This window comes from Vibrio hyugaensis, assembly GCF_002906655.1.
GTDB lineage: Bacteria > Pseudomonadota > Gammaproteobacteria > Enterobacterales > Vibrionaceae > Vibrio > Vibrio hyugaensis.
In genome coordinates this window covers 1038085-1095755 of record NZ_CP025795.1, presented here as the reverse complement: position 1 = coordinate 1095755, position 57671 = coordinate 1038085, and the positions used below count along the sequence as shown (strand labels likewise).

Here is a 57671-nt window from a genome sequence, read left to right as displayed (position 1 = left end):
AGGTCTTAAGTGAAGTGATTATGTATTAAAGAGAAGATGGAGGCGCCTCCCGGAGTCGAACCGAGGTCCACGGATTTGCAATCCGCTGCATAGCCACTCTGCCAAGGCGCCTTACCGATTTTTGTTCTCTGAGACTTTAAAAATCTCACTCTACGAGAGATGGTGCCCCGAGCCGGAATTGATGGTCCGACACTCGGCCGGTCAACTCGACGGCGGGATATTAAATCCACGCACTCAATTTGCGGATGGTGCCCCGGGCCGGACTTGAACCGGCACAACGCGAACGTCGAGGGATTTTAAATCCCTTGTGTCTACCAATTCCACCACCAGGGCAACGCAATCATGCGATGGCAACACCACCTGCTCTAGCGACCTGTGCCGCGAGAACGAGGCGTACTTTAACGGATTCAGATTTTAGATCAACAGATATTTTGTCTTTTTCATTCATATGGTTAAAAAGACGACGCACATGCACAATCTACGATCATTTTGCGCGATTCATATACACAGCGAATGGCTTCTTCCCTAATCCCGGTCTTGCTTGCACAAACAAAAAACTTCAAAACCCTCCTACATTGAATGAATACTGACGCATTACTCTGCTTTCACTAGCCCTTAAGTAAAAACGCTTCGCTAACCTCTGTTCATTTCTCATCTTCATTTATTTTTCATATTTCACGTCTAGAGTTTACGTTGACCAAGATACAGAAAAATAATGTGAAGCCTTTAAAACGATATCAGTACGAACGCTACGCCGTCCTTTGTAATCTCGCCTACCCCAGAGTCTTTAAACAGACCCGCTATGGGTTTGATCCTAATGGGCAGCGCATCATTAAAAACGAGTTTGGCAAAACCATGATCCGTGTTTTATGGAGCAAGAAGCGGACGGAAGTCGTCGTGGTAATTAAAGGTTCGCATAGCATGACCGATTGGTTGTTGAACTTCGCGATGTGGACACGCAGCTGCAAGCGCTTGGGGCTAAACTATCGAATCCATGCAGGCTTCTACCATTTGTTATTTCAAGAAAGCCAACCTTCTCGAAATGAAGATCGTCTTGGTTTGAGTGTAATTGAACGATTAGAAGCCACTATTGTACCTCTAATTCTACAAGGTAAGCGTATTACCATTACTGGCCATTCATCGGGCGGTGCAATTGGTAGCGTGTTTGCCGATTATATCGAAAGAAAGTACCCGAAAAGCATCAAGCGAGTCGTCACATTCGGTCAACCAGCCATTGGCGATTGGACATTTAAAAAGAGATACAAGTTAGGACACAAAACCTATCGCATCTGTTGCGACATCGATATTGTCACCTTTATGCCTCCGGTGCCTTTTCTTTATTGGCATGTGGGCAAAATGCTTTGGCTTTATAACGGTAGAATTTACGAGAACACACCAACGTTGATGCGTCTTGGCCGGTCTTTGGTGAGTTGGCTGATCCGCCCTTTTTCTTATCACTTGATGAGTAAGTATATTCGAAATAAAGACTTCTTTGATGAACGGTAATCCATTGCTTCGCTTTCTAGGGATTAAGGGACGGATACAAACAGAGCCAGTATTAAACTGGCTCTTTCGTCTTGATTCAGAATTACAAGGACGCAATTTCTTTATCAAGTTGGTATTTGTTGTCGGTAACGATGCGCTCTAATACTTCAACGCGCTGTTTGAGCTCTGCGACTTGCTTGTTCAAACCATTTCGCTCTTCTTCACTCATCTGGTTGCGTTCAGAGATCTCTAACGCTTTTACTTCCTTACGATGGTTAAGAACCAGCTTAACGATACCACCACCAAATATTGCACTGAATACAATCGCAACAATCAAAACGTCAGCCATAGATTCCTTTCCTTAATCTGCCTACTGATAATGCTCAGGTATAAAGTTACGCATATGTTTCATGAATATCAAATAAGACATTGATTAAATGCGCACTATTTTCGAAATCGGTCACACCTGCGATTCTGCAATCAAGATTATTTAACGCCAACCCAAACAGATACCGAACCGCCGTTTACTGGGAACTCCGCCCATCCACTAGCGTTAGTCCATACTTCTTCGGTGCGAATACCTAACTTGTCGACATAACGTGTGCTCGGCGAACCGGTGTACATCCATTTGGTTCCGCCAGGGCCATCACTCATGATAACCGCCATCGAGTTCGGGTGTTCCGCATCCCCTTCTCGTGTCCAACCAATCACATCCCAATGACCAAGGTAAGAGTGCTGCTTGCCATAAGCATAATCTTTACGGGCTTTAACCAACTGCTCAATGTACGGCACTTTCACCATATTGATGTCGTGCCCTTTATCGCTGTATTGCGCGCCGTAGTAATCCGCATAGAAGACTGACGGATAACCTTCTTCACGAAGCAAAATGAACGCGTACGCAAGAGGCTTGAACCACCAATCCACCGGAGATTCCAGCGCTTGCAGTGGTTGCGTATCATGGTTCTCAACCAGTGTTACCGCTTTCACTGGGTTGTCCTTCATCAAGGTGCCATCCATAATTCGACGCATATCAAAGTTGCCACCCGAGCGTGAAGCGTTATAGAAGTTCATATGTAATGGTGCATCAAACAATGACATGCTGCCAGAAGTCTTAGTTATAAAGTTGTGCAGATTGTTCACGTCGTAGTTCCAGTACTCACCCACAGTAAACAGCTCTTTGCCTGTCTTCCAACGCAAGTAATCGATCCACTCTTGTAGGTACTGGTATTTGATGTGTTTAACCGCGTCCATTCGGAAGCCACCAACACCCGTCATGTTTAAGTACCACTCGCCCCAGTCTTTCAGTTCTTGCTTCACTTCTGGGTGATCCATGTCTAAGTCTGCGTACATGAGGTAGTCGTAGTTGCCTTTTTCAGAACTGACTTCCCAATCCCATGCTTTGCCATCACCTTTGAATTTGAAGATCGCTTTTTCTTTACCTGCTTCATCCCAGTCGACCCCATCAAAGTGATACCACGTCCAATGGAAGTCGGAGTATTTGTCGTTACGCCCCGGGAAGCTAAATTCGACCCAAGCTTCAATCCATTTGTCGCCGAGCTCAATATTTCGGTTGTTCCAATCGACTCGCTTGGTGTCGACCCACGATTTACCATCCGCACCGCCACGGTGGTTAAATACCACATCACCATAAATTTGAATGTTATTTGCGTGTGCCGCTTTGATGGCATCGAGGTATTGGTCTTTAGTACCGTATTTGGTTCGCACCGATCCTTTTTGATCAAACTCCCCCAAGTCATACATATCGTAAACGCCATAACCGACGTCGTTGCTGCCACCAGCACCTTTATAGGCAGGCGGTAGCCATAACGCAGTAAAGCCGTTGTCAGATAGTGCTGGCGCGTTGTTTTCAACTTGTGTCCAGAGTGCACCGTCATTTGGCACATACCAATGGAAATACTGCATCATGGTTCCATTTTGAGCCGCCATTACCGGCGAACTGAGCAGCAAAGTTAAAGGTAAAAGTGTGGGTTTAAGGTTGAATGTTTTCATTATTTTTCTCTCACGTTTTAGGACGAAGCCCGAACTTAGAGAGCAACAAGACAGGTAGAAGAAATCCAACTAACCGTCTGTTGTACAACAAAAAGTTCGGACTACAATCGTGGAGAAATTATCACCAATCACCCTCTACAATTATTGAGTTGTGTAACATTTATAAAATCAATAACTGATTGAGCACAATTATTGAATCCCGATCAAATAACGAGGGAGGAGATAATTAGTAAACAGCAGAAAGAGGTATTAAAGCGCGTCAATTCCATTGCGCTAAAACGAAGAAAGCCCGTCATAATGACGAGCTTTCGAAAAGAATGGAGGCGCCTCCCGGAGTCGAACCGAGGTCCACGGATTTGCAATCCGCTGCATAGCCACTCTGCCAAGGCGCCTTACCGAATTGTTGTTCTCTGAGATTATTTAATCTCACTTTATGAGAGATGGTTCTCCGACCGGAATTGATGGTCCGACACTCGGCCGGTCAACTCGACGGTGGGATATTAAATCCACACACTCAATTTGCGGATGGTGCCCCGGGCCGGACTTGAACCGGCACAACGCGAACGTCGAGGGATTTTAAATCCCTTGTGTCTACCAATTCCACCACCAGGGCAACGCAATCATGCGATGGCAACACCACCTGCTCTAACGACCTTAGCCGTGAGAACCAGGTGTACTTTAACGGATTATATTTCTAGGTCAACAACAAATTTATTCTTTTTGATTCAGATGGTTAAAAACACTACTGAATGTATGGGAGTTGAGCGATTCGATTAAAACTCACACGCAATCTTAACGACCTCGCCCATAAAAAAGAGCCGCTATATTAGCGACTCCCTATCAGCTCTCTCAATGAAAGCGTTATGCACAACAGTTACAGTTGCGCTTGTAGCGGTCCATTTTACCTATACCTGGGTTAAAGGTGTTGGTCGGATCAAGTTGATGGTAGAACGTTTGCAGCGAGTTTTCCGCTTCGTACAGATGCCCTACGTTGTGTTCCGCTGGGTACTTCGCACCGCGACTATTTAGGTGCTCCAACATTAGCTTCTTCATTAGCTTGGTGTCGGTGCCCTTTTTGAAGACATAGTCTTGGTGGAAAACATAACACATAAAGTGCCCGTAATAGAGAGACTTAACGAGGTTCTTACTTACTTCCTCGGGTAATGTTTCTAACCACTCCTCATCGTTACGTCGTAACGCAATGTCGAGAGCCACAATGTCTTCCACTTCCTTGCGGTGAATGGTTTCGTATCGAATCGCTGCACCTGCCGCTGCAAAACGGTGTAGATATGCTTTCTTACCCTCTTCTGACGTACATTCGAAGAAGTCACTATCGTGTTCAGCGGCCCAAACTTCTTTAAAATATTTTTGTGCTTCGGCAATGCCGCCGTCACTCATTTTAAGTACAAGATGGTGCTCGTACTTATCACGGTATTCCAACATGCGCTTAGGAAGATGCTGCGGGAACAACTTGCTTGCGTAGTACAGAATAGTATCTGGCAGGTATTTGCTGACTAACGGTACTCGCTCTAGGAAGTTTTCAACCTTAGCTTTAAGCGAGAACATCTTAGGTAGATTGTCCGTGCCCAATAGATCGATAGAAAGGAAAACGTCTTTGCCGTATTTCTCTGCCATGTTGAAGATGTCACGGTGAAGATACTCACCCATCTCTGGTAAGTTTTCAAACTGTGTAAGGAAGTCTTTTCTCAGCTTGGTAAGTTTATCTGGATCGTTAGTACCTAAATAGAACACCTGTTCTTTCTCTGGGATTGGATAGCTGTCGACTCGAACAGCGAACACGCCCAGTTTACCCGCACAACCACTCGCCTCGTACAGACGACGCTCGTCGGCATTAAAGCGCGATGGGATATCAGAAGTCACATCACGGACACGTTCGTCGTATTCTTTATCTGACGCCATGCGCTCATCATGAATCACTTTATCTGGGTCAAAGTTACCATCTTGGATGTTCTGCAAGATCTCTTCAGGCGTCGAGCCTAATCCTTCAATACCAAGGTGGTTAACAAGATTGAGCTTACCGTCTTTATCGACCTGAGCGAATATGGCTAACTCTGTATAAGCAGGACCACGTTTAACCAGTGCGCCGCCAGAGTTGTTTGCAATACCACCCACAACCGTAGCGCCAAGAGAAGAAGAACCAATCACCGAATGCGGCGCACGGTTAACTGATCGCAACTCTTTTTCTAACGAATGCAGACTCGCTCCCGGAAGGCAAACCGCTTGCTTGCCACCGTCTAACAGATAGATTTGCTTCATCTTGGTGATATTGATCACCACCACATCGCGGTCGTAATCACTACCACTTGGCGCTGAGCCTTCGGTCAGGCCCGTCTTAGCTGCCTGCATGATGATGATGCAATTATTGTCCACACATTGTTGGATGACCTTCCACTGCTCTAGCAGAGTCTTTGGAAAAACCACCGCCAACGCAGTGCCGCTTCCTGAACGAAAGCCACTACGGTAATACTTGGTTTTGATTTGATCGGTAAGGACATTCTCTTCCCCGACAATGGTGACAAACGCGTCGATGAGCTGCTTCTGTTTCATATCCGTATCTCTAGTTATTATGCCCAGCCAATATAAGTAGTCCGAATCTGAACGTCCATGCCACCAAAGTCCGATAACGACGCCCAGATAAAATTAACCACATTAATTACCCATAGATTCAATCACTTAATTTTCGAAGAACTGTAAAATCAACAAAGAAACTTATCGTTTCCAAAAAGAAACAATAGCAAAGTGCATTGTTAACAAATGTGCACAACATCGAAGAAAAGCAAAGTCGAAAGAGTCAACAGGGCTTTATATACCTAACCTTGACAGAATATTGAGTCAAAACAAAACCACAACATGTCCGTACCACTACGTTATAGCAGCGTTATGTAGCTGTGATACATTAGTTCAGTGAAGAAAGTAGACAGATTGGAGAGTTTGAAATTTAGAGAGAATTCTTTCAGTAATATTTTGAGCAAAGCTAAGCCGCTAGAAATGATGGCTACGATGTTGAAAGCACTGATACAGATGCTCGATAAAGATTTTAATCTTTTCTGGTTGCTGACGTGTGTATGGGTACACGGCATAAATGCCCAAGCACTTAGCGGTTTCGTCTTTAAACAACTGAATCAGCTTACCTTGCTGCAAGTCTTCATAAACCAACACCCTAGGCACATAAATAATACCTTGCCCTAGCAAAGCAACATTGCGCAATGCAGATGAATTGTTGGTACATAGATTTCCATCCACCTTAACCCGATACACCTCATCATCACGTTTGAAAGCCCACTCACGTGCTCCCGTCTCTTGATAGGCATAAACCAAGCAATTGTGCTTAGTGAGATCGTTCGGCGTTTTTGGTTTGCCATGCTTGGCGACGTACTTAGGCGATGCACACACAATCCAGTTTGCATCAACCAGCTTACGCGCTATCAGGCTTGAATCAGGCAAAACCCCAGTACGAATGGCAAGATCAAAACCTTCGTTGACGATGTCGGCGAATCGGTTGTCCAGTTCCATATCAATGTTGATATCTGGGTAAGCTTGGTTGAATTCAGAAATGACGGTAGGAAGGATGAGTTCACCAGATATAGTAGGAACGGTAATCTTGATATTGCCTGATAGGCTCTTACCCAAACCAACAATGGATTCTTCTGCAGTTGCAACGGCTTGATAGACACTACGAGCATGTTCGAAGAAGGATTGCCCTGCTTCTGTCAATTTAAGCGTGCGTGTGGTTCGATAAAGCAGTTGAACACCTATCTCCTGCTCTAACTTGGCAATACGTTTACTGACGACCGACTTGGTCAGTTCCATTTGTCTTGCCGCGGCGCTGAATGAACCTTGCTCAACCAAATGATAGAAAATAATGTAGTCGTCAGTATTTCTCATGTGTCTTCACTGCTTCCTTGTCGAAGAACATATTGTAAGTTGCTTTGGAACCAATTGCTGATTGGAAAGTCACACTTGTAGGCCGAATCTAACTCCAGCATTGAGACATAAACAAAGAGAGCTTGCTTTCACCAAGCGGCAGATACAAAAAAACCAGCTTTCGCTGGTCTAGTGCTGATGCTTTGGCATCTGGATACCGCTGTTGCCATACCCATAAATTAATGGAGGCGCCTCCCGGAGTCGAACCGAGGTCCACGGATTTGCAATCCGCTGCATAGCCACTCTGCCAAGGCGCCAAATTGTTTACGCTTAAGAGCTCTGCCCCGTTGCGTTGAGTGCTACTTTACGGGTTCAGAAAATATAGTCAAACAAAAATCTTTTATTTCCGCTTCGTTTGCTTTGTTTTAAACCAAATAGTCGAGAATTCGATCTAATCGGTGCCTTATTGGTAACTGCTTTATTGCATATCACCGAACAAAAAACGACAAAAGCGACCGCTTAAGTCGCTTTTGCTTGTCACTTTTATACTGTTCTATGGTGTTAGCCGTTCGCGACGCGTTTAAATAAGCGCCCCACTACATTTGGATGGTAAGACCAAGTGTGGTCAAACATCGACATTAACGCTGGGTTACCATACTTCGACAAGCTAACGGCATGAAAGCGGTTCTTCTTCGCTTTTAACGCATCGACTTTTGCAAGCAACTCATCTTGCTGTTTTGGCGCAATGAAGTCTGAGATAACAACCATGTCGGCATTTTTGTATTTGTCGCTGTTCATTAGATCAATAGATTTAATTAACGTCGGCTCCAAATCCGTCCCACCATGGAAGCTGTAAGTTAAAAAGTCAGCGGCTTCACGTAAACCATCCTGACGAGTTAGCTCGTAAGTAATGTGCTCAGTGGAGAAGATGATCACGTAGCAATCTCGTTGTTCAGCCAGAGCGATTTGCATGAGTGCGTACGCCATGGCTTTGGCACATTGCTCTGGGAATCCACTCATCGAGCCTGACGCGTCAACACAAACGATAAACGGGCCTTTTTCAACGTCCACCGCTTTATGATCTGGTTTGTGCGCTTTCACTTTACGTAGTGTGCGAGACTTACCTTGCGTGCGGTAGTTCATCAAACGTTTATCGACCAAATGCTTGTAGAACACCACTTCCAGCTCTGGGTAAGCCAAAAACATGGTTTCGTTCGGTAGCAGTTTGTTGAGATCGTCACTCTCATGAATACCGACGATATCGTCTGTCGCTTCGTCACTCTTTTCCTCAATCATTTGCAGCTCTTCTGCTGGTGCACGATTGAGGTCAGGATCATTCACTTGACCCGCCATGCGACCAAGTTGCTCTGCGATTTCTTGCAAGCCTTTGTGCTTTTTAAGAAATTCTGCGTGACGCTTCATCACGGTTAAGTCGGTTTTGCTCAACTTAGCTGACGCCATATCCCACAAGCGCCCTACGCTTTCTTCGTCACCAGATTCCGTCACTTTATCCATGTTACGCATGGTTTCCATACGTTGATAAAGGTCGTTGAGGACTTTTTCTTTGTTCTCTTCAAGCTCGGATACTTGCGCTTGTTTGATCGCCTCGGCAAGGCTTTGATACCACTGGTCACAGAAGTAATGAGGGAACATTGGGTTATTCACCCCCTTGTTCTTCTCCATCATGCGACGCGCTTGCATGTAAAACGCTGAGTGCCATTCAAGCTTCTTGATCACATCATCAATGCGCTCAAAGAACTCGTTCTCATCCCAATAAATCACTTCTTGGTAGAGCGCGAGTTCCTGTTGAAAACGTTCTGTCTCACAGACTTTCGTCATGCGCTTTTTCACGTTGCCACGCCATTTAAGCAGATGGTTTTTTACTGAGGATTTCATGCCTCGGTTTTCTGCCATCATCATGACTTGTGAACGCGCCATTAAATCGTTAACCGCACTATCAATGATGCCTGAATCTGCCACCATAAGCGCTAAGTTAAGTCCGTCTGCACCTAACATTTCGTCTCCTTAAGAGAAAAACTGATGTAAGTTTTTGAAGCGTTGAATGATCTTCTCGCTTTCACCTTGGATAGACTCAAGTCTCTGGCTCACCTGTTGCAGACTCGACTCCATTAGACGTGGTAACTCTGGATCCACGAAACTGTGAGGCAATGCGCCATGGAAGTTGGCTTTAACCTTACGCATATGATGTTCAGCTTCACTCAATTGGCTGACTGCTTTTTCGCTTTCTGCCAACCATTTTTGGTAAAGCTCAACGTCTAAACCTTGTTGGGTAACCAAGCTCACCAACACGCCACGGTTAGCAATGTCACGGATCACTAGGTTGTTGGCGGCATCGACATCAAACCGCAGACGACACATATTGGTGTTTTGGTTCACGTAGCCATACACATCGCCATGACCTTCTTTGATCACTCGGTCAAGCTCGTCTTTTGGCACGTATACCCAGCGGCTGTCACCCTTCTCTGATTCAGAAACCGACATGTTACTTTGCAGAATAACCAGCTTAACTAGATTCACCGCCGCGCCTACTTTGTAAGTTTTCGCTTTGGATGTATCGAAGCTCATGGTTTCTTTGCGAAGCAGGCCCGTTGCCGCTTCAGCGTTTAGCGTCATGCGATACTTGTCTTCAAGTTCATGCTGCACATCAACCAAAGATTCACGACAGTATTCGATCTCTTGCTCTGCTTCTTGCTGATCAAAGGCATGTTTTAGTGCGAACTCTTGAATCACACTGCGAACGACATCGCGTGACTCAGGGCTATTCCATAAACAATCTTGCAGTAGCAGAAGATCAAGTGGATTGATTTCATCACGACCATTGAAAAACGCGCTCGCTTTAAGCAATTTGACCGCTTTTTTCCAACGGCGGTCAGACACGTACATGTCCGTTAATGATGCGTCGCCAAACTCAGACTCTACTTTGGTTTCCAACATAGACTTAAGTTGGTATAGCTTTTCGAATGTATTGTCGGTAAGAGTCAGCTTATCGAGCTGTAGCTGCCAGCGGTGGTATTCCTCGTCTGTGATCGCCAAACCCTCTGGAACCTGAGCTTCTTGAGACGTACCCACTGTCAGCATGGATTTGAAATTCTGTTTGTCCTGAATGCGGTTTACAAACACGCGCACCAACATGCGGTCGTAAAGTGCGTCTAAGCCACTATCTTCGTCTGGTAGTTCGTTTGATGCAGAAACCAAAAGGCGCATTGGTACACGTTCAATTTCACTGCCGTTTTTGAACGTCTTTTCGTTCACAACAGTCAAAAGCGTGTTCAGAATCGCAGGACCTGCTTTCCAAATCTCATCAAGGAAAACCACCTGCGCCGTTGGTAAGTAGCCTTGAGTAAGACGGACATAACGACCGTTGTCTTTTAGCTCTTGAATGCTCAATGGACCAAACACTTCCTCTGGTGTTGAGAAACGAGTCATTAAGTACTCAAAGTAACTACTGTTATCAAATGCTTGAATAAGACGCTTAGCAATTAAGCTTTTTGCGATCCCTGGAGGACCAAGAAGGAAGACGCTTTCGCCGGCAAGAGCGGCAAGAAGACAAAGTTTGATGGTGTGTTCGCGTTCGTAAACGCCATCAGTTAACGCTTTCGCTAGCTTGTTGATACGCTCTGAAAGAAGCGCCTTTTCTGCATTAGATGCGAAAGATGGTTGAATCATAGAAGCTCCGGCTGTTGAACTGAGGCTGTATATATAATTTTATACATTTGTTATCACTTTGTTACAAGTGTATTTTTTAGTGAACCTCGTTTATACCAGATGCTCTTCGCGCGCGCGCGCAAACAAACATAGTTTTCATTTATGAGACACAACTCACTGAATGTGCTGGTTTCGCAAGAGTATGAAACCATTTTCTTCTTTTGTTTCCGGTGGTTTGTGGTTAATGTGCAAAACACGTCAATGCGCGGTTACAGCTAGGATCCACAACTGCATGAGCAATACAATTCATAAATGGAAGCAGATTTCTCTGGTCGAAGAAGAAGTCAAACTACCAACTGGTCGGATGATCACACATACCACTATCCAACACCCCGGTGCTGCCGTTATCTTACCTATTACTTCAGATGGCAACATCGTTCTTGTTAATCAATTCCGTCCCTCCCTTAACAAATGGCTGCTTGAATTGCCTGCTGGTACACGTGAAGGCGATGAAGATCCTTTGCATTGTGCTCAAAGAGAGTTGGAAGAGGAAACAGGATACAGCGCCGAAAAGTTCACATCGCTTGGTCAAGTTACCCCTCTTGCTGGTTTCTGTGATGAAATCCAGTACTTGTTTGTTGCCGAACAACTGAACAAAACCAATCGATACGAGTGTGACGACGACGAAGTCATTGAAGTAGTGACATTGTCACGAGAAGAACTCGAACAACAAATTATTCAAGGCATTATCACTGATGCCAAAACTATCGCTTGCCTAAGCAAAGCTCGTCTTTGCGGTTATATTTAGGTCTTTTAGACCGAGGAGAGAATTATGGACTTTCGATCAGATACCGTTACGCAACCCACCCAAGCAATGCGTGAAGCAATGTTTACCGCTTCTGTCGGCGATGATGTGTACGGTGATGACCCAACCGTTAACGAGTTAGAGCAATTTGTTGCTGAGCTTGCGGGCTTTGAAGCGGCCATGTTCACAACCTCTGGCACACAAGCAAACTTACTTGGCTTAATGGCGCATTGTGAGCGCGGTGACGAATACCTATGTGGTCAGCAAGCACATAACTACAAGTACGAAGCTGGCGGCGCGGCGGTACTGGGCTCTATCCAACCTCAACCGATTGAAAACAACCCAGACGGTACTTTGCCATTCGATAAGCTAGAAGCCGCTATCAAACCAGATGACGCGCACTTTGCACGCACTCGCCTACTTAGCTTAGAGAACACCATCAACGGTAAAGTGATTCCTCTTTCCTACCTTGCCCAAGCTCGTGAGTTCGTGAATAAACATAACTTGCAGATGCATCTAGATGGCGCTCGGGTATTTAACGCAGCCGTTGCGCTTGATGTTCCGGTGAAAGAGATTGGTCAGTACTTTGATTCAATGACGATCTGTTTATCTAAAGGTTTGGCTGCCCCTGTTGGTTCGCTGCTGCTTGGTAGCAAAGAGTACATCGCAAAAGCTCGTCGCTTAAGAAAAATGGTCGGTGGTGGTATGCGTCAAGCGGGTATTCTTGCTGCAGCCGGTAAACTTGCCCTTACCGAGCAAGTAGAACAGTTAAAACAAGACCACATCAATGCAAAAACCTTGGCGGAAGGCTTAGCGGAATTGCCTGGTTTCTCTGTTAATCCAGAATTTGTTCAAACCAACATCGTCTTTGCCAAGCTTGATCCACAAGTGGATATCGCTGGTATTGCAGAAAAGATGAAGGAGCAAGGCATCACGATTACGCCAGGAAACCCAATTCGCTTCGTGACGCACAAAGATATTTCGGCACAAGACATCGATACCTTCCTATCTAGCCTTAAATCTCTGCTTTAACTTGATTTTGATCATTGAGCTTCCCCTAAGGGGAAGCTTTATTCTATGCGCTTTCAAGAACTACAATGAGTGCATTTCATGCTTAGATACGTGCTTCTAACGTCTCTTATTCTCTCTTCCTCTGTTGTGGCGAAACCTTTCGGTGACGTTGATAAAGGCAAACTTAAATCTCCTAGCTGCGTTTACTGTCATGGCTCGAACGGCGTGACGACAAACGACGCTTACCCTAACCTAGCCGGTCAGAATGCTCAGTATCTGTATGATTCTATGAAAGCCTATCAAAATGGGCTTCGCTTAGGACCTTTGGCTGAGATGATGGCAGCCCAATTACGCATGCTGAATGATGAAGATTTGCGCGATGTTGCCGCGTTTTATTCAGAACAAACACCTCATGCAGAAAAGTGAATAATTATGGGACTTGTGAATCGCCACAAGTCCTAACTCTGTTTTCATTCGCACAACATCTAACCAAAACAATTAACCATTAAATCATTGATAAGCAACTCAACCCTCTTCAGATCAAATTATTGATGAATTTATAGTTCACCAACTCAGTTAATATTGACTTTTTATTCTATTTTATCGATATTTCATGCTTTCTATTATTCGACGTGAAATAGGTTATGTCTCACACACACGCTCAGCCATCGGAATCGGCGGCAACCCCTAAATCATGGCAGATGCCTGATACCCTCATTTTGATCTTCATTGTTGGTATTCTTGCTGCGATTCTTACCTACTTAATTCCTGCGGGTCATTTTGATAGCCAACAGGTGTCCTACATGGTCGACGGTGCAGAAAAAACTCGCACAGTTATCGATCCATCTTCTTTCTCTTATGCAACCGACGAAAACGGTGAATTGGTTTACAACAAGGTTGGACTGTTCGCTTCAGGTGGTGGCATTGGTCTCATGAACTTCCCATTCGAAGGCCTGGTTTCAGGCTCTAAATGGGGCAGCGCGATCGGCGTTATCATGTTCATGCTGGTTATCGGTGGTGCTTTCGGCGTGGTAATGCGCACAGGTACAATCGACAACGGTATCCTTCGCCTTATCGACAAGACCAAAGGTAATGAAGCGCTATTCATTCCAGTTCTGTTCTTGCTGTTCTCTTTGGGCGGCGCAGTATTTGGTATGGGTGAAGAAGCCGTTGCATTCGCGATTATCATCGCACCACTTATGGTTCGCCTTGGCTACGATGGTATTACTACTGTAATGGTGACCTACGTTGCGACTCAGATTGGTTTTGCAACGTCTTGGATGAACCCATTCTCGGTAGCTATCGCACAAGGCATTGCTGGCATTCCTGTTCTGTCTGGTATGACTGTACGTATGGGTCTTTGGGCTGCGTTCACCGCGATTGGTATTGCTTTCACTATGATTTACGCATCGCGTATCAAAGCAAACCCTGAGCTTTCTTACAGCCGCCGTACTGACAAATACTTCCGTAAGCAAGAGCTGGGTGACCATGACTCTCGTTGGAACCTTGGTGACACCCTAGTTATCCTTACGGTTATCGCAACCACAGTATGGGTCGTTTGGGGCGTAGTGGCTAACGCATGGTACATTCCAGAAATCGCGTCTCAATTCTTCACAATGGGCTTTGTCGTTGCGATTATCGGTACGATCTTCCGTCTGAACGGCATGACGCTAAACTGCGCGGCTGACGCATTTAAAGAAGGTGCAGCAATCATGCTTGCTCCTGCTCTATTGGTTGGTTGTGCGAAAGGTGTATTGCTTATCCTAGGTGGCGGTACTACCGATGAAGCGAGCGTACTGAACTCGATCCTGAACAGCGCTGGTGGCGTAATCAGCGGTCTTCCTGACGTTGCTGCGGCTTGGTTGATGTATGTTTTCCAATCTATCTTCAACTTCTTCGTGACTTCAGGTTCTGGTCAAGCAGCGCTGACAATGCCTCTATTGTCTCCTCTTGCAGACATCGCTGGCGTTACACGTCAGGTAGCCGTTCTAGCATTCCAGCTTGGTGATGGTTTCACTAACGTTATCGTTCCAACTTCAGCGTCTCTAATGGCAACACTGGGTGTATGTCGTATCGACTGGGGTGACTGGGCGAAATTCTGCTGGCGCTTTATGCTATTACTCTTTACCCTATCGAGCATTGTCGTCGTCGCAGCTCACGTGATGGGTTTTGCGTAAACTGATTACCAATATCCCCAAGTAACTCAAACGCGAAAGCGTAGCTTGGGTATAAAGAATAAGGCGAGACAAAGTTCTCGCCTTTTTTAATTCAAGCCGTATGGCAAACAAGCATCGAAGTAAGATGTTTTGGAGTGACAACTTTAATGGCAACACAATTTCTGGATGACGTGATTCAAGGTCATCAAGTCATTCAATCTCTTGACGTAACAGACTTGCCTGCAGGCGAGCATAAGTTTTGGTTCCGTATCGCAACCAACGCCCTATCTCAGTGGCAACATTTGCCTGTGTTGGTTTTCAAAGGCGAAAAACCGGGTAAGAAAATCATGATCACAGCAGGTGTTCATGGTGACGAATACAACGGTGTTTTAGCAGCTCAAAAGACCGCTCGTGAACTGATTGGTAAAGACATCGCAGGTACTGTAACTGTCGTTCCGACTATCAACCTGACTGGTATGCTGAACCACAGCCGTGACTTCTTCTCTGCGGATCCAGATGCATCTCCTGCAAACTTAAACCGTTTCTTCCCTGGCGATGCAAACGGCAACGAAGCAAACCGCTTCCTATTTGCTTTGTGGAATAACCTTCTTAAGCCAAACGCAGAACTGGCGATTGATTTGCACACCCAGACCACTGGTGCTGCGTACCCGCTGTACGTATTTGCTGATTTCCGTATTGAACAATCTCTGGAAATGGCTCGCCTTATTAACCCAGACGCGATTCTTAACGATCCGGGTGACGCTGGTGTACTTGAAACCGTCTGGAACAACAGCGCTATTCCGAGCATCACCATTGAAGTAGGCATGGGGCGATACACAGAACAAGAACTGATTGACCGTACCGTGACTGGCATCTTTAATATTCTCGCTCGTCATGACGTAGTGACTGGTGAAGTTGTAGAGATCACACCTTGCTTAGAAGGCAAAGACATCATCAGCATTCGCGCTGAATTGGGTGGTTTTGTACTACCACAAGTGAAGATGATGGATAAAGTAGAACAAGGTCAATTGGTTGCGATTCAATACGACAGCTTTGGTGATGAGATTCAGCGTTACACAGCGCCAACTGAAGGTACTGTGCTGAGCCACAACATTGAATCGATCCGAGCGCCAGGTTCATTAGTTGTTCGATTAATTAAGTAATCCAGAACTGAGTTAAATACATGCCCCACTTTTTGTGGGGTATGTTTCATTTGTCGCTGTAAGTATTACTTTGTTTGGTCTACGAGAATTAATTCGTCCAACACAAAGCCTTTCTCTTTAGCTACTTGTTTGAAGCGCTCGACCGTTGCTTTATCGACGGTTGGTGTGCGTGACAGCAGCCATAGGTAGTCGTGATTGAAACCAGAGATAAACGCGTAGTCGTAGTTCTCGCCTAGCTCAAATACGATGTAAGACGAATAAAACGGACCGAAGAAAGACACTTTTAAATGCCCTGTGTTTTCACCATCAACGAAATACGCTTTGCCATCAGCTTGCGTCCATTCTTTATCTTCTTCTGAATAACCCCGGTTGATAACCGTTACGCCACCATCCTCACGAAGCTCGTATTCAGCCGTCACATTCGATAAACCGCGCTCAAAGGAGTGATCAAGACGCGCAATTTCATACCATTTACCTAAATATGGTTGAAGTTCAAAGTTGTTGACTGGCTCAACGCCGTCCGGTTTAGACGTACAGCCAAACAACGTTGCAAGAGACAAAAGTAAAAGTGTTTTGAGAGATTTCATACAGCAACCTGAAATTAAATTAGTGACTGATTTTACTATAGAAGATAAAAATTCGATCAGAAATTAATGTATCGAAATTCTCCACAAAAAAGCCCCACCTCTTGGAAACCTTGTAGCGCTTCAAACACATTAAAGTGGCTCACGACAACAACCTTTCGATATTGGCGATAACGCTCCAGCACCAACTCAGCCCGTGCTTTTAGCTCATCAACATGTTCGTAGCGACTGTCGGTCATTGGAATACCCGCTTTTAACAACTCTCGGTATTCGTGCCAGCGCCGGTCTCTCTCATTCAACGAAATGTAGCCTCCTTCTTTGTCAGCACGCCACTCTCTCAAGTCATGCTCAACAAACAAAGGCAAACCGCGATGACGATTGAGAATTTCTGCAGTTTGAAGGGCTCTTGTATAAGGAGAGCTGATGATGATTTCAGCATCATTGAAGACTGGATGATTGAGTTTTTCTTGCAGCACGGGCAAATGCTCTCGACAAAGCGGCGCATAGTCCTTCTCAAGTTGAGTCATCTGCCGCTCATCCGCTAACGTAAAATCTGGCACGCCATGCCTTATAAATACAATATCCATATTGTGGTGCTCGTCCTTGTTAAATTGCTATTGAGAAATTGGAGTCAGTTTTAGATAGGAGTGCACTTCTCCATTTTTGTATTCAATCGCAGAGTGGATGGAAGGTTCACGGTTTCCCACAACAGAAAGTTCGTAAGTGTTTTCACCTTTGTAGATCGTGATATGAAGTACGCCAGACTCTAGCTCCCAATGCCCCTTGGTATGAAGGCGTCCAAACAAGGTGTATTCATCAAGTGAACCATCCGCATGCAAATGCACCTCTGTGATGTAGCCACCCGTGCAGCTCTTGATCCAGCAACGATCACTGACATCTTCGAAGCGTATTTCTCTTTTGCTTGTCTTCCATTTTGAGAAACGTTCGGACTCCGCAAAAGACGCTTCGATATCGGAATGTTCTTTTATGGGCGCTCCTTCAAGCTCGCGTAAGCAAAGCTGAATCCAACTAGTTATTTGCATGGAATGTCCTTAAGGTTTCAATTGCCCTTTTTACGCCTAAACGTGGGCTACTTAATACTGGAATGTCGACATCAGCTAATGATGCAGCACCTGACATCGAAGCCTGTGCCAATACAATTACGTCATAATCACGAGCCTTTTGCTCTATTACCGCTTTGATCTTGTCGTAATAGCCTTGGTTATCTTGGTCGAGAAAGCGTTCCCAAGCATCTTCAACCACAAACGTATCTAACTGAAGGATACAATTGCCCTCACTCGTCTCAAGTAACGCTAAGCTAGGTTCAATGGTTGTCAGTAATGCCGCAAGTAACAACACTCGCTCATGAGTTACAGCTTGGTCACCCATTGCGCGGTCTATACGCTGAACGTTAACACCCTGCTCTGTAAGCGATTCAGCAAAGCGACCAATTGAGGAGCAGGTACAAACCACCAAGTTTGCTTGTTCAGAAAGCTCGCGTACTTTGTCTTGTACGGATTGCTCCACCTTAGATTCGTCCGCCCCAGCAACCAAACGTTCCAATAAGTCAGCATCGGCAAAGTGTGCAACTTTTAAATCAGGTGCGAGCTCTGTTATCAGTTCGGAGAAAGGTGGAATGTGTACGGGTGAAGTATGAAGAAAATATAGGTCGTATGGCTTCATGCTAAGTTGTCGATTTTTATCTCAATTTCGACAACTTAGCACAAGGCGATGGGAATTAATGCGATCAGAGTTACTGTTGTGCTTCCCAAAGACCAAGAAAGTACTTGCCGTAAACCACTTCAGTTTGCATATGCATAATCAGTAAAAATGCAATTAAAGCTAATATAAAGCGATTGAAATAACGGCTGACTTTGCTTCGGATTTTTATATCGAATACACCGATATGGATACCAACATAGGCAAAGGGGTAAACCAACAAAACAGCGAGTAACCAACCTAGGTAGCCGGATATCGCCATTTCTTCGTAGCCGATCATAATACCTCCACAATGAATACGACGGGAACGTGGTTAGTATTCATCATCTAATGGAGGCGAAATGTCAGGATTTACACAGCTGCGAGCCGTTGCCAAAAAGTCACTTAAATAAGTTACTTATCTATTTATAAAATCTTGAGAACCAAGAAAATCTTGTGCCATTTTTGGCGAAGTGATGTGGATGAACTTGATAGGCGAACCTTTTAAGTCCTCTTTCAGTTTTAGATAGCGCTTTCGATTCTTTTGGTAGTTCTTAACCGACCACCAAATAATCGAGTCTGTACTCAAAAACGCTTTTCTAAAGCTTTCTCTATTGCCAGTTCCTTCCCAACACTCTTCTTGAGTCCATGCCCTTTTGATAGCACGAGTTATGGAGCGATAAGTGGTGATAGAACGTGAATAGTCGAGCCAGATGATGGTATCAACCCTTTGCCATTTGTACGGTTGTGTTCGGCTGTAGTTCCCGTCGAGTACCCAAGCTTCTTGTTGAGTTACGTCCACAACTTTATCGAAGAACGTCTCATCATCGAGTTCTTTCCAATCGGGAAGCCAGAACAACCTGTCCATTTCTATGTACGTGACACCTAATTTCATTGCGAGCTGCTTTGAAAACGTCGATTTACCGCTTGCACTGCTGCCTACTACATTGATCCTTTTCATTAAATCCTCCTAGGTGACCGTACCAAATTGACAAAGAGCGACGCATTCCAACTATAGGTAAGTCTGGAAAATGCGGAGGCGGGATACTAATGATTACGCTTTAAAGTTCTAGTGTAGGTTCAATAAGATGTGAAGTTACGCGCATAAAAAAGCCTCCAGTGAAGGCTGTCTCTTGATCACAAGTCTAGTGATCAAGAGACATTGCGAGTTCGTAGCCTTCAAGGATGGTTTGTAGTTTAAACCATCCTTCCCAAAGCACCTTTATTGAAGCTCTACCCGTCCTCTTGGTATCTTTCCAACCGCCTAATTTAGCGAGATTTTTGTACGCCCAGCTCATATCGGGCACTTCTTTAGGTAATGTCTTACTTTCTAGTTTCAACCACAGTAGCTTCCAAGCTTTTTTGCCCAATACCTTTTCACAACTTTCTTTCGTTAGCTCATCAACTTCTTTAATGAAGCGTAACGCCAATAAACGCGTAGCAACAAAGGCATAGATGACACTTAATCTCTCTAAGTTATCTTTACTTTGTAGCCTGAGTGACTCCACATCTGTCCCTTCACTTTTCCAGACTTTATGGAAATCTTCAATCAGCCATCGGCGCTCGTAATAACCGATAATTCTCATAGCGTCTTCAACGTTGTTTATTGGCTCCGACGTCAAGAGGTGCCATGCTAACTTGTCTTTTGATGTCCCTTGCTCAAGGCAACCAACATAATAAACAGGTATGCCTGCGTGCTCTTTTTTGTTTGCCGGAGCCTTTAATGTCACCTGACCATATTTAACATCAAGCTTTACATCTCTCGCTTTTCTCCCTCCTTTTTGGGGGATGGTAAGCTCTTTTGTCTCGACGCTTGGTAACGCTTGCGCATAGTCGTAAAGCTTTTGATGATGAGCTTCTAGGCAGCGACTTTGCATTGAGCGAACGACAAAGCGCTGCTGATGTTGACGTTTATAAGTCAAGTATTCGAATAGGTCAGCTTCTCGGTCACAGACCGAGATAACATCTAACATTTTATCCCCTAGGCGTTCAACGACACGGCGAGAAGCTTGCTCCCATTTGTAACTCTCTTTCTCCTTATAAGGACGAGTCGCGTGTTGGTGCTTTTGCCCACGCTTAGTAATATCTCGGCTCCATCGTTGCTGCTCTATCAGGCCAACAATGGTCTGACTTTGTGGTGCAAAAAGTAACGTCGAATGTACGTGGAGAGCTCGAATTCTATCGCCTTGATTCGTGTGCCCGAGTTCATCTTTTATACTTCGATGCGGAAAACTGAGCGTTGTTGTATCTTCAAGCGCGAGTAATTCCTCATGCTCGTTAGCTCGGGATACAGTTGATTGAAAGCCTGCTTCTGCGATGTCTTTTGCATCGATGTTTTCATTGCGGATAAAGCGATATGCACCTTCCATATCGGCGGGAGAAAAAGGAAGTTTAGCCACGGAGACTCCTGGTTGATTAGCAATGGAAGTCGCTAAACTGATGAGGCGTTGTGTTCTTCGAGGGTCTTTAAGTTGTGCTTGTCCAAATTGTTCTTGTGCCCAAAGTTTAGCGTCTGAGTGTGTCATCTTAGTGTTTCAGTAAGGATTACTAAGTGATCAGATCACACACACGTGAAAGAGTTCAAAAAAAATCCCCAAGCTACAAGCTTGGGGATTTGTGTATAAGAGACAGCCAGTGAAGGAGGCTTGCAAATGAACTAATTACAACTTATCCCATGCGTCTGACCAGTAAACGGTTTCACCAGGCGCATAAGAAGGGTTTGAACACCACCCAGTGTATGGCCACGGTTTACATTGATACAAGTTGCCATCTGAACCTGTGACAATGTCACCTGCCTCATACGTTTTTCCAGATTCATACGGAGGGTAACTGCTGCCATCAGAAACAATCACAGAGCGTTGAGCTGTCGTAGTCTGATTTGCACTATCCGTTACTCGGTAAACCAAGTCGTAGACACCTAGCACGTTAACATCTACGCTGCCCTCTACACGAACTTGATCAGTCAAATCACCGTCTTCTGCATCCGTCGCTTTTACGCCTGCCATTGGGTCAAATGCGTCACCAAGCTGTATGGTCGTATCCGTTACACCTTCAAACTCAGGCACTAGGCTGTAAACAACAACTGTTCTGCTTTGCTTGGTTTCATTGTTGTCGCTGTCTTTTACACTGTAAACCAAAACATATGTGCCAACGGTGTTCACATCAACTGAACCTTCAACAGTAATGCTGTTAGTTAGGTCTCCATCTTCTTTGTCAGACGCGGTAACACCTGCATACGGATCAAATGAACTACCGTGATGCACGCGAACATCACTGATACCGCTAAACACCGGTTCGCCTTCACTTGGCGGAGGTGGAGTCTGGCCATGGATAAACGGACCGTAATCCTTCACAAACTTTTCACCGTACGCCTGACCATTCTTGTCTGTGCCCATATCCCAGTTCACCGACCATGTCATTACGCCACGAAGTGCCTGCCCTTGCGCTTTAAGTTGGTCAAACGCGTCGTAAAGATCTTGAGGGTCTTGCACAAAGCCCGTTGCCGCTGCATCAATGTTAGATGGAATACCAAACACCAATTTGTCATGCGGAATTTTGTGGAAACCACGTGTACCATTCGATAGAGAGTCTGAAATGTAGTAAATGAATTCTTGTTTTAGCGCATCATTGTTTTGTGCAATCCAACCCACACCTTCAACCCAAATACCATCACCACCTTGGTTGTAAAACTGAGGGTTGATCCAATCATAGTATCCTTCTAATCCAGTAATATAAGGAACGTATTTGCCACCTTCTGTTAAGTATGGAAACTCAGGCGCCATCGTAATTAGGAAGTTTTTCCCCTGTTGCTGATAGTGTTCTTTTACAAGGCGAAGTGCAGCTGGGATTACTGTTTGGTTGTCTGACGCGGTTACTGCGGATTGCTCTAAGTCGATATCCAGACCATCAAAGCCGAACTTATCAGTAAGGCGGATGATCTCTTGAGCGAATGCTTGCTCATCGCCAGTTTTCAGCTCAACGTGTGCATCTGCACCACCAAGCGCAATAAGAACGGCGCGTCCTTGTTGGTTTAGTGCGCCAATTTGATCAATAAATTGTTGTTCTGAAAGACCAATATTTGGATCGAGCTTAAAAGTTGGAATACGGCCTTCACTGGTATTGAACACCTTCATAAAGGAGACGTTAACCACATTGTACATAGGATCAACTTCATCCAGCGTCACGCACGGTGCATTGCCGCCCTTGTAACCAGCCCCATCGCACCAGTTATGCCAATAACCGACTACGACACCACCATCTGGATTCACCATCTCATTAGCGGATGCTACGTTTGAAAGACCACTCAAACCCAATGCTACTGCTAGATATAGCGCTTTTTGCTTCATCGTGTTACCTCTCATCCATTTTGCTTCATCACAACAATCATTCAGCACTTTCTATTGGTGCCTAATGAATTTTTATTGGATTATATGGCCGTATTGAGAAAACAGATACACGTGCAAAGTTATGTTTTCCATGTCTATTTTATAATTGTGATCTTAATTCACGACGCGAAATGAATAGGAAATTAGCGTTCGCTCTCAAGCGTGACTTACTATCAAAATCAGGCAAAAAGTTAACCAAAATCTATTTTTTGGAGGTCACTCGCAACGATTTAATCAGGATTTAACCCTGTTCATATAAAAAGTTTGCACAACGTAGACATTGGGTTGGAATGCCAACCTATATAATGCGGGCTTACATAAATAGAGGTTATTTTTATGAAATTAAAAACAGTGTCAGCTTGCGCAATCTTGGTTTTGCTTGTCGGATGTCAGCAAAAAACTCAAGATGAAGCGACACAGCCAACAACCTCGGCAGATGTATGTAGTACACAAGGAAATATGCCAGGTGGGTGGAACGAATTCGATGCTACCCCAGACGCTCAAAAGGCAATGGCCTTTGTCCTAAACAAAATGGAAACTCTCTCTTCGTTTAAACAGATCTTGTCCGTTCATGCACAAATTGTGAGTGGTGTGAACTACGCGATAGAGTTTGAATTGAATGACGGCTCAGTTTGGAACACGGTTGTTTACCGCAACCTTGATGGTGAGTATGCGATTACGCAGTCACCGAAAGAAGGTCGTTTCTGCGAACAATAAATACTTCGAGACTGAGAACCAAAAAGCCCCGCTATTTTACACCGTAATCTAGCGGGGCTTTTTGTTTATTGATGTTTACCGTTACCGATTAAGAATCAAATGCCATCTGAGACTTCACAGAAACTGTAGAACCAAGTCGCGACGGTTCAACATCAATGCGCTGCGCCATTTGCTCTTTCAACTCAGATACGTGAGAAATCACGCCAATCATACGACCCGTTTGCTGTAAGTCGACCAAGGTTTGAATCGCAAGATCCAAAGACTCCGGATCTAAGCTGCCAAAACCTTCATCAATAAACAATGTATCTAAACGAATACCACCACTGTAAGACTGCACAACATCAGACAGACCAAGCGCTAACGCTAACGCTGCCATGAAAGATTCACCACCTGATAATGTCGCGACATCGCGCGTTTTACCTGTGTAGCTATCTTCAACCACCAAATCCAAGCCTCGCCCTGCCGCACCTTTAAAGCCTTCGGTTTTACGAGCCAAGATATAACGACCTTTACTCATCAGACTTAAACGCTGTGACGCTTGAATCAATACGTCGTCTAATAACACACCGAGGACAAATCGGTGTAGACTGATACGACTACCCGTTTTACCGCTAGCAACGTCATACAAGGTACCAAAAACTTTGTATTCGTCTTCTAACTTAGTGTTCTTGTCATGTAACGTCGCGATGTCATTACGGACTTTCTCTAGACGTTCAAACAGAGATCGCGTGCTATCAAGCTGATTACGCGCTTCAACGTAACCTTGCTGAACAATGTTTAACTTAACGTTAAACTCTTCTAAATCAGGCAACGCCAAGTCTTTCAACTCTGAACTCAAGTCTGCCATAGTTTGTTCTAGCTTGATTTGAGTTTGTTTGAACGCATCAATTTCTTGCTGCCAAACCTGCATCTCGGCTTCATCAACTTTACTTGCTAGGAATTGCGCTTCATCCTCGAATGCGCTCGCCTGCAAAGCCTGCTCCCAATCAGCTTTGGTGGTGTTCAAACGATCTAGTGCCTCATTCAACCACTGTTGATTAGTTGTCAGCTGGCTTTCAATATTGGTCTTTGCCAGTACCGCTTGTTGCAAATGATTTTGTGCAGCCTCTAATGACGTATTCAAATCCATAATTTGCTTTTGAATCACAGCAATGTCTTGCTCAAGAACTTCAAGAGACGAGTACTTAGCATCTAACGAAGCTGAGAGTTTAGCCAGTTGCTCTTGATTCACTTTCACCGTCGATTCATTCGCTGCCATCTGGTTTTGTAGATCATTGATCTTACCTTCCCCAGTAACACAGCGCTGGTTTAACTCATTGACGTTTTGTTCCAACTGAACCAAGTTAATCGATGACAATTGCTGCAAGCGTTCATTGAGCTGCTGCATGGACACTTGTAACGCGCCCAAATCTATTGATGCGTTTTGACCAAGTTCAACGGATAGTTGCTCAATCTGCTGCTTGTATTGTCCAGTTGCGATATTGTGCTGCTCCAACTGATTGTTCAATTGGTTAAGCGCAACTTGCCCTTCTCGCTCTATATTTCGAGCGTTTTGAACTTGATCCTTAGTGACCTCTTCACCAACAAATTGAGCGGGTTGAGGGTGTTCTACACTACCGCACACCGGACACATTTCACCAGCTTGTAAGCGCTGAGCCAATACAGCGGCTTGAGCATTGTGCCAGCTCAATTCAAGTGTATCTGCTGAGCGCTGAAGTTCTATGTATCGTGCTTTTGCTTGGTCAACCGAAGCTTGTTTGCTAAGCGTCAGCGCATCCAATTTCGCCAGCTCTTGGTTTAAGCCAGTGAGCTTCTGTAGGTCTTGCATCAAACGTTGTTGCTGCTTTATCTCTGCCTCTACACTGCCAATACTTGCAACATCGACTCGGGCTTGATCCAGTGACTTCTGACCTTGTTGTGCCTCTAGCGTTAACTTCTCTTTAAGAGCGATATATTTCTTCAGTGTTGCTTCAAACTCGGATTTTTGCGTCAAACCTGCATTAATGGCTTTCTCTAGCTCTGACTTTTCAACCAACTTTCCTTTCATGCCTTCAAGTTGGTATTGCTGCTCTGTCAGTTTTGGCAATTGTGCGGCTTGTTCTTTCGCGGTTTGCAATGCGCCTTCTTTGGATTTTACCGCGTCATTTGCCACAGTAAGATCTTGCGAAAGCTTAGCCACCTTTTGCTCAAGTTCTTGCGTTTGCTTTGAGGCGTTTTGTAACGTGACATAAGGCAACTCAACCTTGCTTGCCTTCTTCGCATTGTCTAACTGCAATTGGCGTGATGAGACAGCATCGCTCTGTTCCAAATGTTGCTTCAATGCAATTTCGGCTTGCTCGCGCTTTTTGAACTCATTGCTCAATGCTTCTGCTTTTTGCAGATCAGTTTTTACCGCATTTAATTGTGCCAAAGATTCTTGCTCTTGCTTTTGCACGATTTCAAATTGAACAGATAACGCTTCACGCTGCTCTGTTAACTCCGCTTCGGAAGAAACACCAGCTACCTGCAGTGCGCCTCGAATTTGGTTATCAAACTCGTCTTTGGCTTTGCTAATGGCACTCGCTTTGTCTTTCAGCACATATTCAATCTTCTTGTAGATATCCGTTTGGAATAGCTGACCAAAGATCTCTTCCCGCTCTTTGGACGTCGCAAGTAACAACTCTCGGAACTTACCTTGTGGCAGCACCATCACTTGGCGGAACTGAGTTTCGTTCAAGCCTATAATGTTGGCCACTTCCGTCTTTACTTGCGTTGTTTTGCTAGTGATTAGCTTTTCTTCGTCCGTAATCTCATACAAAGCTGCGGTATGCTTACGCACCGTCATGCCCTCACCGCGTGCCTTTGGTGCTTCTTGTTCTGGTGAGCGAATCACTCGATAAGACTTGCCGTGCAAAGAGAACTCTAGCGTCACTTCGGTCAATAACGTTGGCGCTGCCATATCGCAACGCATTTGAATACCTTGGCGCTCGTTACCTGTCGTTTCACCATAAAGCGCAAAACAAATCGCATCGAGAATTGAGGTTTTACCCGAACCAGTAGGACCGTTGATGAGAAACAGAGGGTTAGTTCCCAGCTTGTCGAATTCAATCGTTTCTGTTTGAGCAAAAGGACCAAAAGCCTGCATTGTCAGTTTAATGGGTTTCATGTTTGGTCCTTACAGAGCTTGCTGAGAAAGTTGTTTGATGATGTCACTGATCGCTTGATCTTGTTCTTGCGATAATTGGCTGTCTTGCGCTTCCGAAAAGAAGTCTCGGAACATGTCTATCTCACTTCTCGCCAACTTCGCTTGCGCCATTTCCTGCTCAACACCAATTAACATGCCCGGCTTTTCTAGGTGCAAAACGTTTGGGTAAACAGCACGTAGCTTTTCCATTGGGTTTAAGATTGCGTGCTTATCCATCAAACGTACCAACAAGTAGTCCTCGTTTTTCGGATCGGTATTCCCCTGCTCTATCACTTGTTCAAGTTCACCTTCAATGATTCGCATCTCATGGGGAGCAGTAAGGTCAACATGTTCTGCCGAAACAAACCCGTTTTCGTCGATTTCCACCAGCGTGAAACCTTTCTTTTGGTTTTGTTCACCAAAGCTGTATTTCATCAATGAGCCAGAATAACGAATGTATTCTTCGCCTTTTTTCTGTGGCTGATGCAAATGCCCCAACGCTACATAGTCAAAGTTGAGGAAATGCTCGTGACTGACGCGGTCGGAACCACCAATCGAAAGCGGACGCTCAGATTCAGACTCGATGGCACCATCGACAAAGCAGTGGCTGACTAACACGTTGCGTTGCTCTGGTTGGAACTGCTCAGTGATTTTCTCAGCGAGTAACTTGTGCGCTTGGTCGTGGGTCGAAACGGGTTCTTGATAGGCAAAACGGACTTGCTCAGGATCGTTATAAGGCATGCCATAAAAAGCAACTTGCCCTGCGCTTTCGGTTTTAATAACAACAGGAGTAAGCATGTCTTCAAAGTTACTGATAATGTGGAGACCCGCATTTTTCATCTGTTCTGAACCAAAACCCAGGCGTTCAGCTCCATCGTGGTTACCAGAAATCAAAATCATCGGCGTGTTCAGCTCACCACAGATTCGCTTCACTACTTTGTTAAGTAGTTCAATCGCAATAGTTGGTGGGACAGAACGGTCATAAATATCGCCAGCAACAACCACTGCATCAACGGGGTTGCTCTCAATGTATCGGATTAACTGGTCAAGAACCGCTTGCTGATCGTCAAGCAAAGAGACGTTATGAAACTGTCGGCCGAGGTGCCAATCTGAGGTATGGATAAACTTCATTCGAATTCACTTTCTGCCATCTACATGGCGCTATCTTATTATCCCCCTAGGATATCGTGAGTTCGTAAGCTTTTCATGTGGTTTGTGGCGTATGCTGGAGTTAAAGTATAAACAAGCTAATTGTGCGCACTTCAAATCTACCAACCATAAGCATCTGAGATTTGGCGATATAGTTCCTCATACGCATCTTCTTCATTTTGACATTCAGTTACAGACGTAATTCTTCCTTGACTGTTGTATACAACTAGCCAAGTATCATCTTGATTGACCACACACAAACACTCACCATTTTTCAGTCCATCTAGGCTATAAGATTGATGAGGTACTTTTTTCAATTTATCAGTATTCATAACAAAGCGAACTAGTGTAGAGTTTTCATTAATCATTTGAGCTCATATCTTTTGCCTAATTTATTTGCACAAACACGCTCATTATTTTGGGAGCAAAGAACATGCCCTCACGCACTCGGTTTACCTATCTAAAAATTCTACGTCCAACCGCTCGACACAAAGGCAAATAAACTGACCATCCAAATATGCATAGTCAGACTCTAAAAAATCATCACAAATCTTAAGTCCAGCGTCTATGGTATTGCCGTTTAGTCTACCCAATAGCTTGTAAGCATAGGTACTATCGACCCTTGTCATACTAGTTTCTTCTGTGCTTTCCTGCTCTGTTAATTCAAAATCCAACATTTCAAATGTAACGGGATATTCTTGCCCAATATTCAATTCATAGGGGCACATTCCTGCAAAACAGGTTAATTCGACACCATTCACTTCAAGCGTAACTTCTTCTTCAATATCTGGATTTAATCCAAGAACTTTTGCGTTGTATATAATCATTATTCAACGGGCCTTATAACTTTTTCTTTGGAGTTGCTGTTTAGAGTCTTCCAGAAATCCTTACCACTCTTGGTATGTAGCGTTGTTATTTGTCCTTGACCATTCGTACCTACAAAAGCAAATTTAGCCTGGCCTTTTCTATTGGTCCCCATTAATTGAACAAACCCTGTTCTAACTTCGCCTTTATAAGGATACTGCACTTTAATTCCATCTTGCATAACTTTTCTAGCCATAGATAAGTACTCATCTGCACTTTTAGCATCAAATTCAGCTCCATGTTTTTCAAAGTGGCTTATTAATTTTGAGTCGTCAGCAAACCTTTTTGGTCTCTTTACAACTTTTTCTGCATATCTACCAGGTATTGCAGAAATGGCTATATTTGTTGCGTTGGCAAACGAAGGGGTATCAATAAACGCTTTACCAGCGTCTATCATATCTTCTATTCCTTCGACCATCATCGACATTGGATCTATATTGACTGGTTTAAGTCCCTGTAATGTCGGATCTGCGATGAGCTCCTCAATCGTTGGTCCAGTAATCTTAGCTACTGATTTTTCATACACTGCTCTCTCAGGCGAATTATCATTATGCCCGGCAAGAACTGTCGGCGTGTCTTCTTTTGCACACAAACCTAAGGGGTCAACCCAAGAAACTGGATTTGGCGCAAATTGATAGTGGTTAGTTCCACCGAGAAGCCCTAGGGGATCGGGTTGGATGAATCGACCTATTTGAGGGTCGTAGTAGCGTGCTAAGTTGTAGTGCAGACCAGTCTCAATATCGAAGTACTGCCCCTGTAAGCGAAGGTTGTTTATAACCGTCTCGATGCCAACGTGAGCAAACCCAAAGGTATCGTATTCTGCTTCCCAAACTACCTGCCCGTTAGAGTCCACCAAGCGTTCTGGGGTTCCTATTTGATTGCATTGGAAGAAATAGCAATCCCCGTTTTCAATAACGGCAAGTGGAATAAAACTGCTTGGTTGATATAGATACCACCGATAACCGGAACGAGAATACTCGCCGATCAGGTAACTTCCTTGCCAAATAAATTCGGTGGTTCCATTTTCGCTGATTTTCTTAGTTCTTCGGCCTAGTGCGTCGTATTCAAACTGGCATAAATGCCCTTCGCTTTCGACACTAATCAATTGCCCTTTAGCATCGTAAGCACAGTGCTGCTCTAGTCCATTACCTTGACTACTGGTTCTGTTACCGAGTTCATCGTAATCGTACCTGATGCCATGATATTCAATAAGACGGTCATGTTCTCGCTGAACACTTTCGTCATTAAAGTTGCCAAAACTGTCATAGACGTATGATTCTTCCGAGGTTTCCGTCTTTATTCTTTCTAGGTGGCCAAGCTCATCATATTGATAATGCTGGGGGCCCTTTTCACTGTCGATGATAAGCGACAGAAAATGCTGTGCGTTGAAATGGTATTTACGCTCGAAGCCAGTCCATGTTTGACGTTTTAAGCGACCTATCCCATCGAACTCCTTTTGCTCTTGCCCCCCGCCATACGTGATTCTCAATAAACGTTGCAATTCATCGTATTCAAACGTGATTGAGTCTTTTCTTTCAGAACCGTTTGAACGAATCGTTAATCCACATACTGTACCGAACTGATCATACTCATACATCACCTCTGTGCCGTCGTCATAACATTGAGAACGAAGTAAACCGTTATCTTGATATTGATTGGCGATAGAAAAGCGTCCCTGCTCTTCACTTACCAATTTCGTACCTGAATACGTATAGGAAACGTTCGAAAAACGGTTATGTGCGCGGATTAACTTGCCGCCTAACGTGTGTTGGTAATGGTCCTCTACACCACGACTTTTACCATGGGCATTTACTTTTGTGATTCGACCAAGTTCGTCATACTGGAAAGAGACGCGCCCATTACGAGTCAAAATTTGGCTTAATCGTTCAGCTTGATCATAGGTGTAGTTGGTTTGCACTTGATCAAAGTTAATTGTTTGGCTGATTTGACCATCAGGTGTGTATTCAAACTCGTACTTACAACCATCAGAACGCTCAATGGTTTTCAGGTTCCTTTCCACATCGTACGCAAATGAGAGAGTGCTCTGGTCAGCTTTGACAATCTCGGTCGGTTGAGCAAGTTCACTCCAATTGATTAATGTGCTACCACGTGGTGTACAAATGCGTTTTACTCGCCCAAAATCATCGTATTCATAACGATGTTCACGTAAGATTTCATCTTGCGAGTTTTGAAAATATAGGCGAGAGAGCAAATTACTCTCGTTCCGCTCTAAACCACAAACAAGTCCTTCAGGATACGCAATTCCATTGATACGATCGGTTTCATCATAGCTATAACGAATTAAGCTATGATTGGTCTTCTTTGCTCGAAGTTGGTGTAAGTCATTCCACCACCATTGCGTACTCGCTCCGGTATTTGAGATTTGCTCGACTTGTCGCCCATATTTATCAAATCGATGTCTTTCTTGCTGGCCATCTTTGTTTTGCTGCCAGACTAGTTGACCTAATGCGTTAAATTGCTTTTCAATGGCTTCGCCATCAGGAAATTGGTGCTTTATACAAAAGCCGAACTCGTTATATTCAAAATGCTCCGTCGCACCCGATGAATGCAGCTTACTTTTTACTTGGCCAAACCGGTTGTGGGTGTAAGTTACATAGCTTCCATCTGGCGTAACCTCACCAACCAAGCGGCCGCCCGAGTCATATTCGTATGTCCAACGCCTAGATTCAGGACTTTCACTTTCAAGCAACTTGCCGTGCTCATTGTGTTTGTATCGCCATGTATAGCCGCGTGGATCTGTTACCTTTGATTGATTAAGCTTAAACTCAAAGGTATATCGATAAACCCCTTCATCGCCCCAGTTATTTAAACACTTGGCACTAGGTCCGTTGCCTTCCCATTCGAAATAATGCGAAAAGCCCGTTGAACGCGTTCGCTTAATGAGCAATTTCGTCTCATTATATTGATAGGATTCAAGCAAACTGAATTCATCCCTAGAACTACATAAACAAAGGGCGTTGTCGTACTGATACTCAGCCAATGTGGCTTGAGTTTTTGGGTGGCGAATTTCAACAAGCAATCCTTGCTTGTTGTATTGTAACTCTAGCCTTGGTTGGCGGTTGACGTTAATTTGAGTAATACGATGATTGCGTGAGTATTCAAGGCTTACCTGTTTCATAGATCCAAGACGAATCTCACTGGCTAACCAAAGATTCTCGACCCGGACAAACTTGATTTGTACATTGCCATTTAAGGTAACTAGCCTAAATCCGGTTTCATGATGCTGGCAAGTTGCGTCAGCGTAGACTTGATAGCTAACCTCTCCTTGAGAAACAGGAGGAAATAAGATCGTATCTCCCATCTCATCCATAAAGAGCCAGCCGATCACTTTTGCTTTCTCATCAACAACGTCATTCAGTTCATACTGATAATTATGCCGCCAGCCGAAACCGAGTACGGTACTTTTATCCGAAAACGAAGAGCGGTAGGTCCGCTGCCATTCCAAACCAAAAGAAAGCTGTATGTCCGTTAACGTTAAGTTTTCCTCTCCGGTTACCAACGAAACGGGGTCACCAGCTTTGACGTGTGTTTTACTGCTTTCATTTTGCGGGAGATTGCTACTTTGACTTCCGGTCTTCGATACGTTTTCATCTTGCTCTTGCGCTGAGTTATCTATTGTTCGCGCAAGCAATTGCACCGGAACTTCTGTGTTCGGATAAAATGTTGTAGGTGCTTGTTTGGGAGTTTGGAAAGCGAACAACGTTTGTTCAAATAGACTTGCAGCAAGACTGCTATAGACTTGCTCTTCTGTGAGTTCAGCAAACTCATCAGAAAAACTCACTCTCGCGGTAGACCAAGATGCGATTTCTATTAAGTCGTCAAGCGCAGAGTAATGAAAGCGCTCCACAAAAACTTCCGCAGTTCTAATAGAGCTGAACGTCTCTTGCTTACCGACGTAGTACTGCTGTGGGGAAAATAAATAAACTTCGCCATCGAGCGTTGTGAGCTTAACAATCCTTTGTGCGTTCATCTTAAATCGTTACTCACTACACCAGTTGAAGGATGTACCTACAGCATAACCGTCTTCCTCAATGTCTAATTGAAGCGCATGGAAATTCTCAACACGCCGAACCTGTTGCTGATAACAAAGAGACAATGTTTTTAGAAGGCCGCTACACGGTCCCAAAGGTCCAGTTAAGACGTCTGAAAAAGTATACTGAGTTTCCGCCTTAATCACTGGTGATAAAAACCTTATAGATTCCAACCATTTAGGCTGCCCATTACCAATAGATAATAAGAGTTCATCTACTGGATGTTTGAGGGTGCTCCCTAACTGTCGAATGACGTTGTCTACTGCGGTATTTAACGAAGTAATGTCGAGATCGATTGATTGCGCACGAACTTCGATTCCTTCATTTACAACAACGCAACGCGCTGCGACTAATGAATCATACGCGCCCATGCCACTGCCTAGACTCTCTCCAAGATTGATCGCCACGATCCAAGTAAATCTATTTTCAAAGCTAAGCTTTTGTATTTGACTCAGTGCCATCAAAAATGATGCTTCACCATAAGGGTAGAATCGAATTTGTGAATAACTCTTAAAATGAAATGCAGACAAAATGACTGAGGTAACGCTTTTCAAGGTGGGCTTACATGAGATTTTTGGTAATAAAACACAAACAGGTGCGCTTATATCTAGGGCCTGGATTTTATGGCTAAGCTTATGAAGCAATCGACGGATTCGAATGTCATCATCTTCGGTAACGCTAAGTTTATTCGCTACTTCACTTGGCACTCTAAGCGTGGCATTTGAGTACTGTTCAATGGAAAACGCTTTGCTGTTTATAACGCAAAGGGCGGGTTCAAAAAATAACGACATTTATCCCCCAATGAGAACCGTAGAGACGCCAGCAACAATTTTCCCACCATGGGCAGTTGAGTCGCCAAGTCTTGCAGCCGGTTTTCCATTGATCTTAACGCTAGAAGAGCCCGAAGAAACACTATCAGGAGGTCCTACACACACAAGCTTGTCTCCCTGTCGTGCAGCTGGAATGCCTGTGATTTTTACGTTTGAAGACCCGGCCGCCACAGGGCCACCTTGGTGTGGAATTTTTCCAGTTTTATCAGGACAGACGTGATGACTTCCTAAGACGGCTGCTGGCTTACCCATGGTTTATTCCTTAATTCAAAAATATTTGGCCAGCTTTCAAGCCAATGGTGGAACCATTAATCGAAATTTTATTGCCTTTGATGTTTATCTCTCCAGAGCTCGACATTTGTATAGACGCTCCGCCAACTTTAATCTCGATACTTTTTCCGGCGCTAACTGACAAAGCTTCACCGATGTCGGTTTGTTGATTTTTGCCCACTTTAACCTTTGAATTTTGGCCGACTTCATACGCTACGTTGTTGGTGACTTTTTCCGTTTTGTTGTTTTCAATGGTGATATCTGCGCAATCCTCTACCAACATTTGGAATAACTTTTCAGCATGAAGATAGACATGCTCTTCACCCGGCTTATCCTCAAAACGTAATTCATTAAAGTTGTTACTTCCCATTTGTACTGAACGAGATTTGTAACCACTTTGAGAAGCTTGTTCTGGCAAACTGTATGGCGTGGCGTGGCTACCGTTATATAGAGAACCAGTGACGATAGGCTGATCAGGATCACCATTCACAAAATCAACGATGACTTCTTGTCCGACTCTCGGGTGAAATGTACTCCCCCAACCATTACCAGCGACGGTCTGAGCAACGCGCATCCAGCACGAACTATTTACGTCATAAACTCCTTGACGGTCCCAATGGAATTGAACTTTGACGCGCCCATATTTATCGATATGGATTTCACCTTCTTTGTTACCTGTAACTATGGCGGTTTGAAGCCCTTTAATCTGCGGCTTTTCAAATCGAAAAGATGGACGCAATATTGTCTTTGAATCAACACAATGGAATGCAACTCTAACCCCTTGGTTAGCAGTCCCACCTTGGCCTGTCTGGTTAAAAACCGATGCGGAAATACATACAGAGGACAGCACATACTCTTTACCGATACGTGTTTTGTCTTCATGTTTTTTAAACTTAAAACATTTACCTACTGTAAACGTTCGACAACTCGCCTCTCCCAAACATTGGTAGACATTTTGTTGCAGCGATTCAATGTTATGCATATTTCTAAAGGCAAATTGATCCGGTGTTTCGGTCTCTGCTAAGTATTCGTAATACTCGCTGGTGGGAACGGTAACGAAATCAGTAGCTCCATTTGCAGAGTGTCTCGGATAAGAGTTTGGCTTTAGCATATTGAAGCCTGACAGGTGGCTGCTTTTTGTCGTCAAAGATTGTGTTTCATTCCAAGAGTGAATATGGCTAGAAGCCGAACTTCCGGTGGAATGCTCTACAAAAAATTCTTTTGCAGGCTTGTAGTAACTGACATCATCGAAGAACTCTATGACGTGATCTGAAGCTGTGTGTAAAAAGCAAAACGCAATTCCTTCCTCTGCGAGAATTCGCCTTACAAAAGCCAAATCAGATTCTTCATACTGAACTTTGTATGTGTACTTTGCATAAGTCTTAGTCAACTTAAAGCCGAAAGTGATTGCGTGTTCGGTAAGTATTTCTGACACGATCTCTTTAACGTCTTTGTACTGAAATATTCGGCAATTTGTTCGATAATTCGAGAAACACAATTTAGGTTCTACGAGCAGCTCTATATTTTTGTATTGCTCACCGTTGTCTACAGTAGAAACCCGAGAGCCAGATAGTTTAGCTTTTGAAACAATGCCATGAAAATATCGTGGCTGTAGTGATATCGATGGATGATTATCCATACTGATCGTTATTTCTTGGCCTATAATTTGGTTTAATTCGGATTGTTGCCCGTTAAAATAAGCGCGAGCATGCAATGAAAAAAGCTCTGACGTAGCTTCGTTATACTCAAACGAGTTCAGAATTATTGCATCCTTACCAAATGGTGTAAAAATTCGGATAAAGTTATTGTCTTGAGTTGCTTTTTTCATTGAATACTTCTTTAAAAAATGCGGGGATAAGCATCCCCGCAAATTAATTACATTTGTTGACCTTTAACGCCGCTGTAGCCGTATACGAGCGGTGCTGATGTATTGTTCTTATCATCAGTAGGTGTCACAGTCATCATCATTTCAGTGTATGAAATAGTGATGGTTTCAATAGGACGATCATCCTGAATTGAAACAGAATAATTAGAAATCATTGCATCAGTCAGTTCGATTTTCATGATTTCTTCTACTTTTTCACCCTGCTTAGTAATATGGAATACCGCAGGTTTACCTTTACCAATTGTTGCTTCTTTAAATAGATCTGGTGAAGAACGATCTTGCAATTTAGTAATGGTCAAATCGTACAAGCGAGTTGCACTTGCTTCACGATCCATTGCTGTACCAGTGAATGATGAAATTTCACGACCAACACTCCAATCTACAGATAGTAGTGTAATTAGATCCTTGTACTGCTCAGCAGTTGCTTCACCTTTAATATCTGCATATTTAAGATACGTGTTAGACTGCATGCTAATCTCCTATAGCATTAATAATTGACATATTGCGTAGTTATTTAATCACCAAATCGTTATTGATAATTAATGACTTATGTATCAAAAACTTTATTTTAAATACGCTCTTTTATATCGTTTAATTACAATTAAATTAAGCACTATTTTCTTAAAAATAAAGTTAATATGAAGCGAGTCTCAATTTATTTTCACATTGAAACCACTGTTAAATAAGTGAGACGTGAAGCGATTTAATTTCACCTTCGACATTAATCTCTTCGAATGTCTTACCAATAAGAATAGCATTCAGAATTTCATGTGAAATTTTTGGCAATAACGTATTTTCAATGGTGGTTTGAACGACTCGAGCACCACTACCTGACTCATCGCTATTATCAACAATATCACTTATTAATGAATCACTAAATTTTAATTTCGCGTCATAGCTTTTTTGAATTCTGTCGGATATTTTATGTAATTTAAGAATAGTAATATTACGTAATACTTCTTTATTTAATGGAAGATATGGAAGTACATTTACTCGCCCAAGAAACGCGGGTTTAAAATCAATGAGTAAGTCATCTCGTAATGCTTCTTTTAAAGCACTAGGCTCTGGTGCCAACTCAGGATCTTCGTAAAGAGACATGGTCGTCTCTGTTCCCGTATTGGCAGTCATGATGATGATGGTATTTTTAAAATCAATGTCTCTCCCTTCACCATCTTTGATAATACCCTTATCGAAAACCTGATAGAAAATGTCTTGTACACCAGGGTGAGCCTTTTCCATCTCATCCAACAAAATCACGCTATAAGGTTTGCGCCTTACCGCTTCTGTCAGGACACCTCCCTCACCATAACCGACATAGCCAGGAGGGGAGCCTAACAATAGAGAAACTTTATGTTCTTCCTTAAATTCAGACATATTGATTGTGGTGACATTATCTTCACTACCATACACTTTCTCCGCGATTGCGAGTGCAGACTCCGTTTTACCAACCCCACTAGGCCCCGTAAGCAAAAATACGCCATTGGGTTTTGATTCGTCGGTTAGTTGCGCACTTGCTGTTTTAATCACTTCGGACATGGTTTCTAGTGCATGGTCTTGCCCTACGACGCGATGACTCAATGTCTCTTTTAGTGTAAGAACGGCTTTAATTTCATCATCTTGAAGCTTTCCTAACGGTATGCCTGTCCAGTCTGAAATCACTTCTCCAATAAGTACTTCGCTCACATGTGAGAACACGAGCGGCTTAGGGTTTTGGCTTAAGTTTTCTTCAATATCGTTCAAGCGCTGCTTGTCTGCGCCGCCTCCTTCGAGTTGAATTTTTTGACGGATAATTTTTACTTCTTCAACCCACTGCTTTTCTGTTTCCCATGTTGCTTCTAACTCTAGTATCTGCCCTTGAAGCTCATCAATTTTCTCACGGGTATCGTTGATTTCTCGACTGTTCTCCGAGCCAAATAAAGATTCCTTCGACAACTGCTCAAGCTCCAGTTCCTTTATTTGAAGTGCTTTTCGTTTGCTATCCAACGATCCTGGCGTGGCAGCTTGGCTTAAAGCAACGCGAGAGCATGCCGTATCAAGCACTGAGACCGCCTTGTCTGGCAATTGACGTCCGTTTATGTAACGCGCGGAGAGCTGAACAGCAGCCTCTAAGGCTTTGCTTGTAATATAAACTCCGTGGTGATTCGCCATAACATCCAGCAATCCTCTCAGCATTGCAATTGCCGTTTCCGGCATCGGCTCGTCTATCTTTACCACTTGAAAACGTCGAGTAAGTGCCGCATCTTTTTCAAAATATTTCTTATATTCAGCCCAAGTAGTCGCGGCTATTGTTCTGAGCTCGCCTCGGGCTAATGCTGGCTTCAAAATATTTGCGGCATCACCTTGGCCTGCTTGCCCCCCGCCACCAATTAAACTATGTGCTTCATCAATGAAAAGTATGATTGGCGTTTCGGATTGGTTTACCTCTTTTATGACGTTCTTTAGTCGATTTTCAAACTCACCTTTCATGCCAGCGCCAGCTTGAAGCAATGCCATGTCTAAGGATTTTATCGAAACACCAGCTAATGCTGGGGGAACATCACCATCGATGATCTTTTGTGCAAGACCTTCAACCACCGCGGTTTTCCCCACACCAGCTTCACCGGTTAAAATTGGGTTGTTTTGTCTGCGGCGTAGCAAGATATCGGTCATCAAGCGGATCTCGTCATCGCGTCCGACAACAGGGTCGATTTTCCCTAGTTTTGCTTGCTCCGTAAGATCCACAGTAAATTGGCTAAGTGCCGTGTTTTTACCCTGACTATGGCCGTCAGTTGTGGCATGTTGGCGGGATTCACCTTCACAGACATTCAGCAATACATTCACATTAACCTTCGCTAACTCAGCGCTAGGTTGGTTCATCATCGCTATCAACGTGTCATCGGTTAAGTAAGCTCTTAATAAATGCACGCAATTTAATTGCTCTTGATTGAATTCTATCGTCGCAATCATCATCGCATTTTGCATGATGGTTACCGTATGCGCAGACAAACCAGGAACCGAATCGCAACCTGTTTTGTATTTCTCTAGCTGTCCGAGTAACTGTGTCTCAACTTGGCTTACATCAACATTTTGATTTCGGAAAATATCACTGAATATGCCAGATGGATGCTGAATAATACTGACTAACCAGTGTGTCATTTCAATGCTATGATGAGTGCGCGAACTTGCCATTGCAGCGGCCTGCTCTAATGTTTCTCTTGCATGTGGAGAGAGCCGTTCAACCAACGCTGATAGTGATAATGAAGCCATTTTGATTCCTTTAAATGGTAATTGTTATTCTGCAGTCTTTTGTGCGCTTGTGCTTCGTCAATACTGAGCCAATACCTAATTGACCTTGCTGTTTTGAGATACAAACTTGAGGAAGGTGTTTGTGCTGGGTTGTCAGCTTCCATTTAACTCGTTTATGCTTCCCGAGAAAATCGTGTGTTAGGGACTTTATCGTTCCCATACAAGCGGTGTTAGGTAAAAGGTGTTTTACTTGTTCCGCCGTATTAGGGAATAGTTCAATCGTGATGCCTGCATTGATATTCCAGGCTTTTGCCCCAACCGACGCGCCATGACTAAGTTGAGCAAATTGACCTTCTGGCATACTTTTGGAAACCAGTCGAGTTTGATCCTCTGCCGAAAGATGTAACCATTGCCCCTGAAATTCATGTAGACGAACATTACATCCAGCTAGACTCTCCAACATCCCTTTAAGTGCGCTTTTGCTTCGATTAGGTGAAGCAAAAATGCCAGAAAAATGATTGGCGAGCTCCTTAGTTTGTCCCGTAACAGACTCAATTATGCTCCCAAAAGGAGAGCGCCTCCCTTCAGAATGAGCCCCAACCTGTGAAGCAAGTTGACTCAATTGCCAGCTACGATAGTAAAGAGAAAGTAACCGGTGATTAAAAATGTCATAGAAGTCTACCATCGCGCTGTCGCCCTCTTTTTTACGACTCAGGGCAAGCTCGCTGTAATGTTGAGGCAAAACGCCTTGTTCACCCGTTAAACCAATCAAGTTTGTTTCCAAACACAACTTGTCATTACGTTGCGTTTTAACTGCACACAACTGGGCGTTCTCATAGCCTAATGAAGGGTTAACGTTTATCGATACCTTTTCGTCTTTAGGTAGCGCATCGGTTCCTAACTGCGCCTCTGCTCGAAGCACTTCTTGTTCAATTAAGTGCAAAGCTTCAAACAACGAACGCTGTTTCAATTGACGATAAAACTCATCTGCCTTCATAACAGAACCTTCTCGCCCGTCAGTGCTGGCCATTGATAAAAGCGCTTGCCTGTTGACTTCAGCTTCACTTCTAGCTGAGTAAAAATATTCACCTCGGCATACTGTGAGAAATAGACAGAAAGCACGCACCCCAAAAGGAATATTTGTTCCTTAAGCAAGATCTGGTCTGACACCGTAAGGATCAATTTAACCCCATGTGCAAAACCCATTTTCCCTTGCTCACTCACTCTCCCAGCGACTTTTTCAAACTCCAATTTTACGAGCGAATCGATAAGTGCTTTCGTTTCCGCCGTGCCAGAAAATGCATATAAGTTAAGGGTTTGTTTGAGCACGGAAAGCCCATCGTCTTGCGTGAAATGATTGAGCGTCAGTAGCTTGGTTAGTTGCCAACGAGTACTCTCATCCATTTCAGGCCTAATGGTTTCAGATAAAGAAACTAAACAACGTACAGATTCAAAGTTATCATGGACGTCTGGTAACGATACTTCTGGCAGTCCGCCGCCAAACGGAAGCTTTTGGGGTAAATTACGGTTACAGCACTCCGCTTGTACGTACATAAGCCAATTTTCTCGGCTCTCAGGACTAAAAATCTGGTGTTTCTTATCCACAAAAGACATATAAGTCTCTCGACCTGGCTCATCATAACCACCAGCCCAGTTTTTATCTTCTCGCCTCATTAGCCAATAAATCTCGTTGCTACCCATATAGTGCGTATGCTCACCAGCGTAATAACAAGGCAAGTTATCGTAAGTCTTATTCCAATTTCTCAATGTCACATTCGTAATAGAAACAACTTCATTACTTTCCGCTTCTTGGTACTGGGGAGATAAATGGTAATCGTACTCTGAGGGGAGCAAGCGTTTGGGCTCCATAATACTGTGAAATAGATTAATTACTGGTGTACAGCCCAGCATGAGGCTTTCTCTATCGACTTGTTTTGGTAACCAGTCATCTGTTGAATCAAAGAAAAAGCAAAGATCTATCGTTTCGCCTAAATCATGCTTTTCAAGCCCTAGATCCACCAACTCGAAAAACATGAACTTTTCTGGGAAGTGCAAGTATTCGACGAGCATTCTTGAAGCAGAGAAACTTCTTTTCCCATAGGGAACCACATTATCTGAGTCGGAAAAACCTACTGATTTCAGATGCCTTTGCGTATATGATGCGACTTCCTTCCCTTGCACTGTAATTGACAATCCTACAAGGCTTTGGAATAACATCTGATACAACTTCTGCGTGAGTTGAGGTTGACCATTTAAGTAAAACCTCAAGCTATCTATCTCCATCGGACTGATAGCACTTTCACCATCATTGGCACAGAGTTGAACGCTAAGCATGGCGCTTGCGGTACTCTCCCATCGAGAACCCGTCGGCTTCACTGGTGCATTTTCAAAGAAGCATTCGCCGACGTTTATTGGGTACATGCGCGTTTCGTAACACGTTCGAAATTCACACTCTTTAAACTTTGGTGCACTGATGACAACTCTTTCACTGGGTGCTACATCAAAATGTGCATTGGTAGAATCCGAGCAAGTCATTTTTACAATCGACATAGAAGGAATTGGCGCGTGAAAATCTGGATATAGCTGCCCCATAAGTGATTCCGTAAATTGAGGATAACTGTTGTCCAAACTCTGCCGAATTCTGGCAGTCAAAAAGGCACACCCCTCTAGAAGTCGCTCCACATGAGGATCTTCTACTTGTTCTTCACTTATTCTTAGACGAGATGCGATTTTTGGGTACTGCTCGCCAAACTCTTGCCCTTTGTGACGTAAATAAGCTAACTCGCGATTGTAGTACTTTAAGAACTCTTCACTCATTTTGTTCTACTCAACTTCATACCTAAACTCACAGGTTCAACTTCTGAGTTAAACGTTACTTCATGGGTATTGTTCCCAATGAGACAGGTGGCAGTGATTTTTAGTCTAAGAGTCCGGTCTGTCGCGTTTTTTTCATCTAAAATAGTAACGAAAGGCGACTCCAAACGTGGTTCAAACTCTTTTATCGCGTCACAGACAATCCCACAAAGCTGACTTTGCCCCTCTTGACTGCTGTAAGGCATAGAGGAAAAATCAGGCAGGCCATAATTTAAAATGGAATACCGAACTTCTAAAAGGTCATCAGGAAGTTCACGCCAACCAATTCGACTGTTCAGCATGGCTTCAACATCCCTCAGTAAGTTATTAAGTAATGATTGGGAACTTACTGGAAAATCTTTCTCATCACGGACGGAAGGATCTGAATCGATGAGTTTGTCCAGTAATGACGCTTCTAAAGCCATTTCTACCTCTATGCCATCAAAATACTTTCTTCAAGCTGCTTCAAATCGAAAATAGGCAGCGCCGCTTCACCCACTAGCCAACACTTTTGTCCCAATCCAATGAATAGTTCTTGATCTCCAAGCTGCTGCCAATCTGTTTCTCGACCTAGTTTCTGAGCATCCGTTTGCGAACCAATGTAAGTGAGCGGCATATGCCCTTCTCCTTCACCTAATCCTTCGATATCAAATTCAACCGGACGCCAAATTTGCTCCAGCAGTGAGGAAGGTTCTTTAACTTCAAAGAGCTTTATGTTGGCAATTGGTACTAGGAAATAATTACCCGCAGTTGAAAAGAGTTCTATGTAACCGCCCAATTGGTCGTCTATGTCGCGAACGTCATCATAAATTGCACTGCCTTGAGTGTATGACTTTTTAACTCGTTGCTGTTCTAACTCGTTCGCTAAGTTGTAGGCATCAATAAACTCTGCGTTCTTTAGAGATAAATTAAACTCGACAAGCAACTTATTCGTTGTTTGATTGCCACCAACAAATTGAGCCGTTGCCGCTCCCAAAGAAAAATCTTTGCGAGCTTGCGCAGCCTTAACAAGATGACGTAATTGACTCGCTCCTGAAAGATACTCTGGGAACAGTTTTATCGCTTGTATTAACTGCTCGTCGGCTCGTTCAAAATTCCCATCAATACAAAGAAGCTCAATGAATGAACTACGGAGAGCAGCGTCTTTGGGAGAAGCTTTAATATTCTCTATAAGTACTTCTAACGCTTCGGTTAGTTTGCCTTCTGCTAATGCTTTTTTCCATTGTGTCATTCTTATTCCTTACACCACCTGTTCTGGTGATAACTCCGTTATTAGTTTGATTGCCGATACCATTTGATCGAGTTGAAAGTGAGGGCGTAAATAGATGACCGAATAGTAGTTCCCTGGCGCATCACGCTTTTCTTTGACAGAAATGCTCGCCTCATTCAGTGGATATTTCGCTCTGAGTTCATCAGAGGCTTCATCAGAGGCCGTCGTATATTGGTGTAACCAATGTTGAAAATCGCGCTGTATAGCAAACGAATCTTGATAACTACCGATTTTGTCTCTTCCCATCACTTTGATGTAGTGAGCAATTCGCGATACACATAAGGTGTATTGCAGCATTGAAGAGAGTTTTGCGTTCACGGTTATATGTTCTTCTGCGTACAACTTTGGTTGATAGAGAGACACATTTGATGTCATGCCGACCATGTCAGTTTCTGGCACAGGAGTTAGTGACATAAACCCATTGTCAGCTAGCATCTGTTCTCGCGCCTCTGATAGCTTAAGATTTAATGGACTTCTATCACGTGAGTTTTTTCCATTAAATTGGGTACGAACTCGCGTTGGGGCGAGGATCAGCCCTTGAGTATAATCACCTTGTTTTATGCCCCTCATATGAGTGAACCAACCATGTTCTTGATACGTTCGAATCGCAATCGCACCAAAACTATACGCCGCACTGCCCCACAAGAGCTGTGTTTGTGAGTCATCTATCTGTTCTTCAAATTGAAAACTTTCAGCTCGTGAGCCATCTCTTTCATAAGGCAGACGAAAAAGGACATTGGGTGCCGTAATGCCAATAAACTTGGCATCTTCAGACTCTCGTAACCGTCGCCATTTTTCATATTCCGTTTGTTCAAACTGTGTCGAGATATCGCTGATCGCCGAAAGTTCTGAAAAACGATTCACACCAAAGACACCTGGCGTAGCAGACAATATGAATGGGCTAAAAGCGGCCGCGGCCGATTGCGAAATCTTACTCAACACCGATAAATCACGATCGAAGTGGTTGGTGAACGGATCATGTCGAAGCTCGTAATCTCCAATAACCAGCCCAAATGGCTCGCCGCCTGGCGTTCCATACTCGTTTTGATACAGCAGTTTAAACAACGCAGATTGATCAAATTCAATGGCTTTCAATGCATCTTTACTGACTTCATCCCAAGTTGTAGAAAGCAGTTTAACCTTTACGTCTTCTGATGGTTGCCCATCAACTTGATTACATAGATAGCGAAGTCCGATCCAACTGCGTTCTAGCTTTTGAAAAGTGTCATGATGGATAATCTCATTGAGTTGCCTTTCCAGCAGATCATCAATCTCATCAATGGTGCTCATCAAGCTATGTCGAAAGCTTTCCATGCTTGAGCTTTGCGTTCCTTCCAACCATATTTTTGCCGAGTATATTGAATCCATTGACTCAACAAAATTTGTCACCCAGTGGCTATCGAGTTCCGCACACCCGAGAGTACTGAACTCGTGTTTCAATTCACTTGGGTCTAAGAAATTCAATGCTGTACTTTTGCTCATGTATCAAGCCTAATCCGTTGGAAAGAGTGGTTGGCCATTACAACCAACCACAACATACTTAACCACCCGATTGCGGTATTTTTGCCACTAAACGAAGTGACGTGGTGAGCTCTTCCATTTGTAGCCAAGGTTTCAACCAAGCCACCGCATTGTAAGAACCTGGCGCACCCGGAATTTCTTTGACTTGGACGCGAGCATCAGCAAGTGGGTATTTTGCTCTGATCTCTTGACCACCGCCTTCAGAAGCATTGACGTAACTTAAAATCCAACGGTTTAGCCACGATTCCACGTCCTCTGCTTCCATGAAGCTACCAATTTTGTCGCGAGCCATTACTTTTAAGTAATGAGCGAAGCGAGACGTCGCCATCATGTAAGGTAAACGTGCAGAAATAGCCGCATTAGCAGTCGCATCTGGCGAGTCGTGATTTGCAGGCTTTTGGCAAGTTTGAGCGCCAAAGAACACAGCATAATTAGTATTTTTGTAATGACATAAAGGAAGGAAACCAAGCTTGCCTAACTCCGCTTCACGTCGATCTGTAATACCAATTTCAGTTGGGCATTTCATATCAGGGTCACCGTCATCACTCATAAAGAAATGCGTTGGTAGGTTATCTACTCGACCGCCACCTTCAGCACCTCGAATAGCCGTACAGAAACCATATTTAGAAAATGCATCAGTGAGCTTCGCACCAAGCACATAAGAGGAATTCATCCAGCAATAGTCATTGTGGTCAGCGTTTACTGCAATGCCAGATACAGCATCAACATCAAACTCTTCAAAACCAAACTCTTCGACTGGAGACGTCGCTTGACCGTATGGTAAACGAGCCAACACTTTAGGCATGGTAAGACTGACAAATCGCGAATCCGCACTCTCGCGGAACGAACGCCATTGTGCGTATTCTAAAGACTCAAATACTTTGTCTAAATCGCGAGGTTTTGAAAGCTCAGTCCACTCATCAAAGCCAAACAGCGCTGGCGAAGCTGCGGATAAGAACGGTGAGAAACCAGATGCTGCAACGTTTGACATTAAACGCAATGACTCAATATCTTCCGGGTGATTGGTAAACTCATAATCGCCAATCAACGCACCATATGGCTCACCACCAGCACTACCAAATTCAGATTCATAAACCTTCTTGAAGATTTGGCTTTGGTCGAACTCAACCGCTTTACTTAGGTCTTTATGAAGTTCTTTCTTGGTAATGCTTATCATGCGGACCTTTAATGTAGAACTCGTGTCAGAGTTCATGACTAGGTAATTAAGACCACGCCAAGAGCCCTCTAGCTTCTGCAACTCCGGGTGATGCATGACCTCAGACAGTTGCTCTGAGATTTGCTGATCCAGCAAGTTGATGGCTTCACGGAAGGTCACCGTTAAGTTTTTATTCCAAGAAACGGTGCCTTTCATCGCTTCTTCTGCCAGCGTTTTTATCAACTCTTCTGCACGAGATGATTCTGTTTGTTTTGTCGCACCAATCGCTTGCTCCAAAAACGAAGACGCTTGTTTATCAACCGTTGGGTCTAATTGCTTTTCAACTTGTGTGCTCATTATCTTGCTCCTTCTGGACTATCTGAAGAGGCAGATTCACCAAGTTTGAGCTCACCCGCTAATTTGGTTAAGTTCTCAGTGTTGTTCAACACATCTTCTAAAATGTTTTCTAATTCCTCAGAACGGTCAACTTTCGTCATCAAGTCACGGAGTTTGTTGCGTGTTTCCATTAACTGACGTAGTGGGGCTACTTGATTTACAATCGCTGCAGGCTCGAAATCTTGCATGGATTTGAAGCATAAATCGACCTCGAATTGTGAGTCGTCCTTCGCCAATCTATTCGCGACTTTGAACTTGACTGATGGATTCATCTTTTTAAGTACATCATCAAAGTTATCACGATCAATTTGAATGAAACGACGGTCTTTAAGTGGCTTCAAGGCTTCTGTATTTTGGCCTGCAAAGTCACCCATTACGCCAACAACAAAAGGAAGCTCTTTTTTTAGCGTTGTCCCTTCGGTTTCAACATCATAAGTAATGTGAACACGAGGCTTCCTCACTCGTGATAGTTTCGAGTGGATACTCGTCATACCGTTCTCCCTTTCTTAATTTTCATTTTGTTCTGCTATGCCAACTAAACGGAAATAGCTTTTCTTTGCATCCCCGTCGGATATCAATTCCGCCAGTAACTCTGGCAGAGGCATTCCACACCAACGAATAATCTGTTCGATGGAGTAAGAAACTGGTGAATGTGGTTCACTTTCTCTAAAAAAATCAGCGACCTGTTGCAACTGCTCAATGGCTTGTTCGCGAGACTGCATATTAGCTGCAAGAAGCCCAAACTGTTGATGAGAAAATGGGAATTCTTGCTCTTCAACCTCAACACTATTTTCATCCGACTCGACCACTGCTTTAGGCGTCTTATATCGGTTCCCTAACAAATGCTTTAATGCCGAGTGTATTGAATCTAGTTTTTTCGAGATATAAGAACTCGGCGTGACATCACTAACGGCTTCATCAAGCTTTTCACTAAACTTATTGAAAGCACTCATCGCGAACTCCAGATCGTCAATTAACTGATCGTAAAATTCATCTGATGTGGTTTTAACGGTTTCAACGATTTTCGACATTTCAACCGCACCTTGTTCAACTTTCGAACGGCGTTTGTCTTCATCTAAACGCTCTAACTCAACCGCTTGTTGGTACTCCCAAAATGCATAGGCTTGCTCTACGCCCATATCCGTTAATGGGACCGACGCAATTGGAAAGATTAACGTCCCTTCACTATCAATACCGTTTAGGCCAATGATTGAGGAAATACGTGTTTCAATGCCATCTTCATCCGGCATCGGATACAGTCCATCCCAATATGTATCGATAAAAGCCGTGGCAAGCTGGTATCCAATACCCAATCCACGAAAACCATAAATTCGAGTTAAGGCTTCAATAAGCCAAGCGACGAATTCTAGGTCCTTAGATTGTGAGGCAAGTACGATCGGGACCTCATCAATAAATACGCGCCAAAGGTTGGTATGAGTGAGGATACTTTCTTCTTCGATGATGGCGTTGCGTTCCGCATTGCGTGCCGCCATTCTGTGGTCTTTTAAACGATAATACGCTGACTGAGGGGACACATCTTCTCGAGGGTCAATTCCTGTCGGCTTCTCGTCTGAGATAGGCTGAATGGCATTGTCGTACCAATCAAACGTATTACTCATGCACTTTTCCTCTTAAGAATACTGGGATGGTTGCATCTTCTTGGCGTGGAAATTCAATTTCATTTTCGGCTTTACATGCTTTCACCAACGCACACGTGACATTGTCACTCGCACCACGAACCAGCGCTGAGTGCATTAGGGCCAAACCAGCTTGATTAACAGAGTCCGCGTACAACGTCTTGTGCATCTCTTCGTTAGTGAGCTCTTTTGATAAGCCATCACTGCATAATAGGAACTGATCGCCATCGGCGAGTTGCCCAGCGACTTGGTCAATAGTGACTTCTTCATCTACACCTATTGCGCGAGTTATGACATTAGCCAGCGGATGAGACTCTGCATCTTCGAACGCGAGGAGACCTTGTTCCACCAAATCCATCACTTGGCTATGGTCGCGTGTTCGTTGTGAAAAGGTATTCGCTCTTAATTGATAGATACGGCTATCTCCAACCCACAAACAATGGTAATAGCCGTCTTGCAAGAACAGCAGAACAAGTGTCGTTCCCATTGTTTTGCCCTCTAGTTGGGCTTGAGCGTAATCGTAAATTTCTCGGTTTGCTTGTTGAACCACATGTCTTAGTTCATCAATACCGAAGACACCTGAATCTTTGACATAACGAGCAATACGATCGACCAACATCTGACTGGCAATATCTCCAGCACTATGTCCTCCCATCCCATCAGCAACGACCCAAACGCCGCAGTCTGCCATATCAAGCAACGCATCTTCGTTATATGGTCTCACCTTTCCCGGGTGCGTTTTGGCAAAGGTAAAATAATTCCAGTTCATCTTCACTCCTACCAATTCCACTTTCGCCACTGACCGTCTAACATTGCTGAGAACTGTCCTATCGACGGCAGCCCTGAACTCACGAACATGCAAGGTTCAACGTTGCTCGAGCCCTCTGTCCACCAAAAGCAAGGGGCTTTGTTTTCTTTCTTCACTAAGAAACTCAGTAGTGCGTTGGCCGACAACGCTTCGGATAGGGAAAATACCGTTGAGAGTTCACTGTTGTACGTCTCAGATACAAGCAACTCTTCGACGTGAGATTTTGACAAAATATCGCTAGGCCGATTCAAATTTTGAGTCCACTCATCAAACACAAAAGCGTCGTCAAGAACGGCTAATGCCAAATCTTGGCTCTCCTGCTCCCAAGCTCTAATCGCCCAATATTGCGTAGCATCACCTTTGACGGGGCGCGCAATGGTAAAAAAGAAGTAACGCCCAGAGGCATCAACGCTTGGTATCATGCTACCAATGTAAGTCGCATCCTCCATATAGCTTGCATCTAAAGCAAAGTGCCACACTGGCGCGGTTAGAAAGTAGTCTCCCCAACCTTCACCAAGCTGCTCTCGACTGACGGCAATAATGGCTTGTTGCCAATCATGCCAACGGCTTGTAAATGATTGAGATAGCCCTTGTTTGACAAAGTCACCCTTCGCCGGCATTTTTCCGATATAGCCCCAACTTGGACTTATAAGGTCTGCGGACATCGGAACCTCTCCATCTCATTAGACCAAAACGGGTTGATAGCACTGGTTGGGATCAGCTCTAATTGAACTTTGTTTCCTTTTAAATCAATCATCACGATGTTGTCTTTTCTTGATTCAGGTCTCGCTTTAAGCGACTGATCTAGAAGCTTAAAGATGCCCCATTCCCCTTCAAAGGTATGAGCGATCTCTCGGTTAGATTCTGGTGGAGTAAACACAATCCGAGTTTGATCCTGTCCAACTGGCCAACGTAACGCTTTCGCTCTTGCAGGACCGTGTTTATAAACTAGATCTTGATTACCTAACTCAAGAACAAAACGCGTAATATGTTGATCGAGATAAACTGGCTTCATTCCAAAATCAACCCGTAATGAATTGTCAGATTCAAAGAAAGTTTGTCTAATTCGCTTTGCTCTCTGGAAGACAGCCAATGTTTCCTGACGAACGCCAATCTCTTTCTCAAATGTCCAACGTCTAGAGGAAGTATCGACAAAAGGTTCTAGATATTCATTAAAGAACGAATCCAATGTTCCTCCATAGCCAAAGAAACGCTTGAAGTCTTTTAGCCTTACTTCTTTTGGTGCGTTAGGTACAAATGGATAACGACCCGCGATTGAACTGCGATAAGGTTTGACCACTTGCGTTAACCAGAGTTGATTGAGGTGATCTTTAGAACCACTTTCCGCGAACTTCACCGACTCCTGAGACAGCTCTCCTAGCCACTGGTTAAACGGTTTAGGCAACAATTCTTGTGCTCTTTCAAACGATGCCGCTACATCTTGTGTCACGGTGCCATCCAAGATACTCTTGTATGCCACTTTTTGATTGTTCCCAGAGCTCGATAAATCTGACAAGTAAGAACGTAAATTAATCATAGCTTGTTGAATATCGTCGTAATCCTGCTCACCTAAACGCAATACTGCTGTAAAATGTTGTTCTACTTGCTTACCTGGTAACGTAATATTGAATGCATTGTCTTCTGGTAAATACATGTCTAACTTATCCGCAGTATTTGAGAATTTAACTTTTGCTACGTTACCCGCGACTTCAGAGGCTGCTTTTTGATTCTCAGACAACACGACTTTTGTCAGTCCAACTTCCTTCTGAATTGCGCGTAATAGTGATTCAATTGGCCTTTCTACGCCCGCTAAGGTTCTCGCTTGCTCAGACGCAAATTCTAGGTTTGGTGCTTGTTTTAATTGAATGTCTTCAATCAAATTCTTCCATTCATTGACATAATCTTGGTAGTAGCGACTTTGCACCCCTTCAATAGCACTCGCATGGTCAATCTCGTGCGCTTGTAAGTCATCACCGTAAACCCAGTTTTCTTCCATCAAACCTTTAACCGTGCGGTTGATTTGAATTTGAAAAATACTGTGGAAACCATTGTAGGTATAGAAGCCTGAAATCCCCTGTGACAGAGGTTTGCCACTTATACGCTCAAATTGCTCAAGTCCTTTGGGGCCAAGAACATCGGTTAGTCGAAATGACGGTACATGACTCTTTGCAAACTGCATCTTCATTCTTTGGTATGCACGCTCAGGCAGAGACATCTCGGTTAATATATCCCTAGCGTTTGCGACAGCATCTTCATTAAAAGTAAGACCTCGTTCATTACCTTCCAATAGATGCTGCGTATGAACCAAAAGCCGCCCTCTTAAGGCCTCATTAAGCACTCCAGGATATTGACGTTCGAAATAAAAACGAAACCACGCTAGTACTTCATCTTGCTGATATTTATCCGGGTTAAACAGCATCAAGTAAGTTTTTAAGGTTTCATACAAGTACTGTCGATGTGCTTGATTGCTCTCCATCTCCTCGATAAGGCTAGTGGTAATCATAGGCGCATAATGTTGTGCTAATGCAGCGGTGTAGGCGCTATTCGCCGCTTGAGAAACTTTGTCCCCTTGATAAAGGCCAAATTTTTTAATCGCGTCCGTTTCTCCGTATTGACTCTGCTTACCTAGAGGCAATGTCATAATACGATCTAGCGTTTCTACAGCGCTGATAATATCTGATTCAAAATCCAAACTGTCCGCGCCAATCATCGCGTTAATATGGTCGGACTGACGATTGGTATTCGCAATTAACCCCATATTCCATTGATAACTCATTACCCATGCACCAGTCGCTCCAACCAACGTAATGGCACAGCCAATATAAACACCTTTATGCAGCCAACTTGATTGCCTCTGATAGTGACGATTAACCGTTCCTAGCAGCTGCTCTTTGAAAATCACACGATCAAACAGACTCTTAACAAAGAAGCTGTTAGACCCAGTATTGTGTGAAGTTAGCGGCAGCTTTCCTAATCCCAGACCGCTCGTTGACTCACTCATCAATCGATTTATTGGTGCGCCTTCTTGGACAGAGCTGACCATGAAAACACCTCGAATTAATGCAGGTTCTTCAAAACTGTTTTGTGCAAACACTTCAGATAGAAATTCATCTAAATTGGCTTGCAACACTCGTAGCTGTTTGGGGAACTCAAATATCAATGCTCGCTTATCTAGATCATCTTCAGTTTCCAAAATACGCAGCATGCGTGCGTCAAGGCGCTCTAGCATATGGTGGAACTCTCGGTTGAACAGAGAAATAACGCCGCGTTCATCATCGCACTCTTGTGGAAACATAAAGCCAAACAAATCTTCACGTTCTTCTTTACTTAAATCCGCAAAGTACTCGTTAAAGCCAGAAACAAGATCCATTTTGGTAAGCAACACATAAATCGGGAACTTCATACCAAGTTGGTTTTTAAGCTCTTGTAAACGAGATTTGATTGCCCTGGCATGTAAGCTTCGTTCTGTTCGAGTTTGAGACATAACACTTGCCAAACTTACCGTCACAATCGCTCCATTGATTGGCCTTTGCGTTCGGTACTTTTTCAGCAGGCCTAGAAAACCATGCCATGCTTTGGAGTCCACTTTTTCTTGACTATCTTGGGTGGTGTAACGGCCTGCGGTATCAATCAACACGGCTTTGTTCGCGAACCACCAATCGCAGTGCCTTGTTCCACCGACACCAGCGACCGAATCGGAACCTGTCGAGCCTGCTAACGGGAACTCCAATCCAGATTGTTTCAAAATCGTGGTTTTACCCGTACCAGGGGGCCCGATAAGTACGTACCAAGGTAAGTCATATAAGCTGCGCTTGCCTTTATGTGTCTTTGTGACAATTTTGATCGCTTGCTCTATGCGATCACGCATCAAGTTAATTTCAGTTGCCGCTTCTTTGTCTGATTGGCTATCAAGCTCAAGCAAATTCTGGATGCTTTCGTCTTCTTTCACTTTCTGCTTGTGTTGCTTGGTAAGATTGAAGATCCCCCAAGCAAAGACCAAAATAAGAATCGTAACTAGGCGTTGAAAATCCGTTTTTAGAGGTTCATAACCTGCAACAGTAATCAACGGGCCAACCGCCCAAATAAAGATGGAACAGGCCGCAACACCGATAAGACCGATAAACCAACGCTGAGTGAATATTCTTCCTACTTCTCGGATACTCATGTCTCTCACTTTCCCTAGTTTGCGACAATCAAGTCAATTTCGATACGACGGTTCAATGCTCGATTGTCAGCATCGGTGTTTTCTACCACAGGTCTCGCATCACCCAACCCTTCCGGTAACACTCTTCCTTCCAGCGCACTGTTTACAACAAGTTGGTCAGACATCGCCGTGGCTCTAGCCAAAGATAGGTGCCAGTTAGAAGGGTATTTACTGGTAAATATGGGCTTATCATCGGTATGACCCGTGACAAGAATTTTTCCTTCTGTCGCTTCAAGGGTTCGAGCTATCTTAGATACAACAGGGAGAATATAAGCCACAACCTCTGCGCTTCCTGATTCAAATAGGTCTTGTGCTTTTAAGGATATTCTTACGCGATCTGGTAAAGCTTCTACCGTGACTAAACCTTTGCTCATTTCCGTCGCTAGATACATAGAGATGCGATCAGCTACTGGTTGAACTTTCGGCTCTAATTGTGGTGACGCTACTTTTACGTCCGGTTGAATCAAGTTAACCAAGTGGGTAAAAGTTTGATTTGATGCCTTATTCAAGTCATAGCTAAGGTACATAAAAGCACAAACCAAGATCGCAGATGTAACAGAGCATACGACCCACAAAGGTGCTCGCTCCGACATTTGAGACCCAGTAACAATTCGCTTATCAATATTGACACTCATGTCTTGGGTAATTCCACGACCATGGGACTTAAGAATACCCATGACTTGCTTTCTAAGGCGGCGATGAGCTTCTAACCCGTTCTTCTCTAAACGGTATTGTCCGACAAAGCCAAGCGATAAGCAGACATACATCAACTCAAGTAAATCTAGGTGAGACTCTGGCTGAGACATCGCTTGTTCAAGGTGTTTAAAAAAAGCTTCACCACCTTGGCTACTCGAATAAAATGAACTCAATAAAGAATCATGACTCCATGTAGATTGGCTTCCCCAATGAGTATTCAACACTGCCTCATCAATGGAGCAACACAAACAGTACCGGGCGGTGTCTATGGTTTCTAAGCCAACATTGTGTTGGCGTAGACGATTTTCATAGTCTCTCAATTTTTGTGCGAGCGTCTCCTTAAGGAACAGAACGTCTGAATGTGATGCTGTTGCCCGAACCTGCCCAATCATTGATAAAATGCCATTTGCTTCAGCCAAAATAGGGTTAAGGCCAAACGCAACAATCGAGTCGTTATTCACGATTTCAGGACTTTTAGAAATCACAACCGTGCTATCTGCTGATTTTACTTCTGTTTGTTTCGGAGTTGATCGCCCACCCGGCGTTGGTTTGATGATTGTTTGTTCCATAATGACACAACCTATTATTGGCTAATGCTCCAAAGTTCAATTTCAGCATTTGGGAAATGACCAGAGAGTTGCAGTGCTATACCACCACTTTCTCGAAGTCTTATCCAGAAAGGTCCTTTTTTCACAACCTCAAAGTACACATAGCCTGTTTGATACGGTATTTGTCTCGGAACCACACTTAAAGGTGCGACATTGATACCATTGATCTGGTTGTTGATTAGGTCGCGTATTTGTTCCGCAGGCCCTAATTTAAGTTGAGCTGGAACTAGGCGTCTTATTTCGTCTGTCGTGGTATCAGCCTTAATCGCTAGAACAAACTGGCAAGACTCCAACAAACGTTTATCAGGTAGAGGGGTAACTTGAATTCCATATTGACGAATTTCGAGAGGTAACTTATTCGCGGTTTGATCTAAAACCACACTTAGATACTGGCTTAGTATCTGGTTTATCTCATGGAACACACTAGAAAGATCAAAATGATCGTACTTTTTCAGTGCAGGGACTCGTTTGCTCTTACTAGAAAATGTCGATAATTCACCGATATACCCGTGAAGCAACGCCACCAAATCCAAAGGGTGCGCGTGCTCTAGGTTGGAAAAGTGACGCAAAGTGACTTCATAGCGATTCAGCATTTGCAACATAATAAAGTCAACCGCAGAAGCAGAGGCTGCCTTACCCTGAATCAAACGTTGAGAAACAACGTCTGCACGAATCTTTGTCATCGCCAGCACATTGCGTAAACACGTTGTGATAGCAAAACTATTCAAAAGGTTGATATGAGGCGGGATGTAATCCTCATCAAGAATGACTTCCCCTTCATCTGTTACTTCTTTGATTCTTAGAATCGGTAATTCAATAAACCCAGGTTGCTTCTCGTTACTTGCTGTTAGTGCGAGATTGATTGCGGTTACTTGAATGCACTCCTCGTCTTGCCCAGTTAAAGCATCGACAATTTCTAAGTCTTTCAAAAGATAGCGAGAAACCAAAGCTTCACTTTGATCGGATACCAGTCGGTCTTTCAGGCTAGACGCTGGAACAATGATTTTTATCAACGTTTGATTGGTGCCTTTCTCAACAAATAAAGGAGTTAGGCCGTCGTCACCTTTTTTCCATTGAAGTAAAGTCATATCTGGCAGAATTGCGTCGACTTTCTCAATATCAACATACCCCTCTTTCAAAGCGGTAGTACTGATTAAGCTTGTTGAGAGGCCCCAGTTATAAGCATGCTGTAAGTTAACTAACCCTTTATATTCGTAGGAAGTAGCTCGTTCACTTTGCTGGAAATGTTGAGGACGCAAAAACATCCCCTCACACCAAGCAGTACGGGAAAATTGTGTCATTGAATAGTCACCAAGGTTATTTCACGAACAAAGACAGATCTTCTAATTGGATTTGGTAAGTGTTGTAACCTGTCTTGTCGACTTGGATTACTTGTCTCCAATTCGAGTTTTCGATATCGCGAAACGCAGCAACCAATCCTAGGTATTCAGTTTGAGGGGACATGCTGGCTTGGTAGATTTCTTTTTGACCTGGCGTTAGTGATATCTCAAATTTATTGACTAAATCTGGACCAAGTACTTTGTCGTAACTTTCGTATATTGAGAAGAAGTCCTGGCTTTCAAATACGGTCGGAGACGTTAGTTCGAAAATGTAAATAACGACGGGCGATGGCCTTCCGTTAGAATCTGGATTTATATTGTGATTTGCGGTTATTTCTAAATCAGCATAAGGAGCAACCACTAAGTTTGCTGCTGAACAACCAACAAGTACTGTCATTAATATCAGCAATGTTATTTCTTTAATTAATTTCATAATTTAACCTTAACTGTCACGTCTTAGAGCATTTTCATAATGCTTAGCAAAGTCATCCAAATAGAATGGACTTTCTTTATTAACTACATCATCAGCTAATTGGTTATAGATAGCTTCAAATCTTTTCCAGCTTTGAGAATATTTCCTTGCTGGCATTACTTTATTCAAAAAACTATCATTGGAAAGTGACTCAGAATAAATGGAAGACGGTTCGACTAACGACATAACACTTATTACCGTTCCATTTACGCCTTGCATCAATGCTTTTTCATGGTTTTCAACGTCATTAAACGCCTCTTTTATAGCTAAATCAGGTCGCATAAAACTCGCGGTTTTTCGGTTGTAAAGGTTGTGTATAGCGTCTTCCAAATTAGCTGAAAACTTAAGAGGGTTATTCTCAGACTTTCTAAATGCGGTGTGGTTTAAACGGTTACTTTGTTTGAATTCAGCACGGTGATGTAACGTCTCCATTAATCCCGTTAACATTAAGGAAAAAGACTCCCCTAACTGTTGGAACCATAACTCACGCTGCTCATCAGGAACCATATTAGGGCTGATGCCTAAACCACGAATAAACGCTTCAACATCTTTATTTGAACTTGTTTTTTGATGTGCTTTTATCGGCTCTTCGACTGCAAAATGCGGCAACTCTTGCTCTTGCTGGGTTTGTATAGATGGCTCAACAAAATCATCCATCAAACCGATATCCAACTGAAATTCTGAAGAAGCACTGTCTTTTAGAAGCTCAGAGGCACTTAAGCCAAAATCATCCTGGTTGATAAAGTCATCGCTTGTGTGCGGTTCTGAGACGAGTGTTGACTCAACAGGTTGTTCTGGCGACTCAGCCAACTGCCTTTGTTGAATGGTTACCTGAATTTGATAGTCGCCGAGTGTCACAACATCATCCTGACTAAGCGTAACTTCATTACCTTGCCCAATTGGACTCACTGAGTTGTTCACAAATGTTCCATTGGTAGACAAATCTTTGATCAAGTACTTATCACCAAACTTGATAAGCTCACCATGTTTGCCTGAAATCACTCTTTCGGGATCTGGAAGTATCCAGTCACACTGTTCAGAACGACCAAAAGAAACTTTTTCATGTTCGCCTTTTGCATCAAAAATGAACTCACTTTCTATCTCAGGGGTGAACTTGTGAAAACTCGTTATGGTTAAAACCAAAGTCATGTATACCTCGCCAAAGGAGCTGCTTAATTTTATGTTTCATTCTTTCTAGTTAGGCATTTATTTATTAACAGTTAAGTCATTATCGCCCAATCGAATAATATTTATATTTCAAGAACGGAATAATGAATTAATTTTCAAGCAAAGCAATCAGGTATTTTTACTCGAAACGAAATATACAACGAGGTTCAAATTTTTGACGTTTCGATTTTCACGCGTCAAAAAACCGATGTTAGCTTGACCGAGAAATTAAAAAATCATCATTTTTCATTAATTAATAGATTATATATTCTCACCATCATTTATACGGAGCCTCTGTGATGGAAGACCAAAGTAAAAACAGTTCTATAAATAAAGAAATAAACGGCGATAAAACAAAAATTGTAAAGACTCATAAAAGAGAAAATAAAATCGACCATGTTACAAATTCCAATTCTGAAGGCTCCACCGAATTAAAGAATGAGACAAATACAAAAATGTCTCAAAACCAAAACACCATTCCACCTCAAAATAAAAAAGATAATGTTCCACCCGCGTGCAGTGAAAAAAACACAACGCAGT

General features: G+C 43.6%; 47 protein-coding genes and 5 tRNA genes (1 of these 52 running past the window's edge). 8 read left to right on the top strand and 44 right to left on the bottom strand.

Annotated features, from left to right (window positions below; genetic code table 11):
- Nucleotides 1-37 precede the first annotated feature (37 nt).
- Both C1S74_RS22000 and C1S74_RS21995 read right to left on the bottom strand, forming a co-directional pair.
- Nucleotides 38-111, bottom strand: a tRNA-Cys gene (locus C1S74_RS22000).
- Between the two features lie 135 nt (nt 112-246).
- A tRNA-Leu gene (locus tag C1S74_RS21995) sits at nt 247-333 on the bottom strand.
- A 384-nt stretch (nt 334-717) separates the two neighbouring features.
- Here C1S74_RS21995 and C1S74_RS21990 point away from each other — a divergent pair.
- Entirely contained in the window at nt 718-1506 is a 789-nt protein-coding gene (locus tag C1S74_RS21990; RefSeq protein ID WP_039976569.1) for a lipase family protein, read from the top strand.
- Between the two features lie 82 nt (nt 1507-1588).
- Here the strand turns inward: C1S74_RS21990 and C1S74_RS21985 are convergent, their stop codons facing one another.
- From C1S74_RS21985 to C1S74_RS21945, 9 genes are all read right to left on the bottom strand, one after another.
- Entirely contained in the window at nt 1589-1834 is a 246-nt protein-coding gene (locus C1S74_RS21985) for a hypothetical protein (RefSeq protein ID WP_038874046.1), read from the bottom strand.
- A 137-nt stretch (nt 1835-1971) separates the two neighbouring features.
- Nucleotides 1972-3495, bottom strand: coding sequence for an alpha-amylase (gene amyS / locus C1S74_RS21980; RefSeq protein WP_045401667.1), 1524 nt, complete (start codon nt 3493-3495; stop codon nt 1972-1974).
- 318 nt (nt 3496-3813) lie between these two features.
- Nucleotides 3814-3887 (bottom strand) — tRNA-Cys (locus C1S74_RS21975).
- Nucleotides 3888-4021: 134 nt separating this feature from the next.
- A tRNA-Leu gene (locus C1S74_RS21970) sits at nt 4022-4108 on the bottom strand.
- 248 nt (nt 4109-4356) lie between these two features.
- Entirely contained in the window at nt 4357-6063 is a 1707-nt protein-coding gene (dld, locus tag C1S74_RS21965; protein WP_045401664.1) for a D-lactate dehydrogenase, read from the bottom strand.
- Nucleotides 6064-6498: 435 nt separating this feature from the next.
- On the bottom strand, nt 6499-7401 hold the full coding sequence (locus tag C1S74_RS21960; RefSeq protein WP_045401663.1) for a LysR family transcriptional regulator: 903 nt from the start codon (nt 7399-7401) through the stop codon (nt 6499-6501).
- Between the two features lie 222 nt (nt 7402-7623).
- A tRNA-Cys gene (locus C1S74_RS21955) sits at nt 7624-7697 on the bottom strand.
- A 244-nt stretch (nt 7698-7941) separates the two neighbouring features.
- Complete coding sequence (viaA, locus tag C1S74_RS21950; protein ID WP_045401661.1) at nt 7942-9396, bottom strand: ATPase RavA stimulator ViaA; 1455 nt, start codon at nt 9394-9396, stop codon at nt 7942-7944.
- Between the two features lie 9 nt (nt 9397-9405).
- Nucleotides 9406-11067 carry an ATPase RavA domain-containing protein gene (locus C1S74_RS21945; protein WP_045401659.1) on the bottom strand — a complete coding sequence of 554 codons (1662 nt, stop codon included), beginning with the start codon at nt 11065-11067 and terminating at the stop codon, nt 9406-9408.
- Between the two features lie 271 nt (nt 11068-11338).
- Here C1S74_RS21945 and C1S74_RS21940 point away from each other — a divergent pair, with 271 nt between their 5' ends.
- From C1S74_RS21940 to C1S74_RS21920, 5 genes are all read left to right on the top strand, one after another.
- Complete coding sequence (locus C1S74_RS21940; protein ID WP_017818795.1) at nt 11339-11854, top strand: NUDIX hydrolase; 516 nt, start codon at nt 11339-11341, stop codon at nt 11852-11854.
- 24 nt (nt 11855-11878) lie between these two features.
- On the top strand, nt 11879-12883 hold the full coding sequence (gene ltaE, locus C1S74_RS21935) for a low-specificity L-threonine aldolase (protein WP_045401657.1): 1005 nt from the start codon (nt 11879-11881) through the stop codon (nt 12881-12883).
- A gap of 78 nt (nt 12884-12961) precedes the next feature.
- A complete protein-coding gene (locus C1S74_RS21930; RefSeq protein WP_045401654.1) occupies nt 12962-13288 on the top strand; it encodes a c-type cytochrome in 327 nt (108 codons plus the stop codon).
- A gap of 218 nt (nt 13289-13506) precedes the next feature.
- Nucleotides 13507-15039 (top strand): putative basic amino acid antiporter YfcC, encoded by a 1533-nt coding sequence (gene yfcC / locus C1S74_RS21925; protein WP_082037752.1) that lies wholly within the window; start codon nt 13507-13509, stop codon nt 15037-15039.
- A gap of 146 nt (nt 15040-15185) precedes the next feature.
- On the top strand, nt 15186-16181 hold the full coding sequence (locus C1S74_RS21920) for a succinylglutamate desuccinylase/aspartoacylase family protein (protein ID WP_045401651.1): 996 nt from the start codon (nt 15186-15188) through the stop codon (nt 16179-16181).
- 65 nt (nt 16182-16246) lie between these two features.
- Here the strand turns inward: C1S74_RS21920 and C1S74_RS21915 are convergent, their stop codons facing one another.
- The 8 genes from C1S74_RS21915 to C1S74_RS21880 all read right to left on the bottom strand — a co-directional run bounded on the left by C1S74_RS21915 (nt 16247) and on the right by C1S74_RS21880 (nt 22809).
- Nucleotides 16247-16768: a lipocalin family protein gene (locus C1S74_RS21915; protein ID WP_045401649.1), complete on the bottom strand. Its 522-nt coding sequence runs from the start codon at nt 16766-16768 to the stop codon at nt 16247-16249.
- Nucleotides 16769-16824: 56 nt separating this feature from the next.
- The gene (locus C1S74_RS21910; RefSeq protein WP_045401647.1) at nt 16825-17352 is read right to left on the bottom strand and encodes a histidine phosphatase family protein; all 528 of its coding nucleotides are present in this window, start codon (nt 17350-17352) and stop codon (nt 16825-16827) included.
- A 27-nt stretch (nt 17353-17379) separates the two neighbouring features.
- Nucleotides 17380-17808: a hypothetical protein gene (locus tag C1S74_RS21905; protein ID WP_045401644.1), complete on the bottom strand. Its 429-nt coding sequence runs from the start codon at nt 17806-17808 to the stop codon at nt 17380-17382.
- Nucleotides 17795-18448: an aspartate/glutamate racemase family protein gene (locus C1S74_RS21900; protein WP_045401642.1), complete on the bottom strand. Its 654-nt coding sequence runs from the start codon at nt 18446-18448 to the stop codon at nt 17795-17797. Before C1S74_RS21900 ends, C1S74_RS21905 begins: the two co-directional genes overlap by 14 nt.
- A 70-nt stretch (nt 18449-18518) precedes the next feature.
- Nucleotides 18519-18764 (bottom strand): hypothetical protein, encoded by a 246-nt coding sequence (locus tag C1S74_RS21895; protein WP_045401639.1) that lies wholly within the window; start codon nt 18762-18764, stop codon nt 18519-18521.
- 117 nt (nt 18765-18881) lie between these two features.
- A complete protein-coding gene (locus C1S74_RS21890; RefSeq protein WP_045401636.1) occupies nt 18882-19424 on the bottom strand; it encodes a P-loop NTPase family protein in 543 nt (180 codons plus the stop codon).
- A gap of 184 nt (nt 19425-19608) precedes the next feature.
- Nucleotides 19609-20988 carry an IS4 family transposase gene (locus C1S74_RS21885; RefSeq protein WP_103415246.1) on the bottom strand — a complete coding sequence of 460 codons (1380 nt, stop codon included), beginning with the start codon at nt 20986-20988 and terminating at the stop codon, nt 19609-19611.
- A 135-nt stretch (nt 20989-21123) separates the two neighbouring features.
- On the bottom strand, nt 21124-22809 hold the full coding sequence (locus C1S74_RS21880) for an immunoglobulin-like domain-containing protein (RefSeq protein WP_045399936.1): 1686 nt from the start codon (nt 22807-22809) through the stop codon (nt 21124-21126).
- A 375-nt stretch (nt 22810-23184) separates the two neighbouring features.
- Here C1S74_RS21880 and C1S74_RS21875 point away from each other — a divergent pair, with 375 nt between their 5' ends.
- Nucleotides 23185-23565 (top strand): cystatin domain-containing protein, encoded by a 381-nt coding sequence (locus C1S74_RS21875; RefSeq protein ID WP_032802381.1) that lies wholly within the window; start codon nt 23185-23187, stop codon nt 23563-23565.
- Nucleotides 23566-23653: 88 nt separating this feature from the next.
- Here the strand turns inward: C1S74_RS21875 and C1S74_RS21870 are convergent, their stop codons facing one another.
- The 25 genes from C1S74_RS21870 to tagH all read right to left on the bottom strand — a co-directional run bounded on the left by C1S74_RS21870 (nt 23654) and on the right by tagH (nt 57113).
- Complete coding sequence (locus C1S74_RS21870) at nt 23654-26710, bottom strand: AAA family ATPase (protein ID WP_045399915.1); 3057 nt, start codon at nt 26708-26710, stop codon at nt 23654-23656.
- Between the two features lie 9 nt (nt 26711-26719).
- Nucleotides 26720-27859, bottom strand: coding sequence for an exonuclease SbcCD subunit D (locus tag C1S74_RS21865; protein ID WP_045399912.1), 1140 nt, complete (start codon nt 27857-27859; stop codon nt 26720-26722).
- Between the two features lie 137 nt (nt 27860-27996).
- Nucleotides 27997-28245 carry a hypothetical protein gene (locus C1S74_RS21860; protein WP_045399910.1) on the bottom strand — a complete coding sequence of 83 codons (249 nt, stop codon included), beginning with the start codon at nt 28243-28245 and terminating at the stop codon, nt 27997-27999.
- Between the two features lie 84 nt (nt 28246-28329).
- A complete protein-coding gene (locus C1S74_RS21855; protein ID WP_045399908.1) occupies nt 28330-28704 on the bottom strand; it encodes a hypothetical protein in 375 nt (124 codons plus the stop codon).
- Nucleotides 28704-32732, bottom strand: a complete 4029-nt coding sequence (locus C1S74_RS21850; RefSeq protein ID WP_082039051.1) for an RHS repeat-associated core domain-containing protein — start codon at nt 32730-32732, stop codon at nt 28704-28706. The genes C1S74_RS21855 and C1S74_RS21850 overlap by 1 nt, the downstream gene beginning before the upstream one ends.
- Before the next feature lie 9 nt (nt 32733-32741).
- The gene (locus C1S74_RS21845) at nt 32742-33584 is read right to left on the bottom strand and encodes a hypothetical protein (protein WP_045399906.1); all 843 of its coding nucleotides are present in this window, start codon (nt 33582-33584) and stop codon (nt 32742-32744) included.
- Nucleotides 33585-33875 (bottom strand): PAAR domain-containing protein, encoded by a 291-nt coding sequence (locus C1S74_RS21840; RefSeq protein WP_045399903.1) that lies wholly within the window; start codon nt 33873-33875, stop codon nt 33585-33587.
- A gap of 10 nt (nt 33876-33885) precedes the next feature.
- Nucleotides 33886-35721: a type VI secretion system tip protein TssI/VgrG gene (gene tssI / locus C1S74_RS21835; RefSeq protein ID WP_045399902.1), complete on the bottom strand. Its 1836-nt coding sequence runs from the start codon at nt 35719-35721 to the stop codon at nt 33886-33888.
- A gap of 47 nt (nt 35722-35768) precedes the next feature.
- Nucleotides 35769-36248 carry an Hcp family type VI secretion system effector gene (locus tag C1S74_RS21830; protein WP_038867685.1) on the bottom strand — a complete coding sequence of 160 codons (480 nt, stop codon included), beginning with the start codon at nt 36246-36248 and terminating at the stop codon, nt 35769-35771.
- Nucleotides 36249-36456: 208 nt separating this feature from the next.
- Nucleotides 36457-39024: a type VI secretion system ATPase TssH gene (tssH, locus tag C1S74_RS21825; RefSeq protein ID WP_045399899.1), complete on the bottom strand. Its 2568-nt coding sequence runs from the start codon at nt 39022-39024 to the stop codon at nt 36457-36459.
- A gap of 10 nt (nt 39025-39034) precedes the next feature.
- The gene (gene tssG, locus C1S74_RS21820; RefSeq protein ID WP_045399897.1) at nt 39035-40000 is read right to left on the bottom strand and encodes a type VI secretion system baseplate subunit TssG; all 966 of its coding nucleotides are present in this window, start codon (nt 39998-40000) and stop codon (nt 39035-39037) included.
- Nucleotides 39997-41820: a type VI secretion system baseplate subunit TssF gene (tssF, locus tag C1S74_RS21815; RefSeq protein ID WP_045399895.1), complete on the bottom strand. Its 1824-nt coding sequence runs from the start codon at nt 41818-41820 to the stop codon at nt 39997-39999. Before tssF ends, tssG begins: the two co-directional genes overlap by 4 nt.
- Nucleotides 41817-42281 (bottom strand): type VI secretion system baseplate subunit TssE, encoded by a 465-nt coding sequence (gene tssE, locus C1S74_RS21810; RefSeq protein WP_045399892.1) that lies wholly within the window; start codon nt 42279-42281, stop codon nt 41817-41819. Before tssE ends, tssF begins: the two co-directional genes overlap by 4 nt.
- An 8-nt stretch (nt 42282-42289) precedes the next feature.
- Nucleotides 42290-43087 (bottom strand): type VI secretion system accessory protein TagJ, encoded by a 798-nt coding sequence (locus tag C1S74_RS21805; RefSeq protein WP_045399889.1) that lies wholly within the window; start codon nt 43085-43087, stop codon nt 42290-42292.
- A gap of 9 nt (nt 43088-43096) precedes the next feature.
- Nucleotides 43097-44608, bottom strand: coding sequence for a type VI secretion system contractile sheath large subunit (gene tssC, locus C1S74_RS21800; RefSeq protein WP_045399888.1), 1512 nt, complete (start codon nt 44606-44608; stop codon nt 43097-43099).
- A 58-nt stretch (nt 44609-44666) separates the two neighbouring features.
- Nucleotides 44667-46160, bottom strand: coding sequence for a type VI secretion system contractile sheath large subunit (gene tssC / locus C1S74_RS21795; RefSeq protein ID WP_045399885.1), 1494 nt, complete (start codon nt 46158-46160; stop codon nt 44667-44669).
- A complete protein-coding gene (gene tssB / locus C1S74_RS21790) occupies nt 46160-46690 on the bottom strand; it encodes a type VI secretion system contractile sheath small subunit (RefSeq protein ID WP_045399883.1) in 531 nt (176 codons plus the stop codon). Before tssB ends, tssC (C1S74_RS21795) begins: the two co-directional genes overlap by 1 nt.
- 15 nt (nt 46691-46705) lie before the next feature.
- Nucleotides 46706-47818, bottom strand: coding sequence for a type VI secretion system protein TssA (tssA, locus tag C1S74_RS21785; RefSeq protein ID WP_045399880.1), 1113 nt, complete (start codon nt 47816-47818; stop codon nt 46706-46708).
- Entirely contained in the window at nt 47811-48605 is a 795-nt protein-coding gene (locus tag C1S74_RS21780; RefSeq protein ID WP_045399878.1) for a PP2C family protein-serine/threonine phosphatase, read from the bottom strand. The genes tssA and C1S74_RS21780 overlap by 8 nt, the downstream gene beginning before the upstream one ends.
- An 8-nt stretch (nt 48606-48613) precedes the next feature.
- Entirely contained in the window at nt 48614-49309 is a 696-nt protein-coding gene (tagF, locus tag C1S74_RS21775; RefSeq protein ID WP_045399876.1) for a type VI secretion system-associated protein TagF, read from the bottom strand.
- On the bottom strand, nt 49291-52809 hold the full coding sequence (gene tssM, locus C1S74_RS21770) for a type VI secretion system membrane subunit TssM (protein WP_045399874.1): 3519 nt from the start codon (nt 52807-52809) through the stop codon (nt 49291-49293). The genes tagF and tssM overlap by 19 nt, the downstream gene beginning before the upstream one ends.
- Before the next feature lie 14 nt (nt 52810-52823).
- Nucleotides 52824-54113 (bottom strand): type VI secretion system protein TssL, long form, encoded by a 1290-nt coding sequence (gene tssL / locus C1S74_RS21765; protein ID WP_045399871.1) that lies wholly within the window; start codon nt 54111-54113, stop codon nt 52824-52826.
- Between the two features lie 14 nt (nt 54114-54127).
- Nucleotides 54128-55453 carry a type VI secretion system baseplate subunit TssK gene (tssK, locus tag C1S74_RS21760; RefSeq protein ID WP_082037726.1) on the bottom strand — a complete coding sequence of 442 codons (1326 nt, stop codon included), beginning with the start codon at nt 55451-55453 and terminating at the stop codon, nt 54128-54130.
- Nucleotides 55454-55469: 16 nt separating this feature from the next.
- Complete coding sequence (gene tssJ / locus C1S74_RS21755) at nt 55470-55925, bottom strand: type VI secretion system lipoprotein TssJ (protein WP_045399867.1); 456 nt, start codon at nt 55923-55925, stop codon at nt 55470-55472.
- A 9-nt stretch (nt 55926-55934) separates the two neighbouring features.
- Nucleotides 55935-57113, bottom strand: coding sequence for a type VI secretion system-associated FHA domain protein TagH (gene tagH / locus C1S74_RS21750; protein WP_045399864.1), 1179 nt, complete (start codon nt 57111-57113; stop codon nt 55935-55937).
- Nucleotides 57114-57430: 317 nt separating this feature from the next.
- Here tagH and C1S74_RS21745 point away from each other — a divergent pair, with 317 nt between their 5' ends.
- Nucleotides 57431-57671: the start of a serine/threonine-protein kinase gene (locus C1S74_RS21745; protein WP_045399862.1), read on the top strand. It continues 1904 nt past the right edge of the window; the window shows 241 of its 2145 coding nt (coding positions 1-241); the start codon lies at nt 57431-57433; the stop codon falls past the right edge of the window.

Excerpts from the sequence above, each read along its gene's own strand:
- C1S74_RS21960 (WP_045401663.1), bottom strand. The coding sequence starts at position 7,401 with ATGAGAAATACTGACGACTACATTATTTTCTATCATTTGGTTGAGCAA.
- tssC (WP_045399888.1), bottom strand. The coding sequence starts at position 44,608 with ATGAGCAAAAGTACAGCATTGAATTTCTTAGACCCAAGTGAATTGAAA.
- C1S74_RS21910 (WP_045401647.1), bottom strand. The coding sequence starts at position 17,352 with ATGGATATTGTATTTATAAGGCATGGCGTGCCAGATTTTACGTTAGCG.
- tssL (WP_045399871.1), bottom strand. The coding sequence starts at position 54,113 with ATGGAACAAACAATCATCAAACCAACGCCGGGTGGGCGATCAACTCCG.
- tssF (WP_045399895.1), bottom strand. The coding sequence starts at position 41,820 with ATGAGTGAAGAGTTCTTAAAGTACTACAATCGCGAGTTAGCTTATTTA.
- tagH (WP_045399864.1), bottom strand. The coding sequence starts at position 57,113 with ATGACTTTGGTTTTAACCATAACGAGTTTTCACAAGTTCACCCCTGAG.
- C1S74_RS21875 (WP_032802381.1), top strand. The coding sequence starts at position 23,185 with ATGAAATTAAAAACAGTGTCAGCTTGCGCAATCTTGGTTTTGCTTGTC.
- C1S74_RS21850 (WP_082039051.1), bottom strand. The coding sequence starts at position 32,732 with ATGAACGCACAAAGGATTGTTAAGCTCACAACGCTCGATGGCGAAGTT.
- tssG (WP_045399897.1), bottom strand. The coding sequence starts at position 40,000 with ATGAAGGCAGATGAGTTTTATCGTCAATTGAAACAGCGTTCGTTGTTT.
- C1S74_RS21830 (WP_038867685.1), bottom strand. The coding sequence starts at position 36,248 with ATGCAGTCTAACACGTATCTTAAATATGCAGATATTAAAGGTGAAGCA.
- C1S74_RS21845 (WP_045399906.1), bottom strand. The coding sequence starts at position 33,584 with ATGTCGTTATTTTTTGAACCCGCCCTTTGCGTTATAAACAGCAAAGCG.
- C1S74_RS21885 (WP_103415246.1), bottom strand. The coding sequence starts at position 20,988 with ATGACACACTCAGACGCTAAACTTTGGGCACAAGAACAATTTGGACAA.
- ltaE (WP_045401657.1), top strand. The coding sequence starts at position 11,879 with ATGGACTTTCGATCAGATACCGTTACGCAACCCACCCAAGCAATGCGT.
- tssI (WP_045399902.1), bottom strand. The coding sequence starts at position 35,721 with ATGAAAAAAGCAACTCAAGACAATAACTTTATCCGAATTTTTACACCA.
- amyS (WP_045401667.1), bottom strand. The coding sequence starts at position 3,495 with ATGAAAACATTCAACCTTAAACCCACACTTTTACCTTTAACTTTGCTG.
- C1S74_RS21905 (WP_045401644.1), bottom strand. The coding sequence starts at position 17,808 with ATGCAAATAACTAGTTGGATTCAGCTTTGCTTACGCGAGCTTGAAGGA.
- tssB (WP_045399883.1), bottom strand. The coding sequence starts at position 46,690 with ATGACGAGTATCCACTCGAAACTATCACGAGTGAGGAAGCCTCGTGTT.
- C1S74_RS21930 (WP_045401654.1), top strand. The coding sequence starts at position 12,962 with ATGCTTAGATACGTGCTTCTAACGTCTCTTATTCTCTCTTCCTCTGTT.
- C1S74_RS21920 (WP_045401651.1), top strand. The coding sequence starts at position 15,186 with ATGGCAACACAATTTCTGGATGACGTGATTCAAGGTCATCAAGTCATT.
- C1S74_RS21895 (WP_045401639.1), bottom strand. The coding sequence starts at position 18,764 with ATGATCGGCTACGAAGAAATGGCGATATCCGGCTACCTAGGTTGGTTA.
- C1S74_RS21865 (WP_045399912.1), bottom strand. The coding sequence starts at position 27,859 with ATGAAGTTTATCCATACCTCAGATTGGCACCTCGGCCGACAGTTTCAT.
- C1S74_RS21900 (WP_045401642.1), bottom strand. The coding sequence starts at position 18,448 with ATGAAGCCATACGACCTATATTTTCTTCATACTTCACCCGTACACATT.
- C1S74_RS21985 (WP_038874046.1), bottom strand. The coding sequence starts at position 1,834 with ATGGCTGACGTTTTGATTGTTGCGATTGTATTCAGTGCAATATTTGGT.
- dld (WP_045401664.1), bottom strand. The coding sequence starts at position 6,063 with ATGAAACAGAAGCAGCTCATCGACGCGTTTGTCACCATTGTCGGGGAA.
- tssC (WP_045399885.1), bottom strand. The coding sequence starts at position 46,160 with ATGAGCACACAAGTTGAAAAGCAATTAGACCCAACGGTTGATAAACAA.
- C1S74_RS21855 (WP_045399908.1), bottom strand. The coding sequence starts at position 28,704 with ATGATTATATACAACGCAAAAGTTCTTGGATTAAATCCAGATATTGAA.
- C1S74_RS21880 (WP_045399936.1), bottom strand. The coding sequence starts at position 22,809 with ATGAAGCAAAAAGCGCTATATCTAGCAGTAGCATTGGGTTTGAGTGGT.
- viaA (WP_045401661.1), bottom strand. The coding sequence starts at position 9,396 with ATGTTAGGTGCAGACGGACTTAACTTAGCGCTTATGGTGGCAGATTCA.
- yfcC (WP_082037752.1), top strand. The coding sequence starts at position 13,507 with ATGTCTCACACACACGCTCAGCCATCGGAATCGGCGGCAACCCCTAAA.
- C1S74_RS21860 (WP_045399910.1), bottom strand. The coding sequence starts at position 28,245 with ATGATTAATGAAAACTCTACACTAGTTCGCTTTGTTATGAATACTGAT.
- C1S74_RS21780 (WP_045399878.1), bottom strand. The coding sequence starts at position 48,605 with ATGAACTGGAATTATTTTACCTTTGCCAAAACGCACCCGGGAAAGGTG.
- tssK (WP_082037726.1), bottom strand. The coding sequence starts at position 55,453 with ATGACACAATTTTCCCGTACTGCTTGGTGTGAGGGGATGTTTTTGCGT.
- C1S74_RS21870 (WP_045399915.1), bottom strand. The coding sequence starts at position 26,710 with ATGAAACCCATTAAACTGACAATGCAGGCTTTTGGTCCTTTTGCTCAA.
- C1S74_RS21840 (WP_045399903.1), bottom strand. The coding sequence starts at position 33,875 with ATGGGTAAGCCAGCAGCCGTCTTAGGAAGTCATCACGTCTGTCCTGAT.
- C1S74_RS21805 (WP_045399889.1), bottom strand. The coding sequence starts at position 43,087 with ATGACACAATGGAAAAAAGCATTAGCAGAAGGCAAACTAACCGAAGCG.
- tssH (WP_045399899.1), bottom strand. The coding sequence starts at position 39,024 with ATGGCTTCATTATCACTATCAGCGTTGGTTGAACGGCTCTCTCCACAT.
- C1S74_RS21915 (WP_045401649.1), bottom strand. The coding sequence starts at position 16,768 with ATGAAATCTCTCAAAACACTTTTACTTTTGTCTCTTGCAACGTTGTTT.
- C1S74_RS21945 (WP_045401659.1), bottom strand. The coding sequence starts at position 11,067 with ATGATTCAACCATCTTTCGCATCTAATGCAGAAAAGGCGCTTCTTTCA.
- tagF (WP_045399876.1), bottom strand. The coding sequence starts at position 49,309 with ATGTCCGCAGACCTTATAAGTCCAAGTTGGGGCTATATCGGAAAAATG.
- tssE (WP_045399892.1), bottom strand. The coding sequence starts at position 42,281 with ATGGCTTTAGAAGCGTCATTACTGGACAAACTCATCGATTCAGATCCT.
- tssJ (WP_045399867.1), bottom strand. The coding sequence starts at position 55,925 with ATGAAATTAATTAAAGAAATAACATTGCTGATATTAATGACAGTACTT.
- tssA (WP_045399880.1), bottom strand. The coding sequence starts at position 47,818 with ATGAGTAATACGTTTGATTGGTACGACAATGCCATTCAGCCTATCTCA.
- C1S74_RS21890 (WP_045401636.1), bottom strand. The coding sequence starts at position 19,424 with ATGAAAAGGATCAATGTAGTAGGCAGCAGTGCAAGCGGTAAATCGACG.
- tssM (WP_045399874.1), bottom strand. The coding sequence starts at position 52,809 with ATGAGTATCCGAGAAGTAGGAAGAATATTCACTCAGCGTTGGTTTATC.
- C1S74_RS21940 (WP_017818795.1), top strand. The coding sequence starts at position 11,339 with ATGAGCAATACAATTCATAAATGGAAGCAGATTTCTCTGGTCGAAGAA.